The 57671-nt window shown below is 38.5% G+C and carries 49 protein-coding genes and 1 pseudogene (1 of these 50 running past the window's edge); 42 read left to right on the top strand and 8 right to left on the bottom strand.

Annotation, left to right across the window (positions count from 1 at the left end):
• From G585_RS0110135 to G585_RS17790, 7 genes are all read left to right on the top strand, one after another.
• Positions 1-533 carry the 3' portion of a YitT family protein gene (locus G585_RS0110135; protein ID WP_022774774.1) on the top strand. It extends 337 nt beyond the left edge of the window, so only the last 533 of its 870 coding nucleotides appear in the window; the start codon falls outside the window, past its left edge; the stop codon is at positions 531-533.
• A gap of 91 nt (positions 534-624) precedes the next feature.
• Positions 625-1452 (top strand): exodeoxyribonuclease III, encoded by an 828-nt coding sequence (locus G585_RS0110130; protein ID WP_022774773.1) that lies wholly within the window; start codon positions 625-627, stop codon positions 1450-1452.
• 63 nt (positions 1453-1515) lie between these two features.
• Complete coding sequence (locus tag G585_RS0110125) at positions 1516-2277, top strand: tRNA threonylcarbamoyladenosine dehydratase (RefSeq protein WP_022774772.1); 762 nt, start codon at positions 1516-1518, stop codon at positions 2275-2277.
• Positions 2278-2309: 32 nt separating this feature from the next.
• The gene (locus G585_RS0110120; RefSeq protein WP_022774770.1) at positions 2310-3941 is read left to right on the top strand and encodes a DUF3298 and DUF4163 domain-containing protein; all 1632 of its coding nucleotides are present in this window, start codon (positions 2310-2312) and stop codon (positions 3939-3941) included.
• A 55-nt stretch (positions 3942-3996) separates the two neighbouring features.
• Positions 3997-4779 (top strand): biotin--[acetyl-CoA-carboxylase] ligase, encoded by a 783-nt coding sequence (locus tag G585_RS17795; protein ID WP_022774769.1) that lies wholly within the window; start codon positions 3997-3999, stop codon positions 4777-4779.
• A gap of 100 nt (positions 4780-4879) precedes the next feature.
• Entirely contained in the window at positions 4880-5443 is a 564-nt protein-coding gene (locus G585_RS0110110; RefSeq protein ID WP_022774768.1) for a biotin transporter BioY, read from the top strand.
• Positions 5444-5613: 170 nt separating this feature from the next.
• A complete protein-coding gene (locus G585_RS17790) occupies positions 5614-6714 on the top strand; it encodes an HAD family hydrolase (RefSeq protein WP_022774766.1) in 1101 nt (366 codons plus the stop codon).
• 33 nt (positions 6715-6747) lie between these two features.
• On the opposite strand, the gene G585_RS0110100 is transcribed toward G585_RS17790, so the two are convergent.
• Positions 6748-7773: a DUF2804 domain-containing protein gene (locus G585_RS0110100; protein WP_022774765.1), complete on the bottom strand. Its 1026-nt coding sequence runs from the start codon at positions 7771-7773 to the stop codon at positions 6748-6750.
• A gap of 121 nt (positions 7774-7894) precedes the next feature.
• Here G585_RS0110100 and G585_RS0110095 point away from each other — a divergent pair, with 121 nt between their 5' ends.
• From G585_RS0110095 to G585_RS0110035, 12 genes and pseudogenes are all read left to right on the top strand, one after another.
• A complete protein-coding gene (locus tag G585_RS0110095; RefSeq protein WP_022774764.1) occupies positions 7895-9301 on the top strand; it encodes an aldehyde dehydrogenase family protein in 1407 nt (468 codons plus the stop codon).
• A gap of 20 nt (positions 9302-9321) precedes the next feature.
• The gene (locus G585_RS0110090; RefSeq protein WP_022774762.1) at positions 9322-9858 is read left to right on the top strand and encodes a histidine phosphatase family protein; all 537 of its coding nucleotides are present in this window, start codon (positions 9322-9324) and stop codon (positions 9856-9858) included.
• A complete protein-coding gene (locus tag G585_RS0110085; RefSeq protein WP_022774761.1) occupies positions 9845-10876 on the top strand; it encodes an ArsR/SmtB family transcription factor in 1032 nt (343 codons plus the stop codon). Before G585_RS0110090 ends, G585_RS0110085 begins: the two co-directional genes overlap by 14 nt.
• A 319-nt stretch (positions 10877-11195) precedes the next feature.
• The gene (locus tag G585_RS0110080) at positions 11196-12968 is read left to right on the top strand and encodes a glycoside hydrolase family 2 protein (RefSeq protein WP_022774760.1); all 1773 of its coding nucleotides are present in this window, start codon (positions 11196-11198) and stop codon (positions 12966-12968) included.
• Between the two features lie 9 nt (positions 12969-12977).
• Positions 12978-13898 carry an ABC transporter permease gene (locus tag G585_RS0110075; protein ID WP_022774758.1) on the top strand — a complete coding sequence of 307 codons (921 nt, stop codon included), beginning with the start codon at positions 12978-12980 and terminating at the stop codon, positions 13896-13898.
• A 16-nt stretch (positions 13899-13914) separates the two neighbouring features.
• Positions 13915-14790 (top strand): carbohydrate ABC transporter permease, encoded by an 876-nt coding sequence (locus G585_RS0110070; RefSeq protein ID WP_022774757.1) that lies wholly within the window; start codon positions 13915-13917, stop codon positions 14788-14790.
• Positions 14791-14845: 55 nt separating this feature from the next.
• Positions 14846-16513, top strand: a complete 1668-nt coding sequence (locus G585_RS0110065; protein ID WP_022774755.1) for an extracellular solute-binding protein — start codon at positions 14846-14848, stop codon at positions 16511-16513.
• Positions 16514-16531: 18 nt separating this feature from the next.
• Positions 16532-16717 carry a hypothetical protein gene (locus G585_RS19700; protein WP_022774753.1) on the top strand — a complete coding sequence of 62 codons (186 nt, stop codon included), beginning with the start codon at positions 16532-16534 and terminating at the stop codon, positions 16715-16717.
• 68 nt (positions 16718-16785) lie between these two features.
• Complete coding sequence (locus tag G585_RS0110055; protein ID WP_022774751.1) at positions 16786-17439, top strand: SGNH/GDSL hydrolase family protein; 654 nt, start codon at positions 16786-16788, stop codon at positions 17437-17439.
• A 99-nt stretch (positions 17440-17538) separates the two neighbouring features.
• Complete coding sequence (locus tag G585_RS0110050; protein ID WP_022774750.1) at positions 17539-19095, top strand: ABC transporter substrate-binding protein/permease; 1557 nt, start codon at positions 17539-17541, stop codon at positions 19093-19095.
• Positions 19095-19811, top strand: a pseudogene (locus G585_RS17785) (amino acid ABC transporter ATP-binding protein); the annotation flags it as partial. The gene G585_RS0110050 and the pseudogene G585_RS17785, both read left to right, overlap by 1 nt.
• 494 nt (positions 19812-20305) lie before the next feature.
• The gene (locus tag G585_RS0110035; protein ID WP_022774746.1) at positions 20306-21163 is read left to right on the top strand and encodes an aminoglycoside 6-adenylyltransferase; all 858 of its coding nucleotides are present in this window, start codon (positions 20306-20308) and stop codon (positions 21161-21163) included.
• Between the two features lie 62 nt (positions 21164-21225).
• On the opposite strand, the gene G585_RS0110030 is transcribed toward G585_RS0110035, so the two are convergent.
• A complete protein-coding gene (locus G585_RS0110030) occupies positions 21226-21507 on the bottom strand; it encodes a hypothetical protein (RefSeq protein ID WP_026663919.1) in 282 nt (93 codons plus the stop codon).
• A 210-nt stretch (positions 21508-21717) separates the two neighbouring features.
• Here G585_RS0110030 and G585_RS0110025 point away from each other — a divergent pair, with 210 nt between their 5' ends.
• Positions 21718-23679, top strand: a complete 1962-nt coding sequence (locus G585_RS0110025; RefSeq protein WP_022774745.1) for a glycoside hydrolase family 31 protein — start codon at positions 21718-21720, stop codon at positions 23677-23679.
• A gap of 22 nt (positions 23680-23701) precedes the next feature.
• On the opposite strand, the gene G585_RS0110020 is transcribed toward G585_RS0110025, so the two are convergent.
• Positions 23702-24592, bottom strand: coding sequence for a DMT family transporter (locus G585_RS0110020; RefSeq protein WP_022774744.1), 891 nt, complete (start codon positions 24590-24592; stop codon positions 23702-23704).
• Positions 24593-24734: 142 nt separating this feature from the next.
• Here G585_RS0110020 and G585_RS18960 point away from each other — a divergent pair, with 142 nt between their 5' ends.
• From G585_RS18960 to pepT, 9 genes are all read left to right on the top strand, one after another.
• Positions 24735-27107: a RecQ family ATP-dependent DNA helicase gene (locus tag G585_RS18960; protein ID WP_022774742.1), complete on the top strand. Its 2373-nt coding sequence runs from the start codon at positions 24735-24737 to the stop codon at positions 27105-27107.
• A gap of 535 nt (positions 27108-27642) precedes the next feature.
• Positions 27643-28311 carry a hypothetical protein gene (locus tag G585_RS0110005; RefSeq protein ID WP_022774740.1) on the top strand — a complete coding sequence of 223 codons (669 nt, stop codon included), beginning with the start codon at positions 27643-27645 and terminating at the stop codon, positions 28309-28311.
• A 15-nt stretch (positions 28312-28326) separates the two neighbouring features.
• A complete protein-coding gene (locus G585_RS0110000) occupies positions 28327-29064 on the top strand; it encodes a hypothetical protein (protein ID WP_022774738.1) in 738 nt (245 codons plus the stop codon).
• Between the two features lies 1 nt (position 29065).
• Complete coding sequence (locus G585_RS0109995; protein WP_034481924.1) at positions 29066-29635, top strand: ATP-dependent Clp protease proteolytic subunit; 570 nt, start codon at positions 29066-29068, stop codon at positions 29633-29635.
• 14 nt (positions 29636-29649) lie between these two features.
• The gene (locus tag G585_RS0109990) at positions 29650-30924 is read left to right on the top strand and encodes a VirD4-like conjugal transfer protein, CD1115 family (RefSeq protein ID WP_022774737.1); all 1275 of its coding nucleotides are present in this window, start codon (positions 29650-29652) and stop codon (positions 30922-30924) included.
• Positions 30925-30940: 16 nt separating this feature from the next.
• On the top strand, positions 30941-32044 hold the full coding sequence (locus G585_RS0109985; RefSeq protein ID WP_022774735.1) for a hypothetical protein: 1104 nt from the start codon (positions 30941-30943) through the stop codon (positions 32042-32044).
• Positions 32045-32069: 25 nt separating this feature from the next.
• A complete protein-coding gene (locus G585_RS0109980) occupies positions 32070-33842 on the top strand; it encodes a DNA/RNA helicase domain-containing protein (protein WP_022774734.1) in 1773 nt (590 codons plus the stop codon).
• 13 nt (positions 33843-33855) lie between these two features.
• Positions 33856-37968, top strand: coding sequence for an AAA family ATPase (locus tag G585_RS18955; protein ID WP_022774732.1), 4113 nt, complete (start codon positions 33856-33858; stop codon positions 37966-37968).
• A gap of 34 nt (positions 37969-38002) precedes the next feature.
• Complete coding sequence (gene pepT, locus G585_RS0109970) at positions 38003-39256, top strand: peptidase T (protein ID WP_022774731.1); 1254 nt, start codon at positions 38003-38005, stop codon at positions 39254-39256.
• Positions 39257-39281: 25 nt separating this feature from the next.
• Here pepT and G585_RS0109965 read toward each other — a convergent pair whose 3' ends face one another.
• Positions 39282-40460 carry an acyltransferase family protein gene (locus G585_RS0109965; RefSeq protein ID WP_022774730.1) on the bottom strand — a complete coding sequence of 393 codons (1179 nt, stop codon included), beginning with the start codon at positions 40458-40460 and terminating at the stop codon, positions 39282-39284.
• Between the two features lie 224 nt (positions 40461-40684).
• Here G585_RS0109965 and pap point away from each other — a divergent pair, with 224 nt between their 5' ends.
• A complete protein-coding gene (pap, locus tag G585_RS0109960) occupies positions 40685-42157 on the top strand; it encodes a polyphosphate:AMP phosphotransferase (RefSeq protein ID WP_022774728.1) in 1473 nt (490 codons plus the stop codon).
• An 83-nt stretch (positions 42158-42240) separates the two neighbouring features.
• Here the strand turns inward: pap and G585_RS0109955 are convergent, their stop codons facing one another.
• Positions 42241-43395: a glycosyl hydrolase family 8 gene (locus tag G585_RS0109955; RefSeq protein ID WP_022774727.1), complete on the bottom strand. Its 1155-nt coding sequence runs from the start codon at positions 43393-43395 to the stop codon at positions 42241-42243.
• Between the two features lie 217 nt (positions 43396-43612).
• Here G585_RS0109955 and G585_RS19370 point away from each other — a divergent pair, with 217 nt between their 5' ends.
• The 3 genes from G585_RS19370 to G585_RS0109945 all read left to right on the top strand — a co-directional run bounded on the left by G585_RS19370 (position 43613) and on the right by G585_RS0109945 (position 45125).
• The gene (locus tag G585_RS19370; protein ID WP_081644813.1) at positions 43613-43837 is read left to right on the top strand and encodes a hypothetical protein; all 225 of its coding nucleotides are present in this window, start codon (positions 43613-43615) and stop codon (positions 43835-43837) included.
• Between the two features lie 78 nt (positions 43838-43915).
• On the top strand, positions 43916-44479 hold the full coding sequence (locus G585_RS18950) for a GNAT family N-acetyltransferase (protein ID WP_022774725.1): 564 nt from the start codon (positions 43916-43918) through the stop codon (positions 44477-44479).
• An 82-nt stretch (positions 44480-44561) separates the two neighbouring features.
• Positions 44562-45125 carry a hypothetical protein gene (locus G585_RS0109945; RefSeq protein ID WP_022774724.1) on the top strand — a complete coding sequence of 188 codons (564 nt, stop codon included), beginning with the start codon at positions 44562-44564 and terminating at the stop codon, positions 45123-45125.
• A gap of 10 nt (positions 45126-45135) precedes the next feature.
• Here the strand turns inward: G585_RS0109945 and G585_RS0109940 are convergent, their stop codons facing one another.
• From G585_RS0109940 to rbsD, 3 genes are all read right to left on the bottom strand, one after another.
• Entirely contained in the window at positions 45136-45900 is a 765-nt protein-coding gene (locus G585_RS0109940; RefSeq protein WP_022774723.1) for a hypothetical protein, read from the bottom strand.
• A gap of 53 nt (positions 45901-45953) precedes the next feature.
• On the bottom strand, positions 45954-46223 hold the full coding sequence (locus G585_RS0109935; protein WP_022774721.1) for an atrial natriuretic peptide clearance receptor(ANPRC): 270 nt from the start codon (positions 46221-46223) through the stop codon (positions 45954-45956).
• Positions 46224-46304: 81 nt separating this feature from the next.
• Positions 46305-46694: a D-ribose pyranase gene (rbsD, locus tag G585_RS0109930; protein WP_022774720.1), complete on the bottom strand. Its 390-nt coding sequence runs from the start codon at positions 46692-46694 to the stop codon at positions 46305-46307.
• A 161-nt stretch (positions 46695-46855) separates the two neighbouring features.
• Between rbsD and G585_RS0109925 the strand changes: the two genes are divergently transcribed.
• The 9 genes from G585_RS0109925 to G585_RS0109885 all read left to right on the top strand — a co-directional run bounded on the left by G585_RS0109925 (position 46856) and on the right by G585_RS0109885 (position 56964).
• On the top strand, positions 46856-47905 hold the full coding sequence (locus G585_RS0109925) for a LacI family DNA-binding transcriptional regulator (RefSeq protein ID WP_022774718.1): 1050 nt from the start codon (positions 46856-46858) through the stop codon (positions 47903-47905).
• Entirely contained in the window at positions 47883-48809 is a 927-nt protein-coding gene (locus G585_RS0109920; protein WP_022774717.1) for an ABC transporter permease, read from the top strand. Before G585_RS0109925 ends, G585_RS0109920 begins: the two co-directional genes overlap by 23 nt.
• 19 nt (positions 48810-48828) lie before the next feature.
• Positions 48829-49704 (top strand): carbohydrate ABC transporter permease, encoded by an 876-nt coding sequence (locus tag G585_RS0109915; protein WP_022774716.1) that lies wholly within the window; start codon positions 48829-48831, stop codon positions 49702-49704.
• 66 nt (positions 49705-49770) lie between these two features.
• A complete protein-coding gene (locus G585_RS0109910) occupies positions 49771-51459 on the top strand; it encodes an extracellular solute-binding protein (RefSeq protein ID WP_022774714.1) in 1689 nt (562 codons plus the stop codon).
• Between the two features lie 12 nt (positions 51460-51471).
• A complete protein-coding gene (locus G585_RS0109905) occupies positions 51472-52362 on the top strand; it encodes a nucleoside hydrolase (protein WP_022774713.1) in 891 nt (296 codons plus the stop codon).
• 16 nt (positions 52363-52378) lie between these two features.
• The gene (locus G585_RS0109900) at positions 52379-53272 is read left to right on the top strand and encodes a ribokinase (protein ID WP_022774712.1); all 894 of its coding nucleotides are present in this window, start codon (positions 52379-52381) and stop codon (positions 53270-53272) included.
• A gap of 269 nt (positions 53273-53541) precedes the next feature.
• Positions 53542-54879 carry a glycoside hydrolase family 53 protein gene (locus G585_RS17765; RefSeq protein ID WP_022774710.1) on the top strand — a complete coding sequence of 446 codons (1338 nt, stop codon included), beginning with the start codon at positions 53542-53544 and terminating at the stop codon, positions 54877-54879.
• Between the two features lie 49 nt (positions 54880-54928).
• Complete coding sequence (locus G585_RS0109890; protein ID WP_022774709.1) at positions 54929-56104, top strand: iron-containing alcohol dehydrogenase; 1176 nt, start codon at positions 54929-54931, stop codon at positions 56102-56104.
• Positions 56105-56205: 101 nt separating this feature from the next.
• Positions 56206-56964, top strand: coding sequence for a hypothetical protein (locus tag G585_RS0109885; RefSeq protein WP_022774708.1), 759 nt, complete (start codon positions 56206-56208; stop codon positions 56962-56964).
• The last annotated feature ends 707 nt before the right edge of the window (positions 56965-57671 follow it).

Genomic DNA, 57671 nt, shown 5'->3' with positions numbered 1-57671 from the left:
TGTGCTACATCTTTTTTGTGAGTATCGGAATCGCGATTCTTTTTAACAGAAACGCTTCCTCAGGGGGATTGGATATTGTCGCCAAAATCCTGAACAAATACTTAAGGATTGACCTTGGAAAGGCAATGTCAGCTGCAGGGCTGTGTGTTGCAGCGTCTTCAATACTTGTTTATGATTCCAAGACACTGCTTCTTAGTATATTGGGAACATATTTCAACGGAGTGATCCTTGATCATTTCATTTTTGACCAGAAGCTTAAGAGAAGAGTATGTATTGTTTCGCCCTTTGAGAAGGATATTCGAGAGTTTATCCTGAACGAACTTCACAGTGGAGCTAGTATCTATAAAGCAATCGGTGCTTATCGCATGCAGGAACATGATGAGATCATTACTATCGTTGATAAAAACGAATTCCAGAAACTGATGGCTTTTATAGATAAAGTTGATCCGCAGGCTTTTGTTACAGTGTATAAGGTCAGTGAGATGCAGTACAGATCAAAATCAATGCCGGAGAGGATTTTCGGAGAGCTGTGAGTTTGGCATAGTTGCCAGACCGGTTGAGACAATGGATATGAATTCATGTATAATGAAACATGATGTATTTAATTAGAAAAGGAGTCAATTTATGAAATTTATTTCCTGGAACATAGATTCAATTAATGCTGCTCTTACCGGCACAAGTCCTCGCTCAGATTTAAGTAGACAGGTTTTGGATACAATAACCAAGGAAAATGCTGATATTATTGCCATTCAGGAGACCAAGCTTCCGGAAGCAGGCATGAATTCCAAACAGGAAGAGGCTTTGAAAGCATATTTTCCTGATTATGACTATGTATATGTTAGTTCCAGAGAGCCTGCAAGAAAGGGATATGCAGGAACTATGGCACTTTACAAAAAAGATATCAAGGTAGTAGCAAGCTTTCCTGAAATAGGCGCCCCTGACACAATGGATAGCGAGGGAAGAATGATCACCCTGGAGCATGACAAGTTCTTTTTTAACCTGGTATATACACCTAATGCAGGAGACGGCTTAAAAAGACTAAAAGAGCGACAGGAGTGGGATGTTCAGTACACTAAATATCTGAAATCTCTCGATGAGGTTAAGCCGGTTATCTCCTGTGGAGATTATAACGTGGCCCACGAGGAGATAGACCTTGCAAATCCAGACAGTAATCATATGTCAGCAGGATTTACGGATGAAGAAAGAGCTGGTTTTACTAATCTTTTAAATGCCGGATTTGTTGATACATTCAGGTTCATACATGGAGACATTCCAAATGTGTACTCCTGGTGGGCTCAGCGCATCAAGACAAGTAAGATCAATAATTCAGGCTGGAGAATTGACTATTTCCTTGTCAGCGACAGGATAAAAGATAAGGTTACAAGGTCAGATATGTTGGATTCCGGGGCAAGGCAGGATCATACACCAATTGCTCTTGAGATCGAACTGTAAGATGGAATTTGACGATATTATAAGTTTTGAAGGTAAACAGAGCTTTAGGAAGGTTGTGTTTTAATGTTAGATCAGTTTTCAAGAACTCAGTTATTATATGGCGCGGAAGCTATGGAAAAACTTGCTTCTGCTCGAGTTGCTGTTTTTGGAGTAGGTGGAGTTGGCGGTTATGTAGTTGAGGCTCTTGCCAGAAGCGGAGTAGGTGCACTTGACCTCATTGATAATGATGAGGTTTGCGCTTCAAATCTCAACAGGCAGATAATCGCAACAACAAAGACCATTGGAAAATACAAGGTTGATGTGGCAGAGGAAAGAATTCATGATATAAATCCTAATTGCATAGTCAGGACCTATAAAACATTCTTTTTACCTGAGACAAAGGACCAGTTCAATTTTAGCGATTATGATTATGTTGTGGATGCAATTGATACTGTTACCGGAAAGCTTACTATCATAGAAATGGCAAAAGAGGCAAACATCCCGGTTATATCTTCAATGGGAGCAGGAAATAAGATAAATCCTGCGATGTTTGAAGTTGCTGATATATATGAGACCTCCATATGCCCGCTTGCCAAGGTAATGCGACATGAGTGTAAAAAAAGAGGAATCAGAGATCTAAAGGTTGTGTATTCAAAGGAAAAGCCAATACATCCACAGGCAGATACTTCAAAGAGTAAAAATGATAACAACACCGTTTCTCAGGAAACAACAGGAAGAGATTCCAAACGCAGGGCGATTCCGGGTTCAACGGCATTTGTTCCTTCTGTAGTAGGACTCATCATCGCCGGTGAAATCATAAATGATATTACAGGAATAAAAAGATAACCATTATTACTGGTTAAAAGGGGAGATATGTTATGAAAAATAAAAAAGCAGTTGCTATTTTTATGCTGGCATCTGTATGCCTTAGCGCATGTACAAGTGTAGGAAATAATTCGGATGATGGCGGGAATGGAGTTACTTCCGAATCAATTGAAAGTAGCGAAGGAGCGGAAAAAACATCTGAAACAACTGTAAATACCGGCTATCCAATCACACTCGTTAATCATGCTGTTACATCAAGTAATGAAGAAAGAGAATTATGTACCGGAAGCTATACAGAGATTGTTTTATCTGACGAGTATAAAGAAAAGTATCCCAAATTGGCCGAATATTTTGCCAGCTACAATGACAATATCAGCTACGAAATACCCGAGAGGGTTTCGGAGTATGCCTCATGGGCACTTGAAGATACATTTTATGAAAATGTAGCGTATTTCGAAGAGAATAATGTGACCATTGAAAGGCTTGATGATCGCTTATTTTCAATGACAGAGTCCTTTGAAGAATTCTCAGGAGGGGCACACCCTAATCACGGTGCCAGCTCTATAAATCTTGATCCCGTAACGGGTCAGATGTTAAGACTCGATCAGGTGCTTAATGATAGTTCTGTTCTTTCAGAAGCTATAAGAACAGAACTTGAAAAGGCTTATCCGGGTATCATGGAAGAAGTGGATAGTTTTTATTATCAGGGCGAGGACGAAGACCCGGATCAGTTTGTACAGAAGCTAAAGGATGATACTTATACCTGGAGCATAGATGCATCAGGTCTTAGAATACATTTTTCAGCATATGAAATCGCATCTTATGCTGCCGGAGATTTTGATATTGTTTTATCTGTAAAAGATTATCCAAACCTCATTCAGCCGGCTTTTCAGATGAGTGAAGTGCAGGATATGACAAAGATCGTGACAAGGACTGATGCAGAAACTATCAAGGTTGAACCAAAGGAAAGTGAAACAATCCCTGATAGCGTTAAAATAGCAAACCCTACATGGAAGAGCTACAAGGCTGAAGGTGTAGTTGCGGGTACTGACCATATCACTCTTACTAAGACAAAAGAGGAAAAAACAGATTTCCTTGATACAGAAGTGTGGGCAGAAAAGCACGGATTTATGCAGGAAGGCCTTACTCATGAGGATGAAAATTATTTTTACTCAGGGGTAAATGAAGTATCGTATGGTAATACATTCCAGGGGCTTCAGATCTACGATACTAATATGGAAAAGATGTATTACAATTTTGATCTTTCAGAGCTTTGTGATGGTCCGGATTATGAGGAAGAGAGGGTATCAGCCCAGAATCAGTTCATCAGATATGCTACAGTAGTTGATAACATTCTTTATGCTGAGCTTGGACACTGGGGATACGCCTCAGAAGAGCCATGGTCCAGTTATATCGTAGCTATCGATGTTAACACAAACGAGCTTTTATTCAGAAGTGAGCCGCTTGTTGCCAATGCATGGAACTTTAAAGTGGTTGGAGATACAATAATCTGCGGTTACGGCTTTACTTCAGAGCCTGATTATATCTACCTTCTAGACAGATTCACAGGAGAAAAATACGAGACTATACCTGTTAATTCTGCAGCTGATCAGTTCCAGGTTGTTGATGATACGCTATATGTTGCTACATACAACACTGCATATGAATTCAGTATTTCACGATGATTTGGCAACAGCAGTGTTTTGACGTTCATAAGAGTGATTAAGATTGAGTCCAAATATGAGTACATCTGAGCGAGTTTTGTTTATACTTGAATCCAATAAAGATAACTATACATCCGGAGAAGAAATGGCAAAGCAGTGCAGCGTTTCCAGAAATGCAGTGTGGAAAGCCATAAAGGATCTTCGGGAGAAGGGATACAATATTGAGGCGGTCAGCAACAAGGGCTATAGGCTCGCAGATAATAATGACATTATTTCTGCCGAGGGTATAAAAGCCGAACTACCGGAGAATTATACTAAGGCTGCGATATTGGTGTATGACAGCTTGAAATCTACCAGTGATAAGGCAAAAGAGCTTGCTATGGCAGGAGCACCACATGGAACAGTCATAGTAGCTGCGACACAGACCGGCGGAAGGGGCAGAAAGGACCATTCATTCTTTTCTCCAGAGGGCGGACTGTACATGAGCATTGTTTTAAAGCCGGAGTTTTTGTTTAGTACAGATAGTAAAGAAGTTACTTCTTTTACCGGTAGGGCTGTAATAGACGCCATTAGGGAGCTTTCGGGCATAGAAGCCTATATCGGAGGAATCAATGACCTTTATGTCGAGGGCAAAAAAATATGCGGCATTTTGCTGGAGTCTGGCAGTGAATTTGACAGTAATACTCTCCAGTGGATAGTTGCCGGAATAGGAATTAACTTTGACTCTGATATAAGTGAATTCCCTGAAGATGTAAAAGAGAGAGCGTCTAGTTTGTTTGAGGCCGGGAAGGCAACAATTACAAAAAATGCGCTCATAGCAAAAATAATTGAGAAAATAATAGATTGTCAACCAAGATAGTATAATTGGTTGACAATCTATTTTTGGTGTGGTACCTTCATATAAGCGTTTTGGATTGTGAATTCACGTAATTAGATTATAGTTGGAGGACTAAGACATCATGAGTAATGCAGAAGTAGTTAAAACACGAGAAAATTCAAAAGTATTGGATATGGTATACATAGCAATCAGCGCAGCGCTGATAGCTATATGCTCCTGGATAAGCATTCCAACAGCAGTTCCATTTACACTTCAGACATTTGCTGTATTTTTTGTGCTTCTTTTGCTTGGGGGCGAAAGGGGAACAATAGCAACTTTAGTATATGTGCTTCTTGGAGCTGTTGGAGTACCTGTTTTTGCCGGCTTTAGTGGAGGAATCGGAATCCTTCTTGGAAGCACAGGCGGATATATCATTGGATTTTTATTTGTAGGTCTTATTTACATATTATTTGAGAAAATCTTTAAGAAGAATACTGTTATGAAGATTGTAGCACTTGTTCTTGGACTTGCAGTTTGCTACGCATTTGGAACAGCATGGTTCATGCATGTTTATATCAAGAACAGTGGAGAGGTAGGACTTCTTACAGTACTTGGTTGGTGTGTATTCCCATTTATCATTCCTGATCTTATCAAGATGGCACTTGCTGTAGTTGTAGCAAAGAGAATCGAGCCTGTGATCAAGTAATAAAATAATAATTGATGATTTATTAAGAAAGTGTTGAGGCAAAATATGCTGCAACACTTTCTTTTTTTCTTTTTCATTCGTATAAAATAGCATAGCTTGCAATTATCATTTTCACGTTTTGAAATGATTGATATAATGTTATTATCACTTCATGATAAAGGAGAATAATTATGAAAAAGAGAAGCAGATTAAAGGTATTATCCATGCTGTTGGTAATGATAATGATATTTGTTTGTGCAGGAATAACCGGATGTGGCAGTCCAAAAGGTAAGGCTCTTAACCAGTATTGGTCAGAGAATTCGGAAGCAGCAGAGAGCCTTAGAAATTATGTAGCGATGGTTACCAATGAAAAAGATAAGGAGCATTTCATTCCTGTAGAGGATAGAATTGCTGTTTTTGATATGGATGGAACTCTGACTTGTGAAACATTCTATACATATTATGACACCATGATGTTTATCAATTACTGTCTGACAGATTATCCTGAAAAAGTATCAGATGAGCTGAAAGCAGCCGCCGCAGAAATCAGACCCGGATACACAGCAGGTGAAGAGCTTGCGAGAAACTTCGCTAAAGCGTATGCAGGTATGACTATTCAGGAATTATACGATTATGCTGTTGAGTTTGGACAGAAGAATACAGACAGCTTCCAAAATATGAGATACATTGATGGTTTCTACCTTCCGATGGTGGAAGTAGTAAAATATCTCTACGATAACGGCTTTACTATCTATGTTGTAAGTGGAACAGAGCGAACAACATCACGTGCCATTATAGCTAATTCACCAATTAGTGAGTATGTTTCACCGGCGCATGTTATTGGAACTGAGTTTGAAGTTAAGCAAAGGGGTAACGAGGATGTTCCCTCAAATATGGACTATAAATACTCCGATGGCGATGACCTGGTATATACAGGAGAATTCATCCAGAAAAATCTTAATTCCAACAAAGTAATCTACATAGAAAGAGAGATTGGAGTTCGTCCGGTTCTTGCCTTTGGAAACAGTGGCAGTGATACAAGTATGATGAATTATGTTCTTGATAAGAGAAACCCATATCCATCTCAGGCTTACATGGTTGTAGCTGATGACGATGTACGTGAGTGGGGCAAGCAGGACTGGACTGAGAAATCTGCTGAATACAGAGAACAGGGCTACGTACCAATTTCAATGAAAAATGACTTTTTGAATATCTACCCAGATACAATTAAGCGGTCAGAAGTACAGTTCGTAGAGCCAGATGTGCAGGAAGAAGGAGAGGGAGCTGCATAAAATGGCCCGGAGGGACGGGGTTAGTGGTTCATTTTAGTACTTGTTATGCACTTTTTCAGCAAAACACATGATATTTTTAACATTGATTTCCGTGCCATCATCAAGAATGGCAGTACCACTCATTCTACCAAAAACCTGGTGCTGGTCTGAAACGATGATTTTGTAATCAAGACATGCTGCTCGGTCCAGAACAGGGACAAAATCCATTTCAAAACGGCCATCTGATGACGTGAATTTCCAAGGCTCCATATAGCTGTTTTCTGGGATATGGAATGTGATATCATCGAGTTTGTGGGCTTTTCCATTGTAAAAAATGATATTTTCAGTTGCGGCTTTGGTATTTCCAAAGCCGTAACCTATATTGAAACCAAAGGAGTTACCATCTATATCAGCATTGCCTGATCCCCAGTGCCATGTATTGTCATAGGTCCAAACACCTCGTCCCCAATCAAGAGTGCCAAAGTCTGTGGAGGGGTTGAATTCATATTTTTTTCCATTAAACTCCATAAAGCCTGACGCGCGCATGCAGTTTATCTTTTGATTATAGTAAAATGCGTGCTTTTTATCCCAAGGAGTGGCAATTACCATAGAATCCATTGGTGGCTGCGCAAGGGTAATGTCACAGGCAAAAGTTTTTCCTTCAAAAAAGTTCTCAAAATGGCATGTGATATGTCTTTTACCATCATTGGCTTCAAATTTCATCTGAAGCCTCTCATCTTCATAAAGGGTTACACCGGATTCGGAAGATGAAGGGAGCGCGAGCTTTCCCATAGGAAATGCGTTAAGTACGGTTTCTGTGTGTTCCCATGGATTGTCTCCAAATTCAAGGAGCGAAACGGATTGCAGACCAATGTAGCCATCATCAGAAATTGTGAAGGCACCGGCAAAAGAATCTGATAAAACCAGATAATAATCCCACTCTTTAATGCGCCACTTGGGAGCCTTTATCATTGCTCTGTCATATTTTTGCAAAAGAGATCTTGACCAGCCCGGCTCTGTCAGTTCACCGTCAGGCCCCAGAAGTGGATGAACAGTTGTAACCTCATGATTTCTCCCCATAATCCCCTCCGTTTTCACGATTATTATTGATTGATATAATAATATTATCACTCGCTGAGTTTTTTTAATATACTGCGTGATACATTTTCGTTAAGGGGCTAGCTCATAAGGAGGGCAGGTTATGTATACAGAAGCCGAGGTAAAAAGGATAGTAGAAGCACAGAGAGAGTTCTTTAGATCGGGTAAGACTTTGAACATGGATTTTAGAGTAAGGCAGCTTCAAAGATTGAAAAAATTGATACTGGAACATAGAACTGATATAGAAGATGCTCTTTATAATGACCTTGGACGTACCCCTCTTGAGGCCTATTTTTGCGATGTTGGAAGCCTTGTGCTTGAAATTAATGAGACAATACGAGGCATTAGAAACTGGGTAAAGCCGGAGACACATTTTAGTGGAATTCACTGTTTTCCAAGCGTTATTACTAAGGTTTATAAGATGCCTTATGGAGTATCGCTTATCATCAGTCCGTTCAATTTTCCGTTCATGCTGTCAATTGGCGTTTTGATCGCAAGTATAGCAGGTGGAAATACTGCAGTTATAAAGGCAAGCTCCAAGTCAACTTCCAGCACAGCTCTTTTGAAAAAGATGATAGCTGAAATCTTTCCGGAAAAATATGTGACAGTACTGGATGGCGGCCATGATGTTGCGGATATGTGCCTGGCACAGCGGTTTGACAAGATATTTTACACAGGATCTCCGAAAGTTGGAGCTCATGTACTCTCAGAGGCTGCAAAAAATCTGACGTCAACTGCTCTTGAACTCGGAGGAGAAACAGGAAACTGGTGCATTATCAGGAAAGATGCAGACTTAAAGGATGCTGCAAGAAAAATTGCATTTTTTAAACTCTTAAATTCCGGCCAGATATGCACGAATATAAACCAGATTGCCGTTGCTGAGGAAGTCAGTGACGAATTTGTCCGTGAACTGAAAAAGGCTTTTTCTAAGCAAATAGGTGACGATCCGCTCAATAATCCTGAATATCCGCACCTGATAGGCAGAGCTGCCTATGACAAGTGCGCAGGCATAGTAGATTACTATAGTGAAAGAGTTGTATATGGCGGAAAAGGTGATGCCAGCTCTTTTAAATACGAACCCACTATAATATATCCTGTAGAAATTGATGAAGAATTAGTTCAAAAAGAGCTTTTCTGTCCGATTCTTCCTGTAGTAAAATACAAAGACAGTGCGATCAGGGATGTTTTAAATACAATTTCCGAAAGAGAGCATGGACTTACACTCTATATCTTTACGCGCAATGTGGACTGGGCAAAAAAAGTTATGCAGAGGATGCAGTTTGGCGGTGGATGTATTAACGAAGTATGTCTTCACATGATGGTCAAGGGCGTTCCGTTTAATGGTGTAGGTCACTCCGGCATGGGAGCATATCATGGCAAATGGGGATTTGACGAATTTACGCATCCAACGACAGTTCTTATAGGTGCTACAAAAGGGAATCTGTCGATGCGAGAGCACCCTTACGGAAAAAGTTGGAAAAGAGCACTAATAGAGCTCTTCGAGAGATAAGAACATAAAAGGGAAAAAGAATGGATCATTTTTACTTTGTAAGACACGGTGAGACTGTGTGGAATGTAGAAAACAAAATTTGCGGAGCAACTGACATAGAACTCACTGAAAGAGGACATCAGCAGGCTATAGAGACAGGCCATAAAATACTGGAAATGGGAATTAAGGCGGATATTATACTTACATCGCCTCTTATCAGGGCAAAAGAAACTGCAAGGCACATCTCAGAGATAACGGGAATTCCTATGGAGGTTGAGCAGCGCCTCATAGAGCAAAACTATGGAATATGGGAATCCACTCCTCGCGATGGCAAAGAATTCCATGAAGCCAAAAAAGACATGGCAAGCCGCTTTGGAACAGGGGAATCCATGCTTCAGATGGCACAGAGAATCTATAACCTTATTGATGATGTAAAAAAGAGCGACAAAGAGTGCATTCTTGTGGCGCATAATGGAATAGTCAGGATTGTTGAGTCGTATTTTAGAGACATGAATAATGAGGAGTTTTCCTGCTTCGGTATTAAAAACTGCGAAGTTAAGAGGTATGAATTTATTTGATTTCTTTTTACAAACGCCGGTTTATGATAAACTCAATAAGGAAAAGAGTTTGTTTTTACTAAAATATTCAACAGGGGAAGCCAGAATAATGAAGCAGGAAGTAGTCTTAAATTTAAATGATGTAGATGAAGTTACAAGTATATCCAAGGCTCTTTCGTCCAAAATACGTATTGAAATACTGCAGCTTTTGGATAATCATGCGTTAAATATCAGTAATATAGCTGAAAAGCTTGATATACCTGTGTCCACCGCTGCGTTGCAGATAAAAGTTCTTGAGGAGGCAGGCCTTGTTGTTTCTGAACCACTTCCCGGCATAAGAGGATCGCAAAAAGTGAGCGGGATCAAAGTGAAGTCGGTTCATATAGATATAAAGGCCGGCCAAGATGATGCTCCATCAAACAGAATGGTTAGAATCTCCATGCCGATCGGCAATTATTCAGACTGCAGTATAGCCGCACCTTGTGGGATTTCATCTGACAAGAATGCTATTTCTCATGATGATGATATTGAGGCATTCTACCTCCCTGAGAGAACAACAGCACAGATCATATGGTTTTATAAGGGCTACCTGGAATATAGATTTCCGAAAAGACATGTGAATGAGCATGGAGAGATCCGAAGTATTGAGTTCTCTTTTGAAGCGTGTTCAGAAGCTCCTGGCTACGATAACAATTGGCCTTCAGATATTACAATTTGGATAAATGGTATTGAAATCGGGGGATTCAGGAGTGAAGGAGATTATGGCGGAAGGAGAGGAAAGCTTAATCCTGACTGGTGGCCAGATATTCTTACTCAGTACGGTAAACTATATAAAGTTTATGTAGATGATGAGGGGTGCTATATTTCAGGAGAGCGTATTTCTTCAGAAACAGTAAAGACCCTTGGAATTGATAAGGGAAGCTTTGTTAGTTTCAAGATTGGAGTAAAAGATTCTTCCAGATATGTAGGAGGCATAAATTTATTTGGGGACCATTTCGGTGATTATGGCCAGAACATAGAGATGAGGCTTAATTACTGAGAATAACTATAAGTTCATATTTGATATCAAAAGAGAATGTCGCTTGCGGCGTTCTTTTTTTGTTTATTTATTACATAAAATATGTAATTGTTAATAACATAGAAATTGTAATAAATAACTTGTGCATGTTGTCAAAATGTACAAAAACATATTGACATAGGCTGATACAGTAGGTAAAATCGACATCAACAAACATGCTTAATTACATAAAAGATGTAATAAATGTTAAAACAGCTCTTGCGAACGGAATATAAATTACAGATATTATGTAATTAAGAACACAGCAGTGAATAATAACTATATAAAGAGGACGTGTGGCATGAAAAAAAGTATTCCAAGAAGCGAATATCCGAGACCGGATTTTGTGCGGGATTCATTTCAAAGTCTTAATGGTGAGTGGGAGTTTGCCTTTGATGATAAAAATCTGGGACTATCAGAGAAATGGTACAACAGCTCTTTTGAAGGATATGATAAAAAAATCATTGTTCCATACACTTACCTTTGTGAATTGTCAGGCATAAATGATCAGGACTTTCACGATATTGTGTGGTACAGAAAGAAAACTGTGATCGAAAGAAAATTAAAGAACGGAAGGCTCTTGCTTCATTTTGGAGCAATTGATCATGAGGCAGATATATGGATTGATTCGTACCATGTTTGTCATCATGAAGGAGGGAACACTCCTATTGATATCGATATCACTGATGTGATAGCAGAATCTGACGAGCATGAGATTACTGTAAGGGCATTTGATGATTCTTTTGACTTTGAGATGACCAGGGGAAAACAGTTCTGGGAGAAAAAATCCAGTGGAATCTTCTATACGAGGACAGTTGGTATATGGCAAAGCGTATGGATTGAAGAGGTACCGCCGGTCTATATAAGAGAAACAAAAATAACACCTGATCTTGATGAAAGAATGATAGAGATTGAATTAAACATTGCCGGAGGAAAAAAGGCAAAGGTAGCTGTAAGCATTAGTTTAAAGGGCGAGCTGCTTTTGGCAGATGAAATCGAGATCATAAATGGAAAAACAAAAGTAAAGTATTGGTTGGACTCAGCGATAACGCTGGATTGGCATCATCAGGAGAGTTGGATATGGTGCCCCGAGAATCCGGTACTGTTTGATATCGAATATGCTCTGATAAATCAGAATGATGAAAGTTTAACAGATAAAGTAAATTCATACTTTGCCTTTAGAAAAATAAGTATCCATAAAGGAAAAATCCTTTTAAATAACAGACCTTATACCATGAAAATGCTATTGGACCAGGGATATTTCAGAAAGGGCCTTTTAACAGCACCTACTGATGATGATATCAGGAATGATATTGAGTCTGCCAAAAAGATGGGCTTTAACGGAGTGCGCAAGCATCAGAAAGTTGAAGATCCAAGATTCCTTTATTGGGCAGATAAGCTTGGACTGTTAGTGTGGGGGGAAGGACCAAGCTCTTATGAATACTCAAGGCTTGCAGTTGAAAGACATACAAAAGAGTGGCTTGAGATATTGAAACGTGATTATAACCATCCGTGCATAGTTGCCTGGGTTCCACTCAATGAATCCTGGGGCGTACATGAAATTCTGGACAGAGAGGATGAACAGGCACATTCCTTAGGACTTTACTATCTGATCAAGTCCATAGACAGGACAAGACCGGTAATATCCAACGATGGATGGACACACACCAAGTCAGATATCATAACTATCCATGATTACAGTGGATGCAGGCAGGAACTGGAAAACAGATATTCTGAAATTGGCAACATAATAAAAGAGTTTCCGGGTGGGCATGCTCTTTTTGCAAAAGGATATGAGTATCATGGGGAACCTATCATGGTTACTGAATTTGGAGGAATATCATTCTGCAAGGATGGAACTGAAGGATGGGGATATTCCACAGCGGAAAATGAGGATGATTTTCTAAATAGATTCAGAGATGTGGTTGAGCCTCTTCTTGATTCGGAAAATGTTCAGGGTTATGTCTACACTCAGCTGACGGATGTCGAGCAGGAGATAAACGGCCTTATGACTTATGACAGGGACTTTAAGGTGAATCCGGATAAGATAAAAGAGATTAATAGAACTTTCTAGGAGGTTGCTATGGGGGATGAGAATATAAAGAAAACCCTAAAAAGGGCATGGAATTATAAGTGGATCTATATCATGCTTTTGCCTGTCATGGCTTATTTTATAGTGTTTCGATATGTTCCAATGTATGGGATCACAATTGCTTTCAAAGATTACAACATATTTAAAGGAGTCTTTGGAAGTCCTTGGGTAGGAGTAAAAGTTTTTAACAAAATATTTGCCAACAAGAATTTCTGGTCTTCAATCAGAAACACGTTTCTTCTTAATCTGTCAGCGCTTGCTGTCAGCTTCCCGCTTACGATAGTAGTCGCACTGATGCTTAATGAAGTAGCAGGTGCAAGGTTTAAGAAGATAACACAATCTATACTTTATCTGCCCCACTTTATTTCATGGGTGGTAGTAGCAGGAATAGCCACAAATTTGTTTGCACTCCAGGAAGGTACTATAAATGCGGTTTTGCAGAAAATTGGGATTGGCCCCATTCCATTTTTAAGCAGTGAGGGATGGTGGATTGTCACATATGTAATATGCAATGTGTGGAAAGAGATTGGTTGGGGAACCATCATCTATCTGGCTGCACTGACAGGTGTGGACGAAACGCTGTATGAAGCGTCCTATCTTGATGGGGCAACCAAATTTCAACGTCTGATCTATATTACTATCCCCAGTATCAAATCAATCATAGTAACAATGCTGATCCTGAATATTTCCAAAATGATGTCAATTGGCCTTGATGCACCACTTCTTTTGGGAAATGCAAAAGTCATGGGAGTATCAGAGGTGATCAGCACATATACCTACAGAATTGGTATTGAAAAAGCGCAGTACAGCCAGTCAACTGCTATTGGCCTGTTCCAGTCTGTAGTAAACATAATCATTCTGGTGGCGGCAGATAAGTTTGCTAAGGCCATCGGCGAAGAAGGAATAATTTAAGGAGGGGGAAAAGAGCTTGAAAGAGAATACTGTAATAAAAAAGATGTCTGCGGGGATGATCTTAAACTATGTATTTATAACAATACTTGCATTCGCCTGCCTTTATCCTTTTCTTAATGTGATGGCAACATCGCTGAGCGGCTATAACCCGGTTTTATCAGGAAAAGTAACATTTTACCCAATAGATTTTACTATAGAAGCCTATAAGCAGATTTTGGGAAGAACAACAATCTGGACAGCAATGAGGACTACTGTTGCCATAACACTCATGGGAACTTTGCTGAGCCTTATTCTGACAATTCTTGCAGCGTATTCGCTTTCTATCGAGGATTTACCCGGTAAAAAATTCATGACAGGAATGATTCTTTTTACCATGTATTTTGGTGGAGGCATGATACCTACATTTTTGGTAGTTAAGGGTGTTGGGCTCTATAACACGCTGGGAGCTCTTTTTATCCCACAATCAATAAGTGTTTTCAATTTCATAGTGATGAGAACTTTTTTTAAAGGGTTGCCGGAGAGCTTGAAAGATGCGGCTCGAATAGATGGAGCTTCGTATTTGATGATTCTTTTGAAGATCGTGCTTCCATTATCACTTGCCGTAATTGCAACAATTGGACTTTTTTATGCTGTAGGTTACTGGAATTCTTATTTTGATGCCCTGATATATATACAGGACGGGGATAAATACACATTACAGCTAAGATTGAGATCTCTTTTGTTCGGTAATGAATTGGGGAATGCAGCAGATGACGTTGGAGGCACAGTAGTAATGCCTCAGTCACTTAAGATGGCTACTGTTGTGGTGTCAACATTGCCTATTCTTGTAGTTTATCCATGGTTGCAGAAATATTTTGTAAAAGGAGTCATGCTTGGCTCAGTGAAGGGATGATGAAAACCGCAAGGTGATCATAAACAATTTAGTTTCAGAGAGGAAGGAAAAAGGTATGAGAAAAAAGTTTATTTCTACAGTTCTTGCTTTATCTACGGTTGTAACGCTGCTCTCAGGATGCGGAAGCAGCAATAGTGCAGAGAATAAACCTGCTGACTCAAAAGAGTCATCTGTGGCTGCAACTACAGCTTCACAGAGCGAAGATAATTCAGCATCCGGTGAAACACAAAGTAAGTATCAGACAACATTTGGTTCTAAACAGTTTGACGATGTAACTATAAAAGTTGAACTTTGGGATAGAGAAAATTCACCAGCAGGGGCGACCATAACTGATAATAAGTGGACTAAATATATTCAGGAAAAAATGGGAGAGGTTGGAATCAATGTTGAGTTTGTTCCTGTTCCAAGAGGAGATGAGGTGACATGGCTTAGAAGTGCTATGGCAGGCGGAACTGCTCCTGACATTGTACTTACTTATACTTATTCAATTGCGCAGGAATACTATGAGCAGGGCGGAGTATGGGATTTATCCGAGTTCATTGATGGAGATGATCAGGCCCTTAATATGAAGAAGTATCTTGGACAGGAAGTAATTGATTACGGCAGATTGACAGGCGGCGATGAGCTTTGCGGCATCATTGCAAGAAGAGCTACAACAGCAAGAAGTAATTTCTATGTAAGAAAAGACTGGATGGATGAGCTTGGACTTAAGGAGCCTACAACTCCTGATGAACTCTACGCTTTTGTTGATAAGATGGTAAAAGAAAATCCTGACGGTCGTACAGATGTATTCGGAATCAGCACATGGGATGATGGATATTTCCTTGGAGCATTCTCAAAACTTGCTACAGATCCTACAGAGTCTCTTATTGCATGTAAACTTACAAGAGATTACTACGATGAAGGAATGAGAGAACTGTACAGATTCAAGAATAAGTGCTACAACAACGGACTTATGGATCTTGAAAGTTATGCTCGTTCAAATGATGATTTCACAAGCTTTATTGTAAATGGCAAATATGCAACATTTGAGGATCATGTTATTGCATCTGTTGATCTTTCAAGAGGAAGCAGACTCCAGACACTTAGAGAAAATGATCCTGATGCAGATATCGTTTCTATTGCACCTCTAAAAAATATATGGGATGGAAAGCAGTATAGCACTATCTATTCTCCTGGTGGACTGATTGCTTTTTGCCCAAAGAGCGCTGATGAGACCACAGTCGAAGCATGTATGACATATCTTGACTGGCTCTGCACTAAAGAAGGTGGATTTACAATCTATCACGGTTTTGAAGGAGAGCACTATACACTTGAAGATGGGGTTCCGATCATTAAAGATGCTTCCTATAATACAGCTGATAAGGACTGGATTGCAGGAGATCTGTTCCTGACAGGAAATGCTGGATATTTCGAGAATGATGAGGCATTCAGTAAGAGCACTTCACTTAAATATCCTGGATATGAGGATCATGTTCTGCGTGATTATAAAAATGCTCTGACCGGTGATTACATCAACGATATTGATGATTCGCTTTATACATCACCTTCTCAGGCAGAACTTTCAGCAGATATCAATCTTGTCAAAGAGGAGTGGGCAGTTAAACTTCTTACATGCTCTGAAGCTGATTTTGATGCTACTTTTGAGGAATATAAAGAAGCATTAAAGGATGCCGGAGTAGAGACAATTGATGCAGAAAGAAGAGAACATTTTACAAAATAACTTGTTTGGAGGGGCAAAATGGCTAAGATGTTACCGGAGCTTAAGTATTGGGGAGAATCAGAGCTTTTGCTTTCAGTAGAAGATATTTCTTTTGCCAATGATAAGATTGGCCCGGGGGCTCCTCCTATCAAGACAAAAGCCGGATGCCTTGCAACGGCGCAGATTGACGAACTGATCAGATTGTGCCTAGAGGGACGGGGTTAGTGGTCCATTTTGAGAAAAAATACTATAATTGTCTGTATTAAAGATATTTGGGAGGAGTACAACAGGCAATGAGACTTGAAGGATTAAAGATCAACTTTCTTGGGGACAGCATTACAGAAGGACACGGAGCTTCTTCTCCGGAGTTCTTTTTCTGGAAAAGATTTGAGAAGGATGGATGCATTTGCAGGGGATATGGCATTGGAGGAACAAGAATAGCCAATCAGCAGGTTCCCTATGATGAGAGAATGGATCAGTATTTCGCATCTAGAGTTGATGCTATGGATAACAATGCTGATGTTGTTGTAATATTTGGAGGCACTAACGACTATGGTCATGGAGACGCAGCGAAGGGATGCATGACCGACCGCACACCGGACACTTTCTATGGGGCACTGCATGATCTGTATCAGAAAATATTGAAAAAATATCCCAAGGCAATTGTTATTGTAATGACACCTCTTCATAGAACAGATGAGAACAGAGTTTATAACGAAAGAGGAATCCGCAATTGGGGGACACTTTCTGACTATGTTGAGATAATACGCGAGGTTGCGCAGTATTACTCGCTTCCTGTAGTAGACCTGTATAAAGAAAGCGGGATTCAGCCCCAGGAGGATTTTTTAAGAGAAAGATATTGCCCTGACGGTCTTCATCCAAATGATGCCGGAAATGAAATAATATACAGATGCCTAAAATCAAGGCTTATGCAGCTTGGCAATTAAAACACTGTTTCCTTGAATCTTTAGCTATGGGATGTATAATTAATAGCATATAGAAACACGATATAACGATGAATGTGAGTGCCAGGGAAGTTAATTTATATGAAGAAAAAAACTATTGGAAAGTCAACGATTCTCTTTTTATTGGCAGCTGTTCTTGTCGGTATCCTGATAGTATTAAAGGAATCGGTTATATGTACGGCGTCGGAGCAGAATGACCATGTGATCGATTCTTTATCAGATCTGAACGGAAAGCGGATAGGTATTCAGACCGGCACCAGTTTCGATGCATCTGTACGTGAAAAAATGCCGGAAGCTCATTTGGAATACTACAATGGTAAAGCTGATCTATTGGCGGCTCTCATAGGTAAAAAGATTGATGCTTTTATTGTTGATGAGGCTGTGGCTCAAATATTGATGCGTGAGAGCAAGTACGTTGTATATTTGCCAGAGTATCTTGATAGTTATGATTTTGCACCAATATTTCCTAAGACTCGGGATGGAGAACAGCTAAGGGATCAATTTAATGCATTTTTGGAGCACCTTCCAGAAGAAACCCTTGAAGAGCTTTCAGTCAAGTGGTTCAGTGAAAATGAGGCAGATAAGACGATGCCGGATATTAGCAGGCTGGAAGCAAAAAAAGGTGTTCTTAAACTGGCTACAGAATCGGGATATGCACCATTTGAATATATGAGAGACGGCAAGGTGGTGGGATATGATATTGAGCTTGCCGCTATGTTTTGTGAATACAGCGGGTATGGTCTTAACATCATAGACATGAATTTTGACGGGATACTGCCAGCAATTCAGACAAGTAAATGTGATTTTGCATTAGCCGGCATCAGTATTACACCTGAACGTGCCGAAAGCGTTCTTTTCTCAAAACCTAACTTTTCCGGGGGCACTGTTGCTATGATTCTCAAAGAAAACGCTGAGTATAACGATTCTTTTTGGGACAGTATTAGTGAAAGCTTTAATAAGACCTTTATACGAGAAAATCGCTGGCAATTATTTCAAAAAGGAATTCTGACTACTCTGATTATTACGATATTTGCAGTACTGTTTGGAACAGCGCTAGGATTTGTGGTATTTATGTCATGCCGAAACGGTAATCCCGTGGCCAACATTGTTACACAATTTTTTATGTGGTTGATACAGGGCATGCCAATGGTGGTGCTGCTAATGATTCTTTTTTACGTAATATTTGGTTCAATAGCCATTAGTGGTGTATTAGTGGCTATAATTGGTTTTACTCTAACATTTGGAGCTTCTGTGTTCGGTTTATTAAAGACAGGTGTAGGTGCAGTTGGAATCGGACAGTATGAAGGAGCATATGCGCTTGGGTATTCAGAACGTCAAACCTTCTACAAGATTATCCTGCCACAGGTAATGCCTTTTGTGCTACCTGCATATAAAGGGGAAATTGTTAGTTTGATTAAGTCGACAGCAATAGTTGGTTACATTGCAGTGCAGGATCTTACAAAAATAGGAGATATTATACGAGGACGTACATATGAAGCATTTTTTCCACTAATTGCCATTACGGTTATATATTTTGCTTTGGAAACGCTGGTTGGCTTTGGGGTTGGGAGAATTAGTGTGAATATCAATCCTAAACGTCGTAAAGAGTCAGAGATTTTGAAGGGAATCAAGCATTGATGATCAGAATAGAGCACTTGAAAAAGTCATATCAAGATGTCACTCCACTTAAGGATGTTAGCGTTGAAATACATGACGGGGATGTTATATCTGTAATTGGGCCATCGGGAACTGGAAAAAGTACGCTGCTGCGTTGTATCAATCAATTAGAGAAACCGACCGAGGGAAGAATCTGGTTGGATGATATGGAAATCACTGATCCCAAGACTGATATTAACAAGGTTCGACAGAAGATGGGGATGGTGTTTCAGAGCTTTAACTTGTTTGATCATAAAACGGTAATAGAAAACGTAATGCTGGCACCTGTGGATCTTTTGGGCAAATCAAGGCAGCAAGCATATGATAGAGGCATGGAACTGCTCAAAAAAGTTGGTCTTAGCGAAAAGGCATTAAACTATCCTGATCAGCTTTCTGGTGGCCAGAAACAGCGCGTGGCCATCGCTAGAGCTTTAGCGATGGATCCTGATGTGATCTTGCTTGATGAACCTACTAGTGCTCTTGATCCCACAATGGTTGGAGAGGTGCAATCTGCTATCAGGGACCTGGCTCAAACTGGCAAAACTATGCTGATCGTTACTCATGAGATGCATTTTGCCAAAAGCATCTGTAACCGTGTATTTTTCATGGATGAAGGAAAAATATATGAAGATGGAAGTCCTGAGCAGATATTTGATAATCCAAAAGGGGAGAATACTCGACGATTTATACATAGACTAAAGGTGTTGGAACTTGATATTAATAGTCGTGATTATAATTTTCTCAGCGTAGTAGGCGAGATTTCAGCTTATTGCAGTAGAAATCAGATTGCTCCAAAGATGGCCAAACATATTACGCTCATGTTTGAGGAAGTTATGCGTATTCTTGTATCAGGAATGAATGATTTGAGCATCAATACGATATGTGAATATTCAGAACAGAGTGAGGTTGCTGAACTGGCATTCAGTTATAATGGACCTCGTTTTGATATAACTTCAACAGAAGATGATCTCGGACTTTCTATTTTGAAAGGATTAACGGAAAAAATCAGTTATGAATGGCTGGAAAGCAGCGAATATCCAAACCTGCTAAAGCTGACTATCGGAAGATGAGATTCAGGATTTTGTCAGTCATATAAAGGAGAGGGATATGAGTGATCTTTTTGAGGGATGGAAGGGCTTTTGCCCGACTATGATGAAGAACAAATATATGAAGAGTGGAAGCAGAATTGTGTATGAAATCTTATGACGAAATGTATGATTTGATCTTGAAAACGGCAATGGAAGATGATCGTATTCGTGCCGTGACCATGGAAGGCTCAAATGTTACAAAGGGAGCAGTTCACGATGAATTTTCAGATTTTGATATAACTTTTTTTGTATCTGACATCCGCGAGTTTACCAGGGACCACGATTACATGAAACGATTCGGAGATATTCTTATAATGCAAATGCCTGATGATTACTATGCCGAGCCCTATGATTACAATGGCAGATCGCGCTTTGCTTACCTCACACAGTATAAGGATGGCAACAGGATCGATCTGACATTTATAGATGTGAGTGAGATAGGAAAACAGGTAGAGTTTACAGAGCCTCGGACTGTTCTGGTAAATAAGGATGATTATAAAGAGCTTGTGGATATAACTTCCAAGGAATGTTTTTATATTAAGAAGCCAACCGAATTTGAATTTTTCGGAACAGTTAATGAGTTTCGTTGGATTAGCAACTATGTGACAAAAGGGCTCTGTAGGCATGAATTCTACTATGCGCGCCGTATGATGGAAGAGTACATGATGAACATGTTTCTCAAGATGATCAATTGGAAAATCGGCATAGACAATGGTTTCCAAGTCACAACAGGTGCGTGCTGCAAGTATTTAAAAAATTATCTGACAGAAGAAGAGATGACCCGATTCGAGGGGATGTTCCCAAAAGGAGATTACGAGGATATGTGGGAAAAACTCTTTTTGATGTACGATTTCTTTGAAGAGCTTTCAGTGTATGTGGCAGAGAAATTAGGATTCTCTCTGGATCTTGAGGAATCTAAAAATGTTCGTGAGTTTATGGTTCAGAGAAGAGCTAGTAAATAACGCATATGACACTGAAATGGCTGCGGTAGTTTCTATCAATCAAGCCTCTTTCTCGTATATCCTCATTGTAGTCTCATCATAAAAATAGAATACTCGTCATTCTGAAAATCAAGATCAGGAGAGTTTTCGCCGCCGCCATTGGTGCTGCGCTTAATTTCTGCGTAGAATTCTTCTCCTTGATTTACTATGTCCATAACATTTATCTGAATACCATATTCATTTGCAATATCGCAAAAGTCGGCAATGGGGTTGGGAGACTTTCTTGTAGCTAAAAGTTTGTCTTTGAGAACACTGTCTTTGCCGGCTTTTTCTAATAATGCGTCTAGTTTTTCTGTAATCTCCATAGTGCACCTCCTGTTATTATTAGAAGAGGCAAAGAACGCCTTTATGTAACGACGCCTTTGCCTGTTAAATAAATCATATCATATTTGTTGTTTTTCTCAACCGGTTTTCAATCATGAATTGCGGAAAAAAAATGAATTTTGTATAGTGGTATATATAATCGCTCAAACCCAGATGAAACAGGGAATCACAGTAGGAGGAGTAAAGGGGTAATGGTCAAAAAATACAAAATTGGTAATCCCATAGAAACAGATTCAGTGGTAGTTTCCTTTGCCAATGAAGAAAAAGAAATCCCATATTTTGAAAGAGTTCAGGGGAAAAATGAACTGAAATATAATATGGGTGCAAAAGACCGTGTTTTCGGGCTTGGTGAGACTGTTCGCGGAATAAATAAAAGGGGGTATATCTACGTCAGCAATTGCTCAGATGATCCCAATCATACAGAAGACAAAAGATCTCTTTATGCTGCTCAGAATTTCTTTGTTATCTGGGGAAACGGAAAAGGCTTTGGAATGTATGTTGATACGCCTGGCAGGGTCTCTTTTGATATAGGATATACGGATAAGGACTTTTTTTCCATTGCTTTTGAGGACTTGGATGCCTATGTTTACGTGATTGAAGGCGAGAGCATCCTTGAGATTGTAAAAGAGTTCCGTGGAATAATAGGAAAGAGCTATATTCCTCCAAGGTGGGCTTTTGGATTTGGCCAGAGCAGATGGAGCTACATGAATGAAGACCAGGTAAGGGAAGTCGTTGACAGGTACGATGAGCTGGATATTCCCATCGATAGCGTGTACCTGGACATCGACTATATGGAAAGATATAAGGATTTCACGGTCAGCGATGAGAGATTTCCTGATTTTAGTGCATTTGTGAAGGAAATGGCTGACAGAAACATACATCTTGTCCCGATCATTGACGCAGGAGTGAAGATTGAAGAAGGATATGACGTCTATGAAGAAGGGGTAAAGAATAATTTCTTTTGCAAAAAAGAAAATGGAGAGAACCTTGTTGCAGCGGTTTGGCCCGGAAAAGTGCATTTCCCTGACTTCCTTAACGAGGATGCCAGAAAATGGTTTGGCGAAAAATATAAAGTTCTTTTGGACTATGGAATTGACGGCTTTTGGAACGACATGAATGAACCGGCTATTTTTTATACCGAGGACCATTTGAAAGAGGTCTTTGAGCAGATAAAAGAGCTAGAGGGGAAAAATCTGGATATAAGATCCTTCTTTAAATTCCAGGATATAGTCGGGGGACTTGCCAACAACGAAGAGGATTACAGGAGATTTTACCACGAGTATAAAGGTAAGAGATATCGCCACGACAAAGTCCACAATTTATTTGGCTATAATATGACCAGAGCTGCGGGCGAGGCATTTGAGAGACTTTCCCCAGATAAAAGAATTCTCATGTTCTCGAGGTCATCATATATAGGAATGCATCGCTACGGCGGCGTTTGGTGCGGTGACAATAAATCCTGGTGGAGTCACTTACTGCTTAATATTCAGCAGATGCCGGCGCTCAACATGTGCGGTTTTATCTATAGTGGCGCTGATGTTGGCGGCTTTGGGGCTGATGTCACAGAAGATCTGCTTATGAGATGGGCTGAGTTTGGAATTTTCACGCCTCTTTTCAGAAATCATTCAGCAGATGGCACCAGAAGACAGGAATTCTACAGATTTACTGACAAAGAGAGCTTTAAAAACATTCTTAGGCTCAGATACGCTCTGATTCCGTACCTTTATTCAGAGTTCATGAAGGCAGTAAATAACGACGAAATGCTGTTCAGACCTGTATGTTTTGATTATCCGGAAGATGAAATGGCTTACGAAGTAGAGGACCAGCTTTTTGTGGGCGAGAGCATTATGGTTGCACCTGTATATAAACAGAATGCTAACGGCAGATATGTGTACCTTCCCGAAGACATGAAGCTGTGCAGATTTAGAAGCTACAAAGACTACGATGTTGAAATCATATCAAAGGGCCATCACTATATCGAGGCAGCGCTGAATGAAGTATTAGTGTTTATCAAGAAAGGCCATGCGCTCCCACTTGCAGTACCTGCAGGCAGAACTGAACAGATTGATTACAATAACATTAGTTATGAATGCTTTGGATGTGAAAAAGATGCCTACGAGCTTTTCATCGATGATGGAATTTCAAGAATTTGATGCAATAGAGATAACTACTTGATTATTTTTCTTTGGAGAAAGTTATCATCCATAGCATTAGGAATATGAGACCAAAACCTGCAGCGTCATACACAGTAAACTTGCTTCCTAGCACAAAAGTTGAAAGTAGCGCTGCAGTTATTGGTTCTGCAAAGCTATAAAGAATTGCTTTTTGAGGACCAATTTTGGATACACCGCTTATATAGAGGGTGAATGCACAGACGTTTCCTACTATTACAACAAAAGCTATTCCAAACAAGCCATAAATGTTTGGAACATAGTGAATTGTCCATATTTTGAAAGCAAATCCCAAAAGTATGCCACCAAATAAGAATGACCATCCTTGCGCAACGATGACAGGGATTTCTTTTGTTATCTTGGGGGCCAGAACATTGTAGATCATTACGCAAAACGCACTGCCAACTCCGGCGAACAGCGCAGAAACAGGCATTGACAAATGTGCTATATCCCCATGGGTTGTCAAAAGAAATACACCTGAAATTGCAAGCGCAATAGATATGATTTCAGATATTTTTGGCCATCTTTTTAAATGAAGACAGGTAAAAAGAAGTATGAAAATAGGAGCCAGGTCCTGCATGATTGTTCCGATGGCAGCATTGGAGAGTTCAATGGTAAGGAAATACAGGAACTGGCAGGTACTTACGCCTAGTATTCCATAAACAAGCATCCAAAAAGACATTTCTTTTGTCTTCCAGGGCTTGATCACAGTGTTTTTATGCCTGATCATGCAGTATGCAAGAATCAAAATTCCCGAAAGACCAAGTCTTATTGGTACAAGCCACCTACTGTCCATATTCTGGACGTCGAAGAGATACTGTCCCATTGTTCCTGACAGTCCCCAGCAAGCTGCTCCTAATATAGTAAAAAGAATTCCCTTTATATTATTGTTCATGGCATTAAATCATCTATTCTTTCATTTAAAATAGTGCCTTGAAGAATGAAAGGCGCAGAGAATATAATAAAGAGAATAGCCAGAAAAGTAAAGAGCTGGCAAGGTCCACAATTTGTTTGAAAATATGAGAGGTTAGAGCATAATGCCTAGAGTCAAAATAGGTAAAAAAACTCTAGAGAATGTAAGTAAGCCTGAAGCTCTGAAGAAATCAAAGAAAAAAACCAGACATAGTATTGATTACAAGATAAATCTGAGAGCAGAAGAGGCCTTAAAAAAGTATTTTGGATATGATGAATTCCAGGGCAGCCAAAAACAGATAATTAATAAAATTCTGCATGGTGAGGATGTTCTGGCAATAATGCCTACTGGCGCAGGTAAAAGTTTGTGTTATCAATTACCGGCGCTTCTTTTTGATGGAATAACACTTATAATAACTCCGATAAATGCTCTTATGAGTAACCAGTGTGATTCATTAAACATGACATTGAAAGAACAGGGAATCAATGATGTAAGGGCGACTTATATAAACAGTGAGAAAACTCAGAAAGAAATTGATAGAGAATTATATGATACAAAGAGGATAGCAAAGCTTATCTATGTATCTCCGGAACGTCTTTTTTATGATTCTTTTCAACAATATATTCTTTCCAAAAAGATTTCAATGATCGTAGTGGATGAAGCTCACTGCGTGTCTATGTGGGGGTATGATTTTAGAGAAAAGTATTCCCAGATTCCTGATTTTTATAGAAACATCCATGATAGGCCTATTATTGCAGCATTTACTGCAACAGCGGTGAAAAGGGTGGTTTCTGACATAAAGGATATGCTCCACCTGAATTTGCCGGAAGGAGCACTAATTACTGATGAGCAGCGAAAAAAGCTACATTTTAAGGTGATAAATTTTGATAATAAAAGTACTGAGCGCAGTAGAAAAAAGCAGTTATTAAAAGACGTAGATAGTCATCCGGGTGAGCTGGGAATAATCTATTGCACGACTATAATCAGAGTTGAACTTATCTATGACTATCTTAAAGAAAAGGGGTATAAGGTAGCTAAGTATCATGGCTTGAAGCAAGAGGAACAAAATGCTGAGCAGGAACCGGATTGGGATAGTATAAATAAGCTAAATAAAGAGCATATTGAAGTGTTGCGTCAATTTGAAGACGATGAAGTGGATATTGTAGTTGCAACCAGTGCTTTTGGAATGGGGATAGATAAAAGGAAAGGACGTGATGTAACTTATGTTATCCATTATGATCTTCCCTTGAACATAGAAAATTATTACCAGGAAGCAGGGCGCGGAGCACGAATGAAAGACACAGAGCGCTGTGACTGCATTTTATATAACACAAAGGGCGCTGTTGATGTTATTGAAAAAGCTTTTATACAAAATATGGGCAGAGACAGTTCAGATGAGCTAAGGGATTACGTACAGGAACTAGCACGTAAGAGACTGGAACAACTCTGCTTATACACTAAGAGCAATGATAAAGCAGGTTTTCTTGAAGATTACTTCAAAAATTTTGAGCCACAGCTTCCTGATAATCCAAAAGCGAAGCTATGGCATAAGAGGTTAATGAAAACTGGGCCTGCTTATTTATATATAAATAATACACATTTTGCCAGAGAACTAAGAAGAGGACACGTTGACTCAGGTGTTTTTTCTGAGAGACTGACAAGCGGTGAAATAGTAGATAATTCCTATCAAATAGACGTGGAAGATAAATTGACTTTTTTTGACTTAATGGTCATGGATGCTATTTATTCGATCAAAAGATCCGGAATGTCAGTTTTTTCATCCCGTACTGTGCTTCAGGTACTTGCAGGGTATGAGAGTGCACCGGTAAGAGCATCTATAAGGAAAGATATAGAAGATAGCATTAGAAAACTTCAGAGTACTTCTTTATGTTATAAGAGTAAAAAAACAAAGGAAACTGCCAAAAGACAAAGAATTGTATATCTGGATAACATTGTAAAAGAAAAATTTTTATGTGATATGCCGCTTGAAAAAAGGAAGAATGGCTATTTTTATGTTCTTGAATATAAAAAGGATGATGATTACTATAATAAGCCATTTTATTATAGAAACGCTGAAAAATCAGCGAAAGGACAGTGGCTCACTATACCTTTGGAGGATATTGATCTTAAGAATGAGAATGGAAAAAGACTAGTTCCAATGACAAGAGAATGGCTTGAAATTGAGTACTATTTACTGTTTAGAATAATGTTCTTAAGAAAGGCTGGAAGAAATTTTAATAATGCGATCAGCTTCGATACTATGATAAAAGAACTGGATATAGCAGAATATGTTAATAGTAGTGGGAAAGTATCACAAAAACGCGTGTTTGCTCGAATTGATGAAATAATGAAGGCGTTCATTAAAGAGGGCTATATAGCCGGCTATGGGTATTCAAAAGTCCAAGAGCGGGATTTGAATAAAAGAAACAGGTTATATGGCTATGTTGACGGAACAGCTGGAGTATTTGGGGGCATAGTAGTTCAAATTAGTGATTAATAATGGCGACAATTTAAAGTGAAAATTTGTCACTTGCTATTATGTAAATGTAGCTCTAATACTGAAGTGTCAGCATTTCTAAAAAAATCATGCATGTGATACAAAAAGCATTAAGTATGCCGAGCTAAAGCTCGGAGTATCACTTTATTTATATGAGCAATGATAAAAAATAAAAAAAAGAACATGCTTACGCATGTAAATCATTGCAAGTTTTAGCCCCTTCCGGGGCTTCGGTTTTATTTATGAGAGAATCGAAGGGGTATGGGCGAAGAGATAGCAGTCGGCATCTGCCGCCTCTAAGATTCTCAGATAAAAATTTTTTTTCGACCTAAAGGTCGCGGTATTATTTTTGGAAGAATTACCTCTAGGATTTATCACAAATATCTAATACGAAAGGAGACCATGCTTATAAGGAAATGAAGAAAAATGAATAAGGAAACGATGAAGCTCCGTCTGATGCAAAAAAGCGTTGGACGGAGTTTTATTATGTGTCAAAAGAAACATGAGATTTTAATAAAAAATAAAGGAGAAGGCAATGACAGAAACACTAAGTAAAGAACGAAAAAAAGAAATTGTCCATAGTTTTATGAACATGACTTTTAATGACATAAAGGAAGACAGCTCTCTAGCCAAAGAATACGGAGAAGTGCTAAACGCATTGGCAAATAAGTATTCTGTTGCGAAGGGCGGCTTTGATACGTGTAGTTTTATGGAATTAGTACAGTTTATGAATGGACTGTGCGAAAGAGATGCAGGAAGCAGTAAAAATGATCAAGACAGATATTTGTACTATTGGAGCCATTATCAGCTTCTTTTAGATCTGCTGGAATTTATAGCTGAGGCCTCAAATCGTAATACCACGCTCAGAATTTTCACACGTTTATCAATAAAAGAATTCTATGAGATTTTAGAAAACGATAATAAGGCAGTTTCAGAAGAATGTGACAATATTCTTAGATTTTTTAAAGAGAACATAACAAAAAATGAAATAAATAAGGACACCAAGCTTATTGATGTAATTATGTTTTTCAATAACACAGTTCTTAGACCGTGGCTGCCACATAGAAGTAGCATAACGGATTTTATGAGGCGTACGATCATGACTTATGAGGTTATGCATAGGCTATTTATAGATAGCTTTATGATTACATATCCTGAGGCCATAGATACAGATGCTCTGACACGAAAGTATTTAAACCAGTAAAACTAGGAGGAAAGAATGGAGAAAACAATTTCAAATGAAGAAATGAATAAGCATATTGAGGAGGTATCAAAAGCATATTTAGGAAGTGAAAAAAGAAATCAGTTAACAGATGAGCGAATACGACAGTTGGTTCAAAATTTTATGGACACTACGTATGAAGCTGTTAAAGTATATTGTCCCAAGCAGGAAACTGTGCTTAATTTCTCGGATGTGATGGATGTAATAGCTGAAAAATATGGGCTCAGTGAGTCTCAAAAGAAAACAATGAGCTTTACTGAATTCATCACATTATTAGAACCACTTAAAGACTCAAATGAAGAGTTCTATAAGTGGTTTTATTATAGTGCATTATTAAGAACTGAACAGCTTCTTATAAAAATGTCCAAAAATGAGATACCTGTAAAGATATTACTTGGCTTAACTATAAAGGATTTTTACAGGATTCTTGAAAATGAGAAATGTGACAAAAGACTTCTGAATGAATATAAGGAAGTGATAACAAATATTAGGAAAAGGTATCCAAAATCAGGTCCTGATACAAGCATCTTTGTACTGCTGTATCGTTGCGAAGGTGAAATATTATCTCCATGGACACCATATAGAACAGACATTGGTGAGTTTGAGGATAAGGTGATAGGGGCATATATGTTCCTGAAACGAATTATGATTGACAGTCTTATGTTGGCATATCCTGAAAGATTTAATTCAAAAGATATAGAAAATAAATACATGATCGGATTGGAGGAAAAATAAAATGTCAAATATCATACATGAGTCTTCAAGAGGAATAGATCTTGTGCCTATAGAAGACGAATTTTTGAAAAGGAGAGAGCTCTTTTTGACAGGAACTGTCACAACAGAAAGCATGGGACAAATGATAAAGCAGCTCTTTTACCTGGATGGTGATGGAAAAGCTGAAATAACTATATACATTAACAGCCCAGGCGGCACTGTTGGCGACGGACTCGCGGTTTATGATGTGATATCGAAATTAAAATCTCCTGTAAAAACGGTATGCATCGGTACATGTGCAAGCATGGGAGCAATACTGTTTCTTGCAGGTACAAAAAGACAAATCATGAAGCATGGGAAAATTATGATCCATGACCCTGCTTTCGGCGAGAATCATGATATGGGTGGAAAGAAACCGCATGAGATACAGTCAGAGCTTGATGATCTTAATAAATGCAAGAAAGCACTGGCTGAAATCATAGCCGAAAAGACAGGAAAAACAGTAGATGAAATCTATGAGGTTACAGCAAATGATACGTACTATGACGCTGGCGAAGCCCTTGAATTTGGGCTTGCTACTGAAATTATTTGAAAGGATGTGAAAAAATGAGGAAATATATAAGCGATGAAAAAAGATACGGAAGCCGTATTTTGGCTGATGGAATATGCATATCAAACAACACGAAAATTACAGGGCTAAATAATAATGACATTATAATTGGCAGCTCAGGCTCAGGAAAAACAGGAGGATATGTTATACCAAATATTCAGAGAATAGAATCAAGCTTCGTTGTTACCGATACAAAAAATCAATTATTCAAAGGCTTTGCTCATGAACTTGAAAAAAGGGGATATGACGTTTATAAGATAGACTTTGCAAATCCTGAGGATTCTTATGGATATAATCCACTTTCTGCCATAAGAAGATATCCGGATGGAAGCTATAGTGAAAAAGATGTAATATCTTTGGCTAAAACCATTGTTCCAAAGCTTGATATTACTGAGCCTTTCTGGGAAATATCTGCTGCGAATTACCTGGCTTTCATTATTGGACTATGTCTTGAAACGCAGCCAATAGAGAAACAAAACATGGTTCAGGTCTGCGCTCTTCATAGAGATTTTTGTTCTAAAGTAAATGAACTATACGTTCTTGATTATGTCGATCAGCATCCGGATTCTTTTATTGCAAAAAGATACAAGCAGATCATGTCTATACAATCTGCGGACAAAATGTGGTCAAGCATACTTGGATTTGTGAATATCGCATTGGAACCCTTCGATTTTAGTGAGGCAAAATCAATATTTGCAGCTCGGGATAGCTTTGATATAAAGACTCTTGGCAAAAGAAAAACGGCTGTCTTTTTAAATATCAGTGATACAGACAGATATTTTGACGTTTTGGCCAATATCTTCTATACGCAGACATTGCAGATTCTGTGCGCTGAAGCAGACAAAAGTGAAGGTGGAAAATGCAAGGTACCTGTAAGGATTTTTATGGATGACTTTGCGTCAGGAACCAAAATACCGGATTTTGACAAAATAATATCGGTTGTGAGATCCAGAGATATATATGTAAGTATTATTGCTCAGTCATTAAGCCAGTTGGAGTCAATGTATGATAAAGCAGCAAGCAAGACCATATTAAATAATTGTGATCATATTCTTTATCTTGGATGTCAGGACATGGATACTGCTGAGTTTATCGGAACAAGAGCTGGAAAGGTTCCGGAGACGATACTGAGTATGCCAAGAAATAAAGCTTATCTTATAAGAGCAGGAGAAAGAGCTGTATTGGTAAATAAAGTAAGACCATATAGCACATCTTTAAACTATATGACCAACATACAAAATAAAGAATTACAAAATGATGTAGATATGTAGGAAAAGGAGGAAAAATATGAATATGAATAAAAAGGCTGCAATCCTTGGGATATCGCCAAAATATAATGAAAGAGACAAGGAACTCGCAAATATTGCATTTAATAAAGCACAGGAAATATACGGAGCAAGCATACCATCACGTATAAGCACCAGGATTTATGAAGAACTGAATCTTATAGTTGATAAAGGTCTGACAGATACATTTTTAAATCTCTATGAAGAACTAAAAAATGCTGATAAGGACGGAAAACTGAGGTTCAACAAGGGCTTTAGAGGCCCTGTTGGATCTTCTTTTATGGCCTTTTTGCTTGAAATAACAAGTTTTAATCCTATGGAAGCAGGAGAGGAAAACTTTAAAGCAAAGATGTTCTTTGAAAAGGATAACCCAATCATAGATCTAAATTTACCCGCGGGGCGAAGAATACATATAAATGATCCAAAAGTCAAAATCCATAACTCTATCAATGTAGAACTTCTTTATGCATTACAAATGAAGACAAATGATAATTACTATTATTGTATGGATACAAAATCTGAGATGATAGAAGACTTTTTTGCCAGATGTATGCAGGATGAGAATTACAAAGATTTATGTCCTATAGCTGGAGAAGATCTTCTTGCAGTGCTTCCTGAATTTAAAAACTTCAGTGCAAGAGGTATATTAAAAAGCGTTTATGAGAAAAATGGTAGAATTGACTTAGATAATCTGTCACGCATTATAGGTCTTATGCACGGTGAAGGAACATGGGATTTTAATGCAGAAGGTTACTATTTGAATTATTATAATATAAACGATATTAAAGACAGACCTGTTGCTTTCGTAGAAGATGTATATGATATTTTAACAGATTCTGATGTTTTACGCGAAGATATCGATTCTATCGCAGAAAAAGTAATCCATGGAAAATATACAATCAATGAAAATGAAAAAAGTTACATGTATCATCACAATATTTCATATTTTCAAACAGAAAATCTTGCTAAGATAAAGCACCTTTTTTATAAGTCTCAATGCTATCAATATGCCATAGAAACGGCGAGGCTTATATACTATTACTGTAAATATCCTGAATTGTACCTTGAGACATATAAAAAATTACAAGCACAAATAAGTAAATGATTTAACTAAAGGAGGAAGAACTAGCATGTTTTCATATATGAGATCCAAAAAACAGTTTTTAAAGGATTTTGAAAATGGCGACTTGGTAGAGTGGTTAGAGAGATTTATAAACTCATACGCCAGTTTACTTGATAAGAAATGGGAGGTGTCTGCAGGGGAGAAAGCTTCTTGGGTGAACTCCCTTGCATATATGTATATTGTATTAAACCATAACTCTATTCCTGATGATTTAACTGTGGGATTGGAAATGATTCTTAATACAGATAATTATCGCAGGGTGGATTTTGTTCTCAGTGGTTTGCATGATAAGAAAAAGACTGTGATGCTTTTTGAGCTAAAACAATGGAGCAGCGTTAATAATACGAAAGATGGTTTTAAAGTTCCTTTTGTAAAAGAAGCAAAAAAATACCCAAAGGATAATCCACTTGTTCAGGTTAGCGATTATTGCAGAGATATAGAAAAGAACAATAATAATGTTCATGGTAAAAACGGAATAGAGCTTATTCCTTGCGCTTACCTTCACAACCTGAACAGAGATAATATGGAATCTACGCTTCAAGAAAAGTATCAAGAGTATGTTAAGAAGAATAATATTCAAAAATATACAAAGGTAAAGACATATTGTTGCGGGGAAATTAACAGGTTAAGAAAAGATATAAGTAGGACTCTTACTAAAGGTGATAAAGGTCAGGTGCTGCGTCTTCTTAAACAAGGAAATGTTACAAGCAAAATGGATGAAAACATGGCTCGTGACCTGGTTCTGAACCATAATAGAAATGAGCTGATAAAACTGCGCCATGAGCAGAAAGAAGTGTTTAAGAGTATTACAGGAATAATTGATGCTTTAGATGAGTCACAAATAGAAAAGGTTATCATTGAAGGAGGTCCAGGGAGCGGAAAAACAGTACTTGGATTATTCCTGCTAGCTTATGCAAGGGAACATAATAAAACAGCCAGATTTCTTTTGACCAATAAAGGTCCCAAAAAGCAATTCGAGAAATGGCTTGATTCATTGGACGCTATTGAGTGGGTATTTGATTATGGTAAAAAAGCTGAGCCTGTGAAATCGGACATTCTTATCATTGATGAATCTCATAGAAATTTGCTTAAAAAGGATAAAAAGGAAGAAGGGGCGCCAGATACTATCCTTCAGGGAGTTCAGAATAGTTGTAAGTTGGCTATATTCTTGGTGGACAATAGGCAAATGATCCAAGAAAGTCTAGATGTGGATAAGAAATATATTGTTGGGGATACGCCTACTGACAAAGTTATGTTTGAGTCTTTGGTATCTCAGTTTAGATGTAATCAGGATGATGGGTATCTTTCATGGCTGGATTGCATGCTCAGCGAAGATATATCGAAAAAGTTCATTCTAAGGCATACTGAGTTGGATTTTGGGGTAGAAGTAATTTCAAGTATTGAAGCGCTGAAAAAGTGTATTTCCAAAGGGTATCCGATTTTGTCTTATAAAGAAAAAAATCAGGATAAAGTAGTTGTAGGCAATGGTCAAAATAATCTTGAACTTGACTGGACTGCAAGAGATGAGGATATTTCAGGTGGAAAAGTTACAAATATCTATGATGTTCAAGGTATAGAATTTGAGCAAACTATAGTTATTGTCGGAAACATTTTAAGTTTTGATAAATCTGCAAATAGAGTAGTTATAAATAGTGAACTAAAAGCCAAAAAAGATGATCTTATTTTGAATATATATCGTGTGCTTTTAACAAGAGCTACAGAAAAATGCTATATATATTGCGAGGATGAAGAATTATCAAAACATTTAAAGAATAACTGAATGGAGAAAAAAGATGGCAATAGATTTTCGTAAACCAAACGGAATATTTAATTTTACATGGGCCCCCTATGGCGGGCTCATGGATATAAGCGATTCAACATTTAATCTTGCTTATGAAATGTTTAGAAGTAATCAAATATGGGTTGATCCTAATCTCTATGATAATTCACAAATCAGAATATTAAGCTCTTTTGCTGTTGGTGAAGAAGGAAAGAAAATACCTGAAAATTATTTTATTGGATATATCCATGAACATATTAATTACTTTCATGAAGATGAATTGGAAAATGAGTTTATGGTAAATCTGGAAGATGCAGATGAGTATTCGCCAAGTTATGAGTGGGATTATTATGGACTTATAATAAGTGCTGCATATATCTTTTATCTATATAAGTCAGGAAATGGTAATTTAGTTGAATACTATAGAAATAGATATAGAACAGAGTTTCATATGCTCCATCATTTGGATGAAAGAGAATTTGATTTTTCTATTCCTCTAGATATTTACATGAGCGTATCAAAAGAACAATGGGAAACGGCACGTGAAATTCAAAAGAGAAATTATGCTGGCATGAATCCTTATTTCCAAAAAGATAAAAATGGTAATAATTTCTTTAGGATTTTTGTTGCTCTTGATCTGGTGAATTTAGATTTTGATAAAGTTTCAGAGTATATAAAAAAAGATTCTATTTCTAAAACTCAATTCGCTACATGGGATTTTTTACCATCGTCAGCTAGGATTTTTGACAAAGAAGCCGAACAAAGCGGGGTTACGAAGATATTAGGTTTAGCAGCTTATATAGACTATCTCGACAAGACAAATAATCTATATGACTTTGAAAAAAAGCTTTATTCAAATTGGGAAAGAAGAGAAAAAAAACTAAATGCGATACTTGATGTATTAGATGCTGACTTAGTTGATAAGGTCATAGCGAACCCGGACTGCAAAAGTTTGTATTGTGTCATTCAGGGAGAAGATGGAACAGGAAGATTAAAAAGGGCTGGTGCAATAGCGCAAAAACTCAAAAACGTTGGCAAAATAACAAGCTTTAATGAAATGGATAATATAGTTTCTTTTGAGCTTGCTTCAAAGCAGATAAGTCATACCGGTATTGCTTTCAAAGAAATACCGGTAGCTGCCGCAGCGGCTGAACAAGCAGGAGTTGCTGGTGACCTTGGCATGTCTTCCATAGACGTTAGCAGAGATTATCCTCCTCATGTAGGTAATGATTTTTATCATGAGGATAAATTTGCAGTGAAGGTTCATTTCAAGAAGAACTGGGTATACATATTAACCGGCTTAAGAGAATTCCTTGTAAAGTGCGAAAAAAGTGTCCCCGGAGATAACTCAGATGTATCACACATGGTAGAAATGCTTGGACAGTATAGAAAAGATACTTATATCATCATAGTTGATGAAAAAAAGTATGTTGACAAGCTTTTTTCTATGTATCCACAGATAAAATATTTGTTTGAAAGTACCATTATCACAATAGATTCTTATTCAGGAGAGGAAGTTTTTGCAGATTTTAGTAAAGGTTTGCAAAAAGACCTTCGACAGCTTGTTAATGATGATCAGGGTTATAAAGATAAATTTATAGATTATTACAACAGAAACAGAAAACTTCTTCCTTTGAAAAATAACCAGTTATCTGCATTTTTGGCTAACTTTGCAAATACTCATCATGACGTTAATAAAATGTTTGAGAGCTTGGAAATGCATAGTGGCAAGTCTGCTGATGAGATATTATCACAGGTTATTGGTATGGATAATGTCAAAAAACAGGTTGAAGCTTTCAAGAAATTTGCCATGTATAAAAAGTATGCTGATAATGCTGGTATAGTTGTTCCAAACTGTAGTTTACACATGCTTTTTACAGGTAATCCCGGCACCGGAAAAACCATGATGGCAAGAGCCATTGGTCAGATCCTGTTTGAAATAGGTATCATTGAAGAAAACAAGGTTGTAGAGGTAGAAGGAAAAGACTTAAAGGGCGAGTATATTGGGCAGTCAGGACCAAGAACCTCATCAAAAATTGAAGAATCCTTGGGAGGAATTCTTTTTATAGACGAAGCATATGCTATTGGTGACGATGATTTTGGAAAAGAAGTTGTTGCTACGCTTATAAAGGCAATGGAAGATCAAAAGGATAAATTGGTTGTAATTCTGGCCGGTTACCCAAAAGAAATGCAACAGTTCCTTAACATTAATTCAGGTATAGCATCAAGAATAGGCTATAAATTTACTTTTGATGATTACAGTCCTGAGGAACTGGCGCAAATTTTTGATATGAAGATGAAAGTGGCCGGATACTCATGTGCAGATGGTGTTCATGATATGGTTAATAAGCTGGCACAGTCTTTTAGCAAGCGCAAAAATTTCGGTAATGGAAGATTTATAGATAAAGTCATTCAGCAAACGATCATAAACAGGTCAGAACATGAGTATAATGCAGAATCAGTGGGGACTATTGATGTAATTGACATTCCTTCTGAGGAAAGTCTTCTTTCATCAGACCAGAGTGAGCATAAGCCATATGATGAACAGCTTAAAGAAATCATCGGAATGGAAAATGTAAAGGTAAAGATAAAAGAGTTTGCTAAATATGTTTCTTTCAAGAAGAACGCTGAAGAAAAATCAAATGTCATTCATATTCCGGATTCCAATATGCATATGATCTTTACAGGAAATCCCGGAACAGGAAAAACTACAATTGCCAGAATAATGGTAGACCTTCTGTATGACATCGGCATGATAAAGGAACGAAAGCTTGTTGAGGCAGAACGAAAGGATCTTGTTGGCGAGTACATTGGAAAAACTGCAATAAAGACAGGTGAAGTAATTGAGCGCGCTTTGAATGGAATTCTTTTTATTGATGAAGCATATTCGCTTGCCCAAACTGATTCTGGAAATGATTTTGGAGCTGAAGCCATATCAACTCTTATAAAAGCAATGGAAGATCACAAGGGAGATTTGATAGTGATTTTTGCCGGATATAAGGATGAGATGCGTAGATTTGAACAGATTAATCCCGGAATTCAATCACGAATCGGATATAGATTTGAATTTGAGGACTATTCTGTGAATGAGTTATTCAATATGTATTCTTCACTAGTGAAAAGATCCGGTTTTGAACTTGAGAAATCTGCAGAAAAATCAGTAAAAACAGTACTTGAATATTATTCAAAGAGGGATAATTTCGGCAATGGAAGATTTGTAGCCAAGATGTTTCAAGATACTCTTACAAAGCATTCCAAACAATATGATGAAGATGATATTTTTATCATTAAGAAAGAAGATATACCATCAGTTGCTGAAATGAACAATACAACCATTAAAAAAGATAATGGTATAAACCTTGATAATATAGTTGGTCTTACAAACGTAAAAGAAAAGATTAAAGAGTTTGAATCTATGGTCAAGTTTTCAGTGGATGCCAAAAACTATGGGCTTAAGATTCCGGATTTTTCTATGCACATGATGTTTACAGGTAATCCGGGGACTGGAAAAACTACGGTAGCCAGAATCATAGCTAAGATGCTTTATGATATGGGTATCATCATGGAAAACAAGGTTGTTGAGACTGACAGAAGTGGCCTTGTTGCCGGATATGTCGGGCAAACAGCGATAAAAACCAAAGATGTTATAGAAAGCGCCAAAGGTGGAGTATTGTTTATAGATGAGGCATATGCACTTTGTGGTGAGAATGATTCTTTTGGAAATGAAGCTCTTTCAACTCTTATAAAAGAAATGGAAGACTATAAGGACAGCCTTGTTGTGATATTCGCAGGCTATAAGAAAGAGATGAAGGAGTTTATTGGAAAAAATTCAGGGATAGCCTCAAGAATAGGATACACCTTTGATTTTGCTGATTATTCACCAGAAGATCTTATTGCAATCTATGAGAAAAAGCTGACTTCATATGGTTTTGTCGTTGAAGAAAGGGCAAAAGAAAAGTTGAAAGAGATATTTGATTATTATTGTAAAGTGCCAGATTTTGGTAATGGAAGATTTGTTGATAAGGTTGTGCAACAGACTCTGCTTAATAAAGCTAAGGATTATTCTCTGGATACAATTTCTAATATTGGAGCAGATATGATACCCAACATAGATGGAATCTTGTAATTGAGGTATGACATATTGAAAGGAAATCCACATTATGAATTACAGTGATATATATGAACAGGTAAAAGAAAGAATGATGCGCTACGCAAGAATCGATACTCAGTCGCAGCCTTTTGCAGGTCATTGGCCAACGACTGATAAGCAAAAAAATCTTGCGTACGTTTTGAAAGAAGAGCTGATAAAAATTGGTGTTTCCGATGTGTTTTTTGATGAGGAAAGGTGCGTAGTATACGGCAGGATACCTTCTAATTCAGCAGATAGTAAAGGAACGGCCATTGGATTTATAGCGCATATGGACACCGCTCCTGATGCCAGTGGCACAGGCGTTAATCCCTGGGTTTTGGAAAAATATGATGGCGGGGACATCGTTCTTAATAAGGATAAGCATATAGTGATGCGGGCTGCAGATTATCCGAATTTGCAGCAGTATATTGGGCAGGAGCTTATTTTGACAGATGGAACGACGCTCCTTGGAGGGGATGATAAGGCCTCTATAGCAGCAATAATGACCATGGCGGAGTATCTTTGTGCTCACGATGAAATAGAGCATGGAGATATAAGTCTGGCCTTTACACCGGATGAAGAAGTTGGCGGATTGGCAAGAGACCTTGATCTTAACAGATTCGGCGCCAAACTGGCATATACGCTGGACGGCGACCACCTTGGATGGTATGAAGATGAGACGTTTAATGCTTCAGAAGCAGTATTTGAGTTTATAGGCAGGAGCGTTCACACAGGAACAGCCAAAGGAATTATGGTTAATGCCGTAGATATGGCATCTCACCTGATGGGAATGCTTCCCCAGGAAGAAAAGCCACAGTTCACTGAAGGAACAGAAGGCTTTTACCATGTCATTTCATGCGTTGGAGATTGCGAGAATGCTAAGGTAAGGCTGCTCATTCGCGATTTTGACCATGATAATTTCCGTAAACGTGAAGACTTTCTGCGAAAGTGCGCAGATGACCTAGGAGAAAAATATGGGCAGGACAGAGTGGTACTTACAATAACGCATCAGTACAGCAATATGCATGAAGTGTTAAAAGAAACACCATTTCTTATTGATATTTTGAAGGATGCCATAAAAAAAGCCGGAATAGAACCGGTATGTGAGCCATTCCGAGGAGGTACAGACGGAGCAGCACTGTCATTTAGAGGCTTGCCTTGCCCCAACCTTTCAGCAGGGTACGAAAATGCACATGGAAGATTTGAGTATGTTCCAATTCATTCCATGGTAAAAAATGTTGAGATTCTTCTTAATATTTGTGAATCAATGAAAAATAAGCTCTGATAGCATTTGCTATCAGAGCTTGTTTTTAAGCAGCTTTGCGTGAATGTGAAGTAATTGCGTCAGGCTTACGTAAGATTACTCCGTGGAGTCTTTTTAATAGCATTGCAGATGGAACACCCAGAGCAAATACTACGAGCACGTACACCAAAACGTATTTAATATGGTGTGGAGAAGGCACTCCGCCGTCAAACTGCCAGCCAAATAACTCTACATAAAGGCCGTGTATAAGATAGAACTCCAAGGTTATTGTTCCCATGAACTTAAGGAATTTGTTTCCAAAAGCGACTTTCATATTTGTAAGCAGAACAGTGAAGACAAATTCTGTTGTCAAAAATACCTGAGATAGAAGGCTTACCCTTCTTCTAAAAACAGTGTCGGGAGCTCCCCAGTTGTCTCCATAGTAACCAAATATATTACAGATAAATCCGGAATAAATATATAGCGGGTAAAAGAGCAGAAGTGCTGCAACAAGATATACCCAGTAGTGTTTTTTAAGGTGAGGGATTATCTTATCCTCAAATTTTGCAAAGATAATTCCTACAGGGAATAAGAATACGCAGTTGTACCACCATTCGCCCCTTATCCAATAGTCATTGTGGTCAATTCTGGTGCCTAGCAGCATGTAAAGTACCACAAATGCAGTGGTTGCGAGAACTGCGAGCCCATCCTTTTTTATGAATTTAAAAGAAAAATAGAAAGCCAGATAAAAGAACGGCAAAACTATTACATACCAGGTATTCGGATTACAGAGCTGTATGCTTGTAAGGTAAAGAACAACCTGCTTTGCATCCATTTTTTCTCCGACAAGGAGCCTTGCAATAAAAAAGATCACAGTGGTTGTGTAAAGAGCCAGAACAACAGGCAGGATACGCTTTTTTATGAAGCCGTCAAGATAGTTTTCCTTGGTGTGATAGCTCTTGTAGACTCCATATCCGTTGAAAAAGAGAAATACAGATACCAAGAGGTATCCAATAGGCACGAACATGTCCAGACCGTGAACTATGCGTGTCTGCGGCTGTATCCAGGACGCACAGGTTTTCTGCGCGATGTGATGGAGCATGATACAGATTGCAAGAAATCCCTGAATGGCCTTTGTCTGCTCCAGAGACAGAAAACCATCGTTGAATCTTTTTCCTGAAAATTTCGCTCCCCATAGCAAAATAACAGGTAGTGCTACATAAACTAAGTAAATTGCTTGTTTCATACTATACCTCCAATAATAAATACTAACCCCATTTAATAGTAGTCTTTTGCCAAAAATCCCGCTAATCAGATGTATTTATGCACTGTTCATAAATTGCGATTTTAATGGACCATGGGGACAAATATTCTGTTACAATAAAATATATATATTATCGTTATAACAAACACAAAACAACAAATGGACAAGACAAAAGAACCGTCCCTGTGACTTGTAGGAGGTGCGCCATGCTTAAGGATTTTGTTAAACCTGATTATTCAGATGCAGATGAACTAAAAATGCGGATCAAAGAGGAACGAGCCCATTTGACTGCCTTGCAGATGAAGATAAAAGAGGCTGGCCTTCCTGTTATGGTTATTTTTGAAGGCTGGAATGCTGCAGGAAAAGGGGCGCTGATCGGTAAAGTTATAAGGAATATCGACCCCAGATTTTTCAGGGTTGCTACTATGGACAGGCAGCCAAGTGATGAGGAAAAAAGATATCCATTCCTTTACAGGTTTATAAAAGAGATCCCTGAAGCCGGAAAGTTCAGATTTTATGACACCTGCTGGATGAATGAGGTAGTCAGTGGAGTAATTGATGGGAAGCTTGGCGAAGAAGAATATAAAAAGAAAGTCAATTCGATAAATGTTTTCGAGAGGCAGCTCTGCGATAACGGATATCTTGTTATGAAGTTCTTTTTCCATATTTCTAAAAAAGAACAGAAAAAGCGCCTGGATAATCTGCTTGATAGCAAGGACACAAAGTGGAGAGTTGACAATGATGATATAAAACAGAACAAGAATTATGATGATTGCCTTGATGTATTTGAGCGATACCTTGAAGATACCAATGAATCCAGAACTCCATGGTACATTATTGATGCCACAGATAAGAAAGTGGCTGAGTTTGAGGTCTTGAGATTTTTGAATCAGGGGATAGATATTGCCCTGACTAATCAGAGGATGAATGTGCCTATCCTTCAGAATACTTTCCCAATGGAGAAAGTGACAAAGCTCTCTGATATTTCCCTTGATGACAAGGTTCTGACTGATGAGGAGTATGATGAGGAGCTTGAAAAACTCCAGAAGGAGTTAAGAGACCTTGGAAATAAGGTTTACAGAAAGAAAATCCCTGTCATTATTGCTTATGAGGGCTGGGATGCGGCAGGAAAAGGTGGAAATATAAAGAGAATTACTGAAGCCCTGGATCCGAGGGATTACGTGGTAGAGCCAATAGCAAGCCCGGAACCTCATGAGAAAGCAAGGCACTATCTCTGGAGATTCTGGACAAGACTACCTAAGACCGGGCACATTACCGTTTTTGACAGAACCTGGTACGGTAGAGTAATGGTGGAAAGGCTTGAGGGCTTCTGCTCTGAGAATGACTGGAAAAGAGCTTACAATGAGATCAATGAGTTTGAAAAAGAGCTTTCCGATTGGGGTGCAGTTATAATCAAATTCTGGGTGCAGATAGACAAGGATACACAGCTTGAGCGTTTCACTGACAGACAGAATACACCTGAAAAACAGTGGAAGATCACAGACGAAGACTGGAGAAATCGTGATAAGTGGGATCTCTATGAGACCGCGATAGATGAGATGATAGAAAAGACCAGCACAACATTTGCACCATGGTATGTTCTTGAGTCAGTTGATAAAAAGTATGCAAGGATAAAGGCTCTAAAGATTGTAATTGAACAAATTAAAAAACGCTTGTAATTTAAAAAAGCTGCGCATTTTCCCCTACTCGAGAATGATGCGCAGCATTTTTTTGCAAATAATTCTAAAACAAAAAAGTCAGTTTACCAGATTCGATAATTACCTGAAAGAGCCAAAAAAGCAAATATATACAGGCAATTGTCGTAATACCTGCGGACGCCCTTTCTAAGGGGCTGATTCCAGAACCAGTTAACCCATTTTTTGGCAATTTCAAAATCAGAATCCTTTTCTTCACTATAAGTAACAGTAAGCGCTCCCTGAGCGATTGTGGCAAGTAAGCCTACAGGATGAAGGACACATTTTTCAACCGGAGTCCCATCGACTTTGTAAGTACATCTGCCTGCTTCAAGGTCAGTGCCGAAAAATTGCATCATGCGAAGTGGAACAGAGAGCTGCCCTTCATCATCGCCAAACCACACCGCATCAATGCCGATATTTGCTGCGGTTCTGTATGCATCGCTAAAGAAATTACCATAATATCCCCATGGAAGCTCCTCATCAAGTGGAAAACCATCGAAATTAGCATATTCCGAGCTAAGGCCGGTAACAGGATGGCATGCTTTTGCAAGGTATTTTCTGCTGACATCTGCAGCTTTTTTAAAGAATTCTCTGTCCTCTTCATATGCCCACAGTGAAAAGAGCTCATAGAAATGAGGAAGATGATAGGACGGGTCTGTAAATGGGCTCCCCGGAACGAACAAAATCTGATGATTTTCCTTATTCCACATTGTAGTTCCAGGTCTTCCATTTTCACCCTTATGAAGGCAGGCTCTTAACAAATCCTTAGCTTCCCTTGAATATTCAAAAATTCCTTCACCGTCACCCCACCTGTGAGAAGCAAAGAAAAGAGCCATGGCAAAAAACTCTTCCCCGTCAGGAGCAGGGCCGTAGGCGTTTTTGGTGCCGTCAGTCTGGCATGACCAGGCAAAATAGCCCTCATTTTCGCCATCTTCCATATACATATATGTCTTTGCCCATTTCCAGATGCGGTCAAATTCTTCCTTCATGTTGAGCTGTACGCACATCATCATGCCATAAGACATTCCCTCAGTTCTGGCATCGTTATTGCCGGTATCTGTAAGATACCCCATCTTATCCGGAGCTTCGTGATAAATTCTTTCTTTTTCATCGTAGAAAAAAGTCTTCACGATTTCTTTTAACCTATCTTCAATTTCCTTATCTGTTTTTCCTATTTCTTTAAAGATATTTCTGTAAATTCCGCTTTTAAATGCCCCCATTGCTGTCTTTCCTCCAAAAAAAAATCCTTCCGCTACTTTGTATTATCCTATACAAAGCATCCCAAAGGCTTATCTTTTATTGCTCAATTGTGCCCAAATAGGCAAAAATGAATTATTTGTGAAATTGTTGACCATTAAAATCCATTCTGATAATATCTTACACACTGCGCAAAGCTTTTTTACGCAGTGGATTTTTTTAGAATAGGATTTATTGTTCATGGCTATTAATCATAAGCGTCTCTGCATGAACTGTGGCAGATCATTTATGCCCAGAGACGGCAGCGGAGTATTTTGCTCTGCAAGTTGTAAAAAGATGTACTGTTATCACACTACATTCAGATGCATTGACTGCAGAAACGCAAGCTGCACGGTAAGGAATAATGCCCTTATCAATGCTCCATGTAATTGTGAGAATCTTTTAAATAAAAACAGAGTAGGATGAATCCGGAATCAATTTTGAGCGTATAATGACTATAGGGAAAAGATATAACGCCCAATATATATGACTGGAGCATTGTCAGTGAAATTAAACCTTTTGAATATTGATGAGATAAAACAGATCTATGAGACAAGGATGGTCATAGATTTCCCAAAGGCAGAGCTCAAACCTCTAAAAAACATAATCGAGGCAGTAAATTCCGGAATATATGAATGCCTTGGATTATTTGAGGGCGGAGAGTGCATTGGGTATACATTCCTCGTAAAACAGGATGAAAGCTTCCTGATCGATTACATAGCTATCTACCCGGATAAAAGAAATAATGGAGTCGGAAGTCAATTGCTCAGGCACTTATATGAGTATTTAGCTGCTGCTAAAGTTGTGATCCTGGAAGTTGAAGATCCTCAATATGCAAAAAGTGCTGAAGAAAAAGACATACAGACACGGCGCCTTGGCTTCTATATGAGAAACGGATGCGTTGATACAAGGCTTCGTGTAAGGTGTTTTGGCGTTCCCTTTATAATCCTGTCACTGGGAAAAGAAAATGGTGGCGAGCCGGATTTCCTTTGGGACTTGTACAACTCCCATTATAAGGCAGTACTGCCTAAAGAGATGTATGAGAAAATATTGAAAGAATATGATTGAAAAATTAGAGAAGAAAGAGTAGTTTGAGATATAGAGGCCTTGGCCTCTATATTTTTTTGTAACAAAAAATCGGGAGGATTTTATGAAAAGTAATTTAAAAGTTTTATTATTCGACAGAGTGATGCCTATAGCATACATTGAGATGATAGCGGGAGCAGCAATGGCTGTTTTACCAACGCTTTATATGATTCTTAACATCAGTCTCTTTACAACCAGTAAGGGTGCTCTTTCTGATCTTGGCATTGTTATGATCATCGTTGCCACCGTATTATTCTTTGTGGGATTAGCTTTTTTTGCAGGCGGAAGTTATATGAGCAGTCTTTGCAAGCATGGTTTCCTGGCTGCCAGAAACGGAAAGGTGTACACCTTTAGCCTTAACAGTAAAAGAACAGCCGAAAACAAGATCCCAGGTATCGGAACTGTAGGAAAAGCCATAAACAGCGCTATCTATGTGAGCAATAAAGCAAAATATAATGAACAGATGGACGCACTAAAGGAATCATCAGAGCTCTACGAGACAGTTAATAAGGCCCTCGATGAGCATTATTCTTTCCTGTATTCAATTCGAGATATAAATGCTAAAGGATATACTTCTTTTGAGAAGAAAGCACTTCTTAGAGAGTATGCACGACTTGATAGATTATAATGGCAACGCGCTACTTTTCTTTCACATTAAAATCAGCGTTTGAAGAGATTGCTTTGGTATAGCATAGATCAAAGCTCTTTTCTCCATCAATGAAATTATTATTCCATATAAAACTGCTATTTTCATTTTGCACATATACGTTGTATTTAACGGTTCCGTCAGAAAGTAGCTGAAGGTCCTTAATGTAGTAGAATACATAGGTTTCGATTGAATCAGAGTTCTTGTGCCAGGTGTCTTTATACACAAAGACCAGGCGGTTGTCGTCACCCTCTTTGGCTGTAAGAAGATAGCTGGCGCATAACTCAGGGGTGTCTGCAGTCAATCCGTTTATTGTACTGATGTCGATTCCTTTTTGAGCAGCGTCCATGGCAAGATTTTGTATTTCATCAAATTGATCATCCGGTATTTCTGAAAAATCGGACACATAGGTTATTGATGCAGCTTTACTTTCCTCAAAAGAAGCCGAATCTTCCTGATTTTTCTGCTCCTCTTTGGAATTGATAATATAGACAGCAACGATAACAAAGATGACGATCAGAAGAGTAAAACAGGCTATGAGCCTGGATTTTTTCGCATCTTTTCTTATTTTATCCTGATGCTCGAACTTTTCTCTTTGCATCTGGAGTTCGATGCGGCTTTTGTCCATTGCAGCATCTTCTTCATCATAATCAATCGCAAAGGTTGTCTGACAGTAGCGGCATTTCATCAGTCCTTCTCCTGCAGCTTCTACGTCAGAACCCATACAATTTGGGCATTTTATTTCATTTAATTTCATTGCTTGATTCCCCACATTCCCAACATTTTCAATCCTGTAAAAGATCTAATGTATCAGATCCAATCATAATCTCCGCCGGTCACAGCTAAGGATAGAAGTGCATCCATGCGCTCAACTTCTTCTTTTCCCTCAACAACCTGCAAAAGCTTGGCTGTTTCTTTTACGACCGGCATTTCCTCATCAGGACCTATTTCCATGTCAGGTTCTTTGCCACAGTATGGGCAAACGATACTTGGGCCAACCTTTGTTGATAAGAATCTATTAGCACATTCGCTGCATTCATAGAATCCAGCAAGTGTAGTTCCCTCTGGTACGTAATACATCATTTTCCTCCTGTATTTTGAAAGAATGCTTTTTCCTGATTGAGTATACCACAAATAGGGGAGCCAACAACTTGCTAAAGTTTAAAATATAGTTTTGGCTTGCAATATAACGTTCGCATATGGTGTGCACTCGCCTGTACGGACGAATGCATAGCAGTCCCGAGACTTTTCCTTTAATTCTTCATGTGTAATAGATTCTTTTTCTATATCAGTTTTTTCTATTACATTAATAACCGGAGCATTAGCTGTCGCAGTTTCTTTTGCGTAATACAGTTTTTCAAAGGGAGAATTCCTGATTATCTCGTTATAGACTGTTAGAAAATCAATACATCCGGGAATGAACGAAAGATCGATTATTGTTTTGCCTGCAGGAATAGGAAGCCCACAGTCACAAATGCAGATGGTCTGTGTATGTCCCAATTTGCTTAAAACGTAGAGAAGTTCACTGTTCAATATCTTGTCATATGTCATGATCGTTACCTCCCAACTAAAAAAAGTATCACAAAATAAAAATATAATGTCAACGCTAAAATGTTTTAGCACTAAATCTTTCGGTGAAGACCTCAAAATATTGAAAACGTTAAAACGTAAGTTTATGATTATGTTAAATCGTTTTAGCAGAGGAATATGACATGGAGAGAACAACGATAAAAAACATAGCAGAACAAGCTGGAGTTTCAATTACAACAGTTTCATGTGTGTTAAACGGGCGCGAGATGCGTATTTCAAATGCTACGAAGAAAAAAGTCATAAAGATAGCAAATGAACTTGACTATCATCCTAATCAGCTCGCAGTTGGACTTATTACAAAAAAAACAAATACTATTGGGCTGATCATTCCGGATATTAGTAATACTTTCTTTGGAGAGCTTGCGAAGGGCGCTGAAAACAGAGCAGCTGAGCTTGGATACAATGTATTTCTATGCAATACCAATGATTCAACAGAAAAAGATCTTGATTACCTAAGAGCACTACTGGATAGAGGAGTAGATGGCGTGATTTTGGTCCCGTCAGGGCGAGGAAAAGATGAAAAAAGCCCAGAATGCTTTAAGCTGTTGGATAGTTGCCAGAAATCCTTTGTTATATTAGACAGGACAAAAACCGGCGATAAATACTTGGGGATTTCGTTGGACCATAAAGGTGGAGGATTTATCGCTACTGATTACCTGATTAAAAATGGTCATAAGAAAATTGGATGTATCACAGGCCCACTTGGAATGCTTAATTCTTATCGAAGATACCAGGGGTATGTCGAAGCTCTTTCAAAAGCCGGAATAAAGTACGATGATTGCTTGGTTAAAGAAGGAAATTATCATATAAGTGATGGAGTTGAGCTTGCAGAAAGCCTTTTCAGAAAAAAAGTAACGGCTATATTTGCTTGTAATGATCTAATGGCCTTTGGAGTATTTCAGGCAGCTCGAAAAAGGGGGCTGCGAATCCCAGAGGATTTATCAATAGTTGGCTTTGATGATATAACCTATTCAGAATTCATGGAAGTTCCGCTTACTACTATTCGTCAACCTGCATTGGAAATGGGGAAATGTGCAGTGGAAAAAGTAGTAGAAATGATAAATAACCCCGATTATAAAAGGGATAAGATCATTTTCGAGCCAAAACTCATCGAACGTAATAGTGTAAAAAATATTGGAGGGGATACAGATGGAAGTAAGGAAAGGGCATAGGAAGCGAATTAATTATTCAGTCTTTATCATGGCTATGCTTGGGGTGATTTTTTTAGTTGTCTTTTGCTATATGCCAATGCTTGGAATTATCATAGGTTTCAAGGATATGGACTATGCGATGAATATCAGTAGAGCCCTTGGAACATCAAAGTTTGTTGGATTTCAAAACTTTAAAGCATTTTTGAATGATCCAGACTTTAAAGCTATCATGACAAATACGATAGGTCTTAACGTCTTACAGCTTATAATATCTTTCCCGGTTCCAATTATCTTTGCTTTACTTTTAAATGAACTTAGCTTTGAAAGATTAAAAAAGATTGTCCAGAGTGTCACGTATTTTCCTTACTTTATTTCATGGGTCGTTTTTGGAGGAATATTGATAGGTCTTTTATCTCCTGAAGGAGGTGCCGTCAATCAGGTTCTAAGATCCCTTCATATAATTGCTGAACCAATAGCCTTTACATCTAAGCCGGAGTATTTTTGGGGAATTGTTATAGTCAGCGCCATAATAAAAGGACTCGGATGGGGCGCTGTTATTTATATAGCAGCTATTGCGGGGATAGACCCATCTTTATACGATGCTGCAAGAATTGATGGTGCAGGAAGGTTTCAGAAAACTGTTTATGTCACTATCCCCTGCATTACAGGAACTATTGTGGTAATGCTTCTTTTGGCAGTGAGCGGTTTATTATCGTCTAATTTTGATCAGATATTTGTTCTTCAGAATCCTCTTAATATTTCAAAAAGTGAAGTACTTGATACTTACATATATAAGATAGGCGTAGCTCAGAGAAGGTATTCATTTACTACGGCCGTTGGTTTGTTTAAATCAATAATATCGCTTATTCTCATATCTTTAGGCAATTTCATTTCAAATAAGCTATTAGGAAGAGGCTTGTACTAGATTGTAGGGGGATAAAGAAGTGAAAAAGAAAATCGAGCCATTTGAAGTGATAGTTTCAATCTTTATGATCTTAATTTCTTTAATATGCATTTTTCCATTCATTTACGTATTAGCTGGTTCACTGAACGAGGGAATGGACTATATGAGAGGCGGGATTTATTTCTTTCCTCGAAAGCTTTCTTTTGATAATTACAGAATGGTTTTTAATGATAAAAGACTCTTGATCGGAATAAAAAACACTTGTCTCAGAACGGTCATTGGAACGGTCACAGGCACATATTTTACAGCTTTGGTCGCATATGGAATGAGCAGAAAGGATCTGATTTTCAGAAAGCAGATTTATTGGTTCAATATTTTTACCATGTTCTTTGGCGGGGGAATGATCCCAACTTATCTGGTCTTTAGTAAGTTACACCTGATCAATTCATTTTTGGTGTATATTATTCCTTCATTGTATTCAGTTTTTAACATGATAATTTTTTCAAATTTTTATAATGAAATTCCGGAAGAAATACATGAAGCCGGGGCGATTGACGGCGCAAGTGAATGGCAGATTTTTTACAAACTCTATCTTCCTTCATCAGGACCGGTTCTTGCAACTATAGCTCTTTGGATTGGAGTTTTCCATTGGAATTCTTTCTTTGACTCAATGGTATATACATCGAATAGTAACCTACAAACACTGCAACTATTCCTTGTAAAATTGATAAAAGAGGCATCGATGGCGGAAGGTGAAGCGGCAACAAAGGTCCCGGCGCAGGTTGTTAGAACTACTAGTATTACAACAATAAGATATGCAGCGATAGTAATAAACATGCTACCTGTGCTTTTTGTTTTTCCTTTTGTTCAAAAGTATCTTTCAAAAGGAGTAATAATTGGAGCTGTGAAAGGTTAAAAAGCAAAGAGATGCGCGCCTTTTTGCAAGTAGCCTTATAGCAATTATAAAAATGGAGGTTTTTGTATGAAAAGAAAATCTGTATTGTTTTTAGCATTATCACTGATAATTTCATGTGTAGCAGGATGCGGAAGCACTGCTGGTGAAGTAACAAGTGGATCATCAAACGAAACAGTATCAAATAGCACCGTACAGAAAGAGGATAATACTACAGAGGAATCATCTGGAGAGATAACAGAAATCAACTGGTATGTTGATCTTCCTTATTGGTCTTGGGGTGGAGTTGGTTTTGGGGAGGACTTAACTTCTCAAATGATCATGGATGCTACAGGAGTTAAGATCAATTTCATAGTTCCTGCAAGTGATGATAGCGAACAGCTTTCTGCAATGATAGCATCGGATGAGATGGCTGATATAATCACGGTTGAAGGTTGGTGGGATGATAGTTCTAGAATGCTTACATATCAGATGGCAACTGAAGGGTATATTTGGTCATATAACGATCTTATGGATGAGTATTGTCCTGAGATGAAAGATAATATAAGGGATGATGTATTTGACTGGTTCGCTGAATCTGATGGAAAAACCTATCTTCTTCCTAACTTTGCATATTCTAATGAAGATCTTGACGAAGGAGAACAACTTCTTCCAAATGGATGCATAACTATACGAAAAGATTTATATGAAGCAATTGGTTCACCTGATATGTCAACACCGGAAGGATTTCTGGATGCCTGCCTTAAAGTTAAAAATGAGATAGGACAGTATCAGGGACAAGACATCATTCCAATTCAGCTATATGAAGGTGTCGGAAACTCAATCCTTTGGTTGTCACAGTATTTCGCTACCCCTTATGAAGATGAAAATGGAAACTATGTTTACGATTTTACAAACGAAAATTATAAAGAAGCATTGCAGTTCCTTAATAAAGCTTACAATATGGGACTGATTTCGGATGCAAATTTCTCAGATACAAGAGAACTTGTAAATGAGAAGATAGCAAGTGGACGCGTATTCTGTCAGATAACAGCGCCTCAGGATTTTGTTGCACCAATGGAAACACTATATGATTCAGACAATAATGCAGTATATGTACCGGTTGTACTTAAGAACAGTAAGGGTGAAGATCCGGTACTACAGGACATCAGGGGATTTGGCTGGCTTACAACCTGCGTCTCCAAGAGCACTAAGCATCCAAAGGAAATTGCCAAGCTCATTAACTGGCTTTTAAGTGACGAGGGCCAAATGGCAACAACATATGGAAAAGAGGGCGTTACATATAATCTTGTTGATGGAAAAGCTGTTTTCACAGATGAATATAATGATGCATTAGCATCAGGAGATACAAAGAAGTATAGCCTTAGTGCTATGAATCTTTTGGCTAACTACGCATTTACAAGGCATTTTGAAACTGATCCTACAGACCCAAAGATTCTTGCTACTCGCGACACTATAGTTAAACGACCGATGATGAAATATGCGTATGACTTTAATGCTGCAGGACTGAAATTTGATCCAACTGATTCAAGAAAGCAGGAAATGTCACAACTTAGCGTAAAGATTGCTGAGTTCAGAACAAGCGCTATTGCACAGCTTGTTGTTGCACCTGAAGCTGACTTTGAATCTTTATATGACAAAGATGTGGAGACCCTTAAGTCAATGGGACTTGATAAGCTTGTTGAGTACGATAATGATGGATTCCAAAATGCAAAAAAGGCCTTAGGAATTGAGAGAAGCTGGCCAAAATATAAATAAAGGATGACAAAAATGACTGCTAAAGAAAAAATAATAATTGATACTGATATCGGTGATGACATCGACGATGCTTTTGCCATAGTTTTGGCCACATTATCCGATGAAATAGAGCTTCTTGGTATAACGACTGTATTTAGGAATTCGAGCTTGCGTGCAAAAATGGCTAAGGCACTTCTTGACTCTTATGGAGTAAGAAACATTCCTGTGTATGCAGGATGTGATATTCCACTGCTTGCTACTGAGAGTATAGATAGCTTTACTCCATGCCAGTACGATGAAAAAAGTATGTCATCATTTGATTATGAGCAGGGCTGGGGGCCGGATTTCATAATTGAGTCTGTTTTGAAGTATCCGGGAGAAATTACACTTGTCCCTATAGGGCCTTTGACAAATATTGCTATGGCAGTCAGAAAAAGACCGGAAATTATCTCAAAAATCAAGAGAATAGTACTTATGGGTGGATTTATTACAGAGGATGTTCCCGAGTGGAACATTCTCTGTGATCCTGAAGCTGCCAGAGTGGTATATACATGTGGAGCGCCTGTATATGCGGTTGGGCTTGATGTAACTATGAAATGCAAACTTGTTCAGTCTGATGTTGAGGAGTTTAGAAGTATCGGAAGCCGTGGATCTATCGTGCTTTCTCATATGTTGGATGATTGGTATAATCACTATAAATTTGAATGTCCTGTTCTTCACGATCCATTGACTGTAGGAACTCTAATTGATGAATCATTTGTTGAGTTCGAGAAGTCAGAAGTAAAAGTCCTTTTGACTGGAAATGATCGCGGAAAAACAATAAGACTCAAAAGTTCTGAAGAAGGCTCTTCAACAATAAATATAGCAATTGATACAGACTCCAGGAGATATCTTTCACTATTTAAGCAAAGACTATTTATCTAGCTACGGAGGTGGCAAAATGAAAATATTAAACTATGGCTCATTAAACATTGATAGAGTTTACCAGGTAGAGCATTTTGTCACACCGGGTGAGACAATTTCTTCAACTAAGATGGATATATTTCCGGGTGGAAAAGGTCTGAATCAGTCAATTGCGCTTGCCAGGGCAGGAGCTAATGTTTACCATGCAGGAACTATAGGAGAGGATGGCCTTTTTTTAAAAGAAGCATTGGAAAAAAGCGGAGTAGATTGCAGATACATTGAAGTCTCGGATTCTCCAACAGGACACGCAAATATTCAGGTAGATAAAAAAGGTGAAAACGCGATCATCCTATTCAAAGGAAGCAATTTTGAAAATTCAAAAGATCAGATGTATAAAGTGATTGATGATTTTTCTGAGGGAGATGTTCTCGTACTTCAAAATGAAATAAACGACATTGATTACCTTATGACTCTAGCAAAACAAAAGGGCATGAAAATAATGCTCAATCCTTCACCTATGAATGATGAGTTGCGAAATCTTGACCTGTCATCAGTGACATGGCTGATTCTCAACGAGATAGAAGGAAACGCGCTGACGGGAGAACAGGATAAGGACAAAATTCTGAAGGAATTATCTCAAAAATATCCTGACACAGCAATAATCCTTACGCTAGGGAGTAATGGAGCTTTTTATCAGGATAAAAACGTCACTTATTTTCAGCCTTGCTTTGAGTGCAAGGTTGTTGATACCACGGCTGCAGGCGATACCTTTACTGGTTATTTTCTCGCAGGAATAGCAGCTGGTTTAAGTCAAAATGACGCAATGGAACAGGCTGCTATGGCTGCTTCAATTGCAGTATCAAGAGTAGGGGCATCTTCATCAATTCCGGATTATGAGGAAGTAGTAGGTCAAATAAATAATCATAACTAAAACTGCCAAACTGTATATTCATTCGTATAATTAATCATCAAACAATTGAGGAGGATAAAAAGATGAATATATTGTTTAAAATCCTAATGATGATTAAGTTAAGAAATAGAAGATACATTACCTGTTCTTTTCACAGATGAACAAAGGTAAAGAGGAGACATTTCTCCTCTTATTTTTTTTGTATTGCCATTTTGATGAGAAAATCACACTAAAAATGTATATAATTAATACTGCTGATTGAAAATAACTACATTTTTAGGGGAATAAAGATGAAAAAAGGAAAGATGGAAAAAGTATTGTGCTGCGTTATTAGCGTGGCGTTGTTGATGACGGGATGTTCTAATGCCGGTAAGCCCACCGGGAAACAGGGCAGCACATTAGAAGAATCGGCACAACTGTTAAGTAGTGAAGAAGAGAGCTCTTCTACCGATACTTCTGAAAACACCGAGTCTGAAACAGATTGGAAAGTGGCAATTAAAGATCTTCCTGATGATTTTATATTAGGAATGGATGCCTCTTCTGTTCTTGTAGAGGAGAACAGTGGTGTGAAATACTACGGATTTGACGGTCAGGAACAGGATGTATTCAAGACATTGTCGGAAGCTGGGATAAATTATATCAGGTTGCGCGTGTGGAATGATCCATATGATTCAGACGGTAATGGCTACGGGGGAGGTAACAATGATGTTCCTACAGCCATTGAACTTGGAAAAAGAGCTACCAAATACGGAATGAAGGTTTGTATTGATTTCCACTATTCAGATTTCTGGGCAGATCCCAAAAGGCAGCATGCTCCTAAAGCGTGGGAGGGTATGGAACTTGAGGAAAAGAGCGAGGCACTCTATGACTTTACTAAAGAATCCTTAAGTCAGATGCTTGATGCTGGTGTCGATGTAGGAATGGTTCAAGTTGGAAATGAGATAAACTATGGAATGTCCGGAGAAACCAAACTGGAAAATGTAATTACTCTTCTTAAATCCGGAAGTAAGGCGGTCAGGGAAGTTTCTAAAGAATATGATAATGACATGAGCATAGTCGTTCACTACACGAGAATAACAGATAAAGCAGATGTCCTTGATCTTGTGTCCAAGCTTGTTGATAATGACCTTGATTTTGACATGATTGGAATGTCTTATTATCCATTCTGGGATGGAAGCATGGAAAATATGAGCCGCGTTCTGGAATTGATACAGGAGAGATATGGAAAGAAGGCTTTTTTGGCTGAAACATCATATGCTTATACAACAGAAGATGGAGATGGATCCGGTAATAGTTTTGGTTCAAATGATGCAGTAGAGGGCTATGAAGTATCTGTTGATGGACAAGCATCTATTTTGTACGATATCTGTAAGCATGTAAATGAAGTTGGAGCCACAGGAATATTCTACTGGGAAGGCACTTGGATTCCTGTAGGTCCTGCCTCTTCAGACAATTCACCAATCTGGGAAAAATATGGCAGTGGCTGGGCCAGCAGCTTTGCTTCAGATTATGATCCTGAAGATGCCGGAAAATACTATGGCGGCTGTTCATGGGATAATCAGGCCATGTTTGATTTTGAAGGAAATCCGCTTGAATCACTGAAAGTGTTTAAGTACATGAGAGAATGATCAAGGTGAGAATGACAGTCAGCAGATGTGTAACGAATAGGAGGAATATATGGAAAATTTCAAATTTTACGCACCAACCGAGGTGATTTTTGGAAAAGATGTAGAAAAGCAGACTGGCGAAACTGCATGTAAATATGGAAAGAAAGCACTTCTTGTATATGGCAAGGGAAGCGTTATAAAGAGCGGACTTCTTGGCAGAGTAGAAAAGTCTTTGGCCGATGCCGGCGTTGAATATAAAGAATTTGGAGGCGCTAAGCCAAATCCCACTTTGGCACATGCCGAAGAAGGTATAAAAGAGGCATTATCTTTTGGCGCAGATATGATAATAGGCGTAGGCGGCGGAAGTGCCATAGATACTGCAAAGGCAATCGCACATGGAACTGCCAATTCCGATCAGGATTTGTGGTCATTATGGACAAGGAAGGTTCCACTTACCAAGTCTCTTCCGGTGGGCGCTGTCCTTACAATTGCAGCTGCAGGCAGCGAAATGAGCGATTCTGCAGTTTTGACCAATGAAGACCTGGGTAAGAAAGCCGGCATCAACACTGATTTCAACAGATGCAGGTTTGCAATCGTAAATCCTGCCCTTGGAATGACTCTCCCCAAAAACCAGCTGTCAGCCGGCGTAACAGATATAATGATGCACACAATGGAGAGATACTTTATTCCGGATATTCAGTGTGATATGACAGATGAGATCGCTGAGGGACTTCTTCGCACAGTTATTAAGAATGGTAAAAAAATAGTGGAAGATCCGTCTGACTATAATGCTATGTGCGAAGTTTTCTGGGCATCAAGCCTTTCTCATAACAATCTTACAGAATGCGGAAGAGGAAAGGATTTTTCTGTTCATAAGTTGGGACATGCCCTTTCTGCCCGCTATGATGTGACACACGGTGATTCCCTTTCTGCAGTCTGGGGTTCATGGGCAAAAGAACTGTATAAGGGTGCGGTGCCTCGTTTTGCAAGATTTGCCGAAAAGGTTTGGGGAATCTGTGAAAGTGACGAAGTAAAGACAGCTCTTTTAGGCATAGAAAAAACAGTAGATTTCTTTAAGAGCATTGGAATGCCTGTAAGTTTGAAGGACCTTGGAATAGATCCTTCCGATGCAGATCTGGAGGCTCTATCTCTTGACGCAACCATGCAGGGGACAGTTAAGCTTTCAAGAATAAGGCCACTTGATGCAAACGATGTTAAAAAGATCTACGAAGCCGCTAGGGAATGATCATACGGAAAAATATAAAAGACAACTTATGTGCCCGATTATCAAATCTTTCGTATAAAGTATTGTGATTCATATAGTGAATAATTACTGAGGGGGAAATTATGGATAACAATGTAAAAATGGTTCCAGCGATCTGTACACAGTGTGGCGGAACAGTTGAGGTTGATAAGACGAAAGAGGAAGCAAAGTGCCCTTTTTGCGGGACTTCTTTTGTGATTGAAAAGGCCATAAACAATTACAATGTGAAATATGCAACTATCGAGCACGCTGATAATGTAAATATCGATGTTACCGGAGCTGTTAAGGAAGTTCTTGATTTTGCGGGCACTCAGATGAGTGAGTCCAGAAAGGTAAGATCAGAACAGAGAAAGATAGATTCTGAGCTGCACAGCAAGAATACCATTGCATTTTTTAAGCTCTACGGCTTTATGTTTGCAGGGATGCTTGTCTTTGGACTGATCGCATTTATAATAATGCAGTTTACGGGGAATACCGGAGATGATGAACAGGTTGAAGAAGCAGGAACATCTGTTATCGAGTGCCAGGTTAAAGAGGGAGCTCTTTTTACTGATATAGACATAAGCGATGATCTTGAATGGAAATACCAGGATTTTGACAGCTATGGGGTGTCTCTTTCTTCTGAAGACAGCTATGTAAATAGTTATCATAGCTACATAGTACCAAATAACACTTTCGATGAAGGGGTAGGATATGCTATTACAGCCGGCTTTGACAGAATGACCATGGCCAGCGATCCTTCATACTATAGCGTTGTGAAGGTATATATAGATAATTATCAGATTATAAATGCCGATGATCCGGTTATTGTCGAAAGTTTATCTGATTATAGTTACGAGTAATGAAATTTTTGAGAGCATTTAAGCAAGGGATTTTTTCTTCTTGCCTAAATGCTCTTTTTTTGCATATGCGTAAGTAAATGCGGACAGTGTGGCGATTCTTTTATTATAAGAAAAGCTTAGATTGCGGCTGAGTACGCCACCATTGACTGAGCCTGAGGCAAACGCCGTCTATACCTCGCCGACGGTGAGGATGATGGGAACAGTAGATTTAATCTCACCGTCAGATTCAGCATTGTAGCGTTTTCCTCAGAACCCGTCAATGGCAAGCACCTTACGGTGTGGCTGGTTTAAGGTGCCTCGGGTTCCAATTCCTAGAACAGTAGAGGCGGCTGAAATTGAATCAACATGGGCCTTGGAGAAGATTAGAAAACATAAGGTTTTATACCCATCTTATTGTAAAATACATGACCTGATCGGTATATTTCTTTTATTCGGATCATATTTTTGTTCGTCCATAATGTTGTATGTGGGATAAGTGCGGAAGAATTGTAATATTTTTCCCACTTTTATACTTGCCTTGGTTAAATTTGTGGGATAAGAAGAACCATTTTATAACACTTATCCCACATCGGATTGAAAAAGTAAAAATGGGCATATAGCCGTTTTTTTTAGGCCGGAAGTTTTTTAAGCGCTATATGCCCAAATCATCCTTTTCATCTAAACGTCAATGATTGTTTTATAAAAAGAAAGCATGTGTACAGAAAAAA

The organism is Butyrivibrio sp. AE2015 (genome assembly GCF_000420825.1).
Classification (GTDB): Bacteria; Bacillota; Clostridia; order Lachnospirales; family Lachnospiraceae; genus Butyrivibrio.
The sequence above is the reverse complement of the archived record's forward strand: the minus strand, read 5'-3'. Positions and strand labels throughout refer to the sequence as shown.

Excerpts from the sequence above, each read along its gene's own strand:
- G585_RS0109910 (WP_022774714.1), top strand. The coding sequence starts at position 49,771 with ATGAAAAGAAAATCTGTATTGTTTTTAGCATTATCACTGATAATTTCA.
- G585_RS0109935 (WP_022774721.1), bottom strand. The coding sequence starts at position 46,223 with ATGTATTACGTACCAGAGGGAACTACACTTGCTGGATTCTATGAATGC.
- G585_RS17795 (WP_022774769.1), top strand. The coding sequence starts at position 3,997 with ATGAGTACATCTGAGCGAGTTTTGTTTATACTTGAATCCAATAAAGAT.
- G585_RS0110020 (WP_022774744.1), bottom strand. The coding sequence starts at position 24,592 with ATGAACAATAATATAAAGGGAATTCTTTTTACTATATTAGGAGCAGCT.
- G585_RS0109980 (WP_022774734.1), top strand. The coding sequence starts at position 32,070 with ATGTTTTCATATATGAGATCCAAAAAACAGTTTTTAAAGGATTTTGAA.
- G585_RS0110065 (WP_022774755.1), top strand. The coding sequence starts at position 14,846 with ATGAGAAAAAAGTTTATTTCTACAGTTCTTGCTTTATCTACGGTTGTA.
- G585_RS0109920 (WP_022774717.1), top strand. The coding sequence starts at position 47,883 with ATGGAAGTAAGGAAAGGGCATAGGAAGCGAATTAATTATTCAGTCTTT.
- G585_RS0110005 (WP_022774740.1), top strand. The coding sequence starts at position 27,643 with ATGACAGAAACACTAAGTAAAGAACGAAAAAAAGAAATTGTCCATAGT.
- G585_RS0109985 (WP_022774735.1), top strand. The coding sequence starts at position 30,941 with ATGAATATGAATAAAAAGGCTGCAATCCTTGGGATATCGCCAAAATAT.
- G585_RS0109890 (WP_022774709.1), top strand. The coding sequence starts at position 54,929 with ATGGAAAATTTCAAATTTTACGCACCAACCGAGGTGATTTTTGGAAAA.
- G585_RS0109905 (WP_022774713.1), top strand. The coding sequence starts at position 51,472 with ATGACTGCTAAAGAAAAAATAATAATTGATACTGATATCGGTGATGAC.
- G585_RS0110000 (WP_022774738.1), top strand. The coding sequence starts at position 28,327 with ATGGAGAAAACAATTTCAAATGAAGAAATGAATAAGCATATTGAGGAG.
- G585_RS17765 (WP_022774710.1), top strand. The coding sequence starts at position 53,542 with ATGAAAAAAGGAAAGATGGAAAAAGTATTGTGCTGCGTTATTAGCGTG.
- G585_RS0110120 (WP_022774770.1), top strand. The coding sequence starts at position 2,310 with ATGAAAAATAAAAAAGCAGTTGCTATTTTTATGCTGGCATCTGTATGC.
- G585_RS0110055 (WP_022774751.1), top strand. The coding sequence starts at position 16,786 with ATGAGACTTGAAGGATTAAAGATCAACTTTCTTGGGGACAGCATTACA.
- pepT (WP_022774731.1), top strand. The coding sequence starts at position 38,003 with ATGAATTACAGTGATATATATGAACAGGTAAAAGAAAGAATGATGCGC.
- G585_RS0110075 (WP_022774758.1), top strand. The coding sequence starts at position 12,978 with ATGGGGGATGAGAATATAAAGAAAACCCTAAAAAGGGCATGGAATTAT.
- G585_RS17790 (WP_022774766.1), top strand. The coding sequence starts at position 5,614 with ATGAAAAAGAGAAGCAGATTAAAGGTATTATCCATGCTGTTGGTAATG.
- G585_RS0110025 (WP_022774745.1), top strand. The coding sequence starts at position 21,718 with ATGGTCAAAAAATACAAAATTGGTAATCCCATAGAAACAGATTCAGTG.
- G585_RS19370 (WP_081644813.1), top strand. The coding sequence starts at position 43,613 with ATGGCTATTAATCATAAGCGTCTCTGCATGAACTGTGGCAGATCATTT.
- G585_RS0109940 (WP_022774723.1), bottom strand. The coding sequence starts at position 45,900 with ATGAAATTAAATGAAATAAAATGCCCAAATTGTATGGGTTCTGACGTA.
- pap (WP_022774728.1), top strand. The coding sequence starts at position 40,685 with ATGCTTAAGGATTTTGTTAAACCTGATTATTCAGATGCAGATGAACTA.
- G585_RS0110035 (WP_022774746.1), top strand. The coding sequence starts at position 20,306 with ATGAAATCTTATGACGAAATGTATGATTTGATCTTGAAAACGGCAATG.
- G585_RS0109925 (WP_022774718.1), top strand. The coding sequence starts at position 46,856 with ATGGAGAGAACAACGATAAAAAACATAGCAGAACAAGCTGGAGTTTCA.
- G585_RS0109945 (WP_022774724.1), top strand. The coding sequence starts at position 44,562 with ATGAAAAGTAATTTAAAAGTTTTATTATTCGACAGAGTGATGCCTATA.
- G585_RS0109990 (WP_022774737.1), top strand. The coding sequence starts at position 29,650 with ATGAGGAAATATATAAGCGATGAAAAAAGATACGGAAGCCGTATTTTG.
- G585_RS19700 (WP_022774753.1), top strand. The coding sequence starts at position 16,532 with ATGGCTAAGATGTTACCGGAGCTTAAGTATTGGGGAGAATCAGAGCTT.
- G585_RS0110100 (WP_022774765.1), bottom strand. The coding sequence starts at position 7,773 with ATGGGGAGAAATCATGAGGTTACAACTGTTCATCCACTTCTGGGGCCT.
- G585_RS0110030 (WP_026663919.1), bottom strand. The coding sequence starts at position 21,507 with ATGGAGATTACAGAAAAACTAGACGCATTATTAGAAAAAGCCGGCAAA.
- G585_RS18955 (WP_022774732.1), top strand. The coding sequence starts at position 33,856 with ATGGCAATAGATTTTCGTAAACCAAACGGAATATTTAATTTTACATGG.
- G585_RS0110130 (WP_022774773.1), top strand. The coding sequence starts at position 625 with ATGAAATTTATTTCCTGGAACATAGATTCAATTAATGCTGCTCTTACC.
- G585_RS0109965 (WP_022774730.1), bottom strand. The coding sequence starts at position 40,460 with ATGAAACAAGCAATTTACTTAGTTTATGTAGCACTACCTGTTATTTTG.
- G585_RS0110090 (WP_022774762.1), top strand. The coding sequence starts at position 9,322 with ATGGATCATTTTTACTTTGTAAGACACGGTGAGACTGTGTGGAATGTA.
- G585_RS0110125 (WP_022774772.1), top strand. The coding sequence starts at position 1,516 with ATGTTAGATCAGTTTTCAAGAACTCAGTTATTATATGGCGCGGAAGCT.
- rbsD (WP_022774720.1), bottom strand. The coding sequence starts at position 46,694 with ATGACATATGACAAGATATTGAACAGTGAACTTCTCTACGTTTTAAGC.
- G585_RS0109900 (WP_022774712.1), top strand. The coding sequence starts at position 52,379 with ATGAAAATATTAAACTATGGCTCATTAAACATTGATAGAGTTTACCAG.
- G585_RS0110110 (WP_022774768.1), top strand. The coding sequence starts at position 4,880 with ATGAGTAATGCAGAAGTAGTTAAAACACGAGAAAATTCAAAAGTATTG.
- G585_RS0109955 (WP_022774727.1), bottom strand. The coding sequence starts at position 43,395 with ATGGGGGCATTTAAAAGCGGAATTTACAGAAATATCTTTAAAGAAATA.
- G585_RS0110050 (WP_022774750.1), top strand. The coding sequence starts at position 17,539 with ATGAAGAAAAAAACTATTGGAAAGTCAACGATTCTCTTTTTATTGGCA.
- G585_RS18960 (WP_022774742.1), top strand. The coding sequence starts at position 24,735 with ATGCCTAGAGTCAAAATAGGTAAAAAAACTCTAGAGAATGTAAGTAAG.
- G585_RS0109885 (WP_022774708.1), top strand. The coding sequence starts at position 56,206 with ATGGATAACAATGTAAAAATGGTTCCAGCGATCTGTACACAGTGTGGC.
- G585_RS0110080 (WP_022774760.1), top strand. The coding sequence starts at position 11,196 with ATGAAAAAAAGTATTCCAAGAAGCGAATATCCGAGACCGGATTTTGTG.
- G585_RS0110085 (WP_022774761.1), top strand. The coding sequence starts at position 9,845 with ATGAATTTATTTGATTTCTTTTTACAAACGCCGGTTTATGATAAACTC.
- G585_RS0110095 (WP_022774764.1), top strand. The coding sequence starts at position 7,895 with ATGTATACAGAAGCCGAGGTAAAAAGGATAGTAGAAGCACAGAGAGAG.
- G585_RS0109995 (WP_034481924.1), top strand. The coding sequence starts at position 29,066 with ATGTCAAATATCATACATGAGTCTTCAAGAGGAATAGATCTTGTGCCT.